The 57,286-nt window shown below is 60.2% G+C and carries 56 protein-coding genes and 1 other RNA gene (1 of these 57 cut by a window edge); 17 read left to right on the top strand and 40 right to left on the bottom strand.

Going from position 1 to position 57,286, the window contains the following annotated elements; all coding sequences use genetic code 11:
- Positions 1-108: 108 nt before the first annotated feature.
- Positions 109-567, top strand: a complete 459-nt coding sequence (locus tag CORGL_RS03995) for a C-GCAxxG-C-C family protein (RefSeq protein ID WP_013708642.1) — start codon at positions 109-111, stop codon at positions 565-567.
- 30 nt (positions 568-597) lie between these two features.
- Here the strand turns inward: CORGL_RS03995 and CORGL_RS03990 are convergent, their stop codons facing one another.
- On the bottom strand, positions 598-1,233 hold the full coding sequence (locus CORGL_RS03990; protein WP_013708641.1) for an IMPACT family protein: 636 nt from the start codon (positions 1,231-1,233) through the stop codon (positions 598-600).
- A gap of 116 nt (positions 1,234-1,349) precedes the next feature.
- Between CORGL_RS03990 and rnpB the strand changes: the two genes are divergently transcribed.
- Positions 1,350-1,719, top strand: an RNA gene (rnpB, locus tag CORGL_RS09515) — RNase P RNA component class A.
- 314 nt (positions 1,720-2,033) lie between these two features.
- A complete protein-coding gene (locus CORGL_RS09945) occupies positions 2,034-2,378 on the top strand; it encodes a hypothetical protein (protein WP_172633528.1) in 345 nt (114 codons plus the stop codon).
- Positions 2,379-2,744: 366 nt separating this feature from the next.
- On the opposite strand, the gene CORGL_RS10190 is transcribed toward CORGL_RS09945, so the two are convergent.
- Positions 2,745-2,987, bottom strand: coding sequence for a helix-turn-helix domain-containing protein (locus CORGL_RS10190; protein WP_425358164.1), 243 nt, complete (start codon positions 2,985-2,987; stop codon positions 2,745-2,747).
- A 130-nt stretch (positions 2,988-3,117) separates the two neighbouring features.
- Between CORGL_RS10190 and CORGL_RS03980 the strand changes: the two genes are divergently transcribed.
- From CORGL_RS03980 to CORGL_RS09785, 5 genes are all read left to right on the top strand, one after another.
- Positions 3,118-3,750 carry a LexA family protein gene (locus tag CORGL_RS03980; protein ID WP_013708639.1) on the top strand — a complete coding sequence of 211 codons (633 nt, stop codon included), beginning with the start codon at positions 3,118-3,120 and terminating at the stop codon, positions 3,748-3,750.
- A gap of 16 nt (positions 3,751-3,766) precedes the next feature.
- A complete protein-coding gene (locus CORGL_RS03975; RefSeq protein ID WP_156789788.1) occupies positions 3,767-4,543 on the top strand; it encodes a YPYG domain-containing protein in 777 nt (258 codons plus the stop codon).
- Positions 4,544-4,573: 30 nt separating this feature from the next.
- Entirely contained in the window at positions 4,574-4,783 is a 210-nt protein-coding gene (locus tag CORGL_RS03970) for a hypothetical protein (RefSeq protein WP_013708637.1), read from the top strand.
- A 232-nt stretch (positions 4,784-5,015) separates the two neighbouring features.
- Positions 5,016-5,525 carry a hypothetical protein gene (locus CORGL_RS03965; protein ID WP_041738577.1) on the top strand — a complete coding sequence of 170 codons (510 nt, stop codon included), beginning with the start codon at positions 5,016-5,018 and terminating at the stop codon, positions 5,523-5,525.
- The gene (locus CORGL_RS09785) at positions 5,522-6,025 is read left to right on the top strand and encodes a hypothetical protein (RefSeq protein ID WP_156789786.1); all 504 of its coding nucleotides are present in this window, start codon (positions 5,522-5,524) and stop codon (positions 6,023-6,025) included. Before CORGL_RS03965 ends, CORGL_RS09785 begins: the two co-directional genes overlap by 4 nt.
- A gap of 88 nt (positions 6,026-6,113) precedes the next feature.
- On the opposite strand, the gene CORGL_RS03955 is transcribed toward CORGL_RS09785, so the two are convergent.
- Together CORGL_RS03955 and treP are read right to left on the bottom strand one after the other, a co-directional pair.
- A complete protein-coding gene (locus tag CORGL_RS03955; RefSeq protein WP_013708636.1) occupies positions 6,114-7,799 on the bottom strand; it encodes an alpha,alpha-phosphotrehalase in 1,686 nt (561 codons plus the stop codon).
- 73 nt (positions 7,800-7,872) lie between these two features.
- Positions 7,873-9,351 carry a PTS system trehalose-specific EIIBC component gene (treP, locus tag CORGL_RS03950; RefSeq protein WP_013708635.1) on the bottom strand — a complete coding sequence of 493 codons (1,479 nt, stop codon included), beginning with the start codon at positions 9,349-9,351 and terminating at the stop codon, positions 7,873-7,875.
- Between the two features lie 247 nt (positions 9,352-9,598).
- Here treP and treR point away from each other — a divergent pair, with 247 nt between their 5' ends.
- Positions 9,599-10,369, top strand: a complete 771-nt coding sequence (gene treR, locus CORGL_RS03945) for a trehalose operon repressor (protein ID WP_013708634.1) — start codon at positions 9,599-9,601, stop codon at positions 10,367-10,369.
- A gap of 82 nt (positions 10,370-10,451) precedes the next feature.
- Here treR and CORGL_RS03940 read toward each other — a convergent pair whose 3' ends face one another.
- The 12 genes from CORGL_RS03940 to CORGL_RS09355 form a co-directional block, all read right to left on the bottom strand.
- Positions 10,452-11,099 carry a DivIVA domain-containing protein gene (locus CORGL_RS03940; RefSeq protein WP_013708633.1) on the bottom strand — a complete coding sequence of 216 codons (648 nt, stop codon included), beginning with the start codon at positions 11,097-11,099 and terminating at the stop codon, positions 10,452-10,454.
- 41 nt (positions 11,100-11,140) lie between these two features.
- A complete protein-coding gene (locus tag CORGL_RS10185; RefSeq protein ID WP_425358163.1) occupies positions 11,141-11,383 on the bottom strand; it encodes a YggT family protein in 243 nt (80 codons plus the stop codon).
- Positions 11,384-11,431: 48 nt separating this feature from the next.
- Positions 11,432-12,166 carry a cell division protein SepF gene (locus CORGL_RS03935; protein ID WP_013708631.1) on the bottom strand — a complete coding sequence of 245 codons (735 nt, stop codon included), beginning with the start codon at positions 12,164-12,166 and terminating at the stop codon, positions 11,432-11,434.
- A gap of 70 nt (positions 12,167-12,236) precedes the next feature.
- On the bottom strand, positions 12,237-12,974 hold the full coding sequence (locus CORGL_RS03930) for a YggS family pyridoxal phosphate-dependent enzyme (protein ID WP_013708630.1): 738 nt from the start codon (positions 12,972-12,974) through the stop codon (positions 12,237-12,239).
- Between the two features lie 79 nt (positions 12,975-13,053).
- Entirely contained in the window at positions 13,054-13,908 is an 855-nt protein-coding gene (locus CORGL_RS03925) for a phosphate signaling complex PhoU family protein (protein ID WP_013708629.1), read from the bottom strand.
- Positions 13,909-13,964: 56 nt separating this feature from the next.
- Positions 13,965-14,768, bottom strand: a complete 804-nt coding sequence (gene pstB, locus CORGL_RS03920; protein WP_013708628.1) for a phosphate ABC transporter ATP-binding protein PstB — start codon at positions 14,766-14,768, stop codon at positions 13,965-13,967.
- A 19-nt stretch (positions 14,769-14,787) separates the two neighbouring features.
- Positions 14,788-15,684 (bottom strand): phosphate ABC transporter permease PstA, encoded by an 897-nt coding sequence (pstA, locus tag CORGL_RS03915; protein ID WP_013708627.1) that lies wholly within the window; start codon positions 15,682-15,684, stop codon positions 14,788-14,790.
- A gap of 6 nt (positions 15,685-15,690) precedes the next feature.
- Positions 15,691-16,629, bottom strand: coding sequence for a phosphate ABC transporter permease subunit PstC (gene pstC, locus CORGL_RS03910; protein WP_013708626.1), 939 nt, complete (start codon positions 16,627-16,629; stop codon positions 15,691-15,693).
- Between the two features lie 3 nt (positions 16,630-16,632).
- Positions 16,633-17,478 (bottom strand): phosphate ABC transporter substrate-binding protein, encoded by an 846-nt coding sequence (locus CORGL_RS03905; RefSeq protein ID WP_013708625.1) that lies wholly within the window; start codon positions 17,476-17,478, stop codon positions 16,633-16,635.
- Complete coding sequence (locus tag CORGL_RS03900; protein ID WP_013708624.1) at positions 17,475-18,269, bottom strand: purine nucleoside phosphorylase YfiH/LACC1 family protein; 795 nt, start codon at positions 18,267-18,269, stop codon at positions 17,475-17,477. Before CORGL_RS03900 ends, CORGL_RS03905 begins: the two co-directional genes overlap by 4 nt.
- Before the next feature lie 81 nt (positions 18,270-18,350).
- Positions 18,351-19,481 carry a cell division protein FtsZ gene (gene ftsZ, locus CORGL_RS03895; RefSeq protein WP_013708623.1) on the bottom strand — a complete coding sequence of 377 codons (1,131 nt, stop codon included), beginning with the start codon at positions 19,479-19,481 and terminating at the stop codon, positions 18,351-18,353.
- 188 nt (positions 19,482-19,669) lie between these two features.
- The gene (locus CORGL_RS09355) at positions 19,670-20,524 is read right to left on the bottom strand and encodes a cell division protein FtsQ/DivIB (RefSeq protein ID WP_172633526.1); all 855 of its coding nucleotides are present in this window, start codon (positions 20,522-20,524) and stop codon (positions 19,670-19,672) included.
- A gap of 40 nt (positions 20,525-20,564) precedes the next feature.
- Here CORGL_RS09355 and CORGL_RS09940 point away from each other — a divergent pair, with 40 nt between their 5' ends.
- Positions 20,565-20,768 (top strand): hypothetical protein, encoded by a 204-nt coding sequence (locus CORGL_RS09940; RefSeq protein ID WP_172633525.1) that lies wholly within the window; start codon positions 20,565-20,567, stop codon positions 20,766-20,768.
- Positions 20,769-20,924: 156 nt separating this feature from the next.
- Here the strand turns inward: CORGL_RS09940 and murB are convergent, their stop codons facing one another.
- The 16 genes from murB to arcA all read right to left on the bottom strand — a co-directional run bounded on the left by murB (position 20,925) and on the right by arcA (position 41,002).
- The gene (gene murB, locus CORGL_RS03885; RefSeq protein WP_013708620.1) at positions 20,925-21,836 is read right to left on the bottom strand and encodes a UDP-N-acetylmuramate dehydrogenase; all 912 of its coding nucleotides are present in this window, start codon (positions 21,834-21,836) and stop codon (positions 20,925-20,927) included.
- 5 nt (positions 21,837-21,841) lie between these two features.
- Positions 21,842-23,263 carry a UDP-N-acetylmuramate--L-alanine ligase gene (murC, locus tag CORGL_RS03880; protein ID WP_013708619.1) on the bottom strand — a complete coding sequence of 474 codons (1,422 nt, stop codon included), beginning with the start codon at positions 23,261-23,263 and terminating at the stop codon, positions 21,842-21,844.
- A gap of 86 nt (positions 23,264-23,349) precedes the next feature.
- The gene (locus tag CORGL_RS03875) at positions 23,350-24,477 is read right to left on the bottom strand and encodes a UDP-N-acetylglucosamine--N-acetylmuramyl-(pentapeptide) pyrophosphoryl-undecaprenol N-acetylglucosamine transferase (protein WP_013708618.1); all 1,128 of its coding nucleotides are present in this window, start codon (positions 24,475-24,477) and stop codon (positions 23,350-23,352) included.
- Positions 24,467-26,050, bottom strand: a complete 1,584-nt coding sequence (gene ftsW / locus CORGL_RS03870) for a putative lipid II flippase FtsW (RefSeq protein WP_172633524.1) — start codon at positions 26,048-26,050, stop codon at positions 24,467-24,469. The genes CORGL_RS03875 and ftsW overlap by 11 nt, the downstream gene beginning before the upstream one ends.
- Positions 26,051-26,058: 8 nt before the next feature.
- Positions 26,059-27,471 (bottom strand): UDP-N-acetylmuramoyl-L-alanine--D-glutamate ligase, encoded by a 1,413-nt coding sequence (murD, locus tag CORGL_RS03865; protein ID WP_013708616.1) that lies wholly within the window; start codon positions 27,469-27,471, stop codon positions 26,059-26,061.
- Between the two features lie 6 nt (positions 27,472-27,477).
- Positions 27,478-28,512: a phospho-N-acetylmuramoyl-pentapeptide-transferase gene (mraY, locus tag CORGL_RS03860; protein ID WP_013708615.1), complete on the bottom strand. Its 1,035-nt coding sequence runs from the start codon at positions 28,510-28,512 to the stop codon at positions 27,478-27,480.
- A complete protein-coding gene (locus tag CORGL_RS03855; protein WP_013708614.1) occupies positions 28,512-29,948 on the bottom strand; it encodes a UDP-N-acetylmuramoyl-tripeptide--D-alanyl-D-alanine ligase in 1,437 nt (478 codons plus the stop codon). Before CORGL_RS03855 ends, mraY begins: the two co-directional genes overlap by 1 nt.
- 92 nt (positions 29,949-30,040) lie before the next feature.
- Complete coding sequence (locus CORGL_RS03850) at positions 30,041-31,702, bottom strand: peptidoglycan D,D-transpeptidase FtsI family protein (RefSeq protein ID WP_245526947.1); 1,662 nt, start codon at positions 31,700-31,702, stop codon at positions 30,041-30,043.
- A gap of 121 nt (positions 31,703-31,823) precedes the next feature.
- Positions 31,824-32,288 (bottom strand): hypothetical protein, encoded by a 465-nt coding sequence (locus CORGL_RS03845; RefSeq protein WP_245526946.1) that lies wholly within the window; start codon positions 32,286-32,288, stop codon positions 31,824-31,826.
- Positions 32,289-32,348: 60 nt separating this feature from the next.
- Positions 32,349-33,314 (bottom strand): 16S rRNA (cytosine(1402)-N(4))-methyltransferase RsmH, encoded by a 966-nt coding sequence (rsmH, locus tag CORGL_RS03840; protein WP_013708611.1) that lies wholly within the window; start codon positions 33,312-33,314, stop codon positions 32,349-32,351.
- A gap of 16 nt (positions 33,315-33,330) precedes the next feature.
- Positions 33,331-33,759, bottom strand: coding sequence for a division/cell wall cluster transcriptional repressor MraZ (locus CORGL_RS03835; RefSeq protein ID WP_013708610.1), 429 nt, complete (start codon positions 33,757-33,759; stop codon positions 33,331-33,333).
- Between the two features lie 338 nt (positions 33,760-34,097).
- The gene (locus CORGL_RS03830) at positions 34,098-35,042 is read right to left on the bottom strand and encodes a site-specific tyrosine recombinase (RefSeq protein WP_013708609.1); all 945 of its coding nucleotides are present in this window, start codon (positions 35,040-35,042) and stop codon (positions 34,098-34,100) included.
- Positions 35,043-35,044: 2 nt separating this feature from the next.
- Positions 35,045-36,706 (bottom strand): CTP synthase, encoded by a 1,662-nt coding sequence (locus CORGL_RS03825; RefSeq protein ID WP_013708608.1) that lies wholly within the window; start codon positions 36,704-36,706, stop codon positions 35,045-35,047.
- A 153-nt stretch (positions 36,707-36,859) separates the two neighbouring features.
- On the bottom strand, positions 36,860-38,341 hold the full coding sequence (locus CORGL_RS03820) for a DUF1846 domain-containing protein (protein ID WP_013708607.1): 1,482 nt from the start codon (positions 38,339-38,341) through the stop codon (positions 36,860-36,862).
- A gap of 308 nt (positions 38,342-38,649) precedes the next feature.
- Positions 38,650-39,645 carry an ornithine carbamoyltransferase gene (gene argF, locus CORGL_RS03815; RefSeq protein ID WP_013708606.1) on the bottom strand — a complete coding sequence of 332 codons (996 nt, stop codon included), beginning with the start codon at positions 39,643-39,645 and terminating at the stop codon, positions 38,650-38,652.
- Positions 39,646-39,760: 115 nt separating this feature from the next.
- The gene (gene arcA / locus CORGL_RS03810; RefSeq protein WP_013708605.1) at positions 39,761-41,002 is read right to left on the bottom strand and encodes an arginine deiminase; all 1,242 of its coding nucleotides are present in this window, start codon (positions 41,000-41,002) and stop codon (positions 39,761-39,763) included.
- 314 nt (positions 41,003-41,316) lie between these two features.
- Between arcA and ppk1 the strand changes: the two genes are divergently transcribed.
- From ppk1 to CORGL_RS03795, 3 genes are all read left to right on the top strand, one after another.
- A complete protein-coding gene (gene ppk1, locus CORGL_RS03805) occupies positions 41,317-43,635 on the top strand; it encodes a polyphosphate kinase 1 (RefSeq protein ID WP_013708604.1) in 2,319 nt (772 codons plus the stop codon).
- On the top strand, positions 43,632-44,948 hold the full coding sequence (gene rlmD / locus CORGL_RS03800) for a 23S rRNA (uracil(1939)-C(5))-methyltransferase RlmD (RefSeq protein ID WP_013708603.1): 1,317 nt from the start codon (positions 43,632-43,634) through the stop codon (positions 44,946-44,948). Before ppk1 ends, rlmD begins: the two co-directional genes overlap by 4 nt.
- A gap of 155 nt (positions 44,949-45,103) precedes the next feature.
- Positions 45,104-45,694 carry a Maf family protein gene (locus CORGL_RS03795; protein ID WP_041738574.1) on the top strand — a complete coding sequence of 197 codons (591 nt, stop codon included), beginning with the start codon at positions 45,104-45,106 and terminating at the stop codon, positions 45,692-45,694.
- 30 nt (positions 45,695-45,724) lie between these two features.
- On the opposite strand, the gene CORGL_RS03790 is transcribed toward CORGL_RS03795, so the two are convergent.
- Together CORGL_RS03790 and glf are read right to left on the bottom strand one after the other, a co-directional pair.
- On the bottom strand, positions 45,725-46,756 hold the full coding sequence (locus tag CORGL_RS03790; RefSeq protein WP_013708601.1) for a glycosyltransferase family 2 protein: 1,032 nt from the start codon (positions 46,754-46,756) through the stop codon (positions 45,725-45,727).
- Positions 46,749-47,951, bottom strand: coding sequence for a UDP-galactopyranose mutase (glf, locus tag CORGL_RS03785; protein WP_013708600.1), 1,203 nt, complete (start codon positions 47,949-47,951; stop codon positions 46,749-46,751). Before glf ends, CORGL_RS03790 begins: the two co-directional genes overlap by 8 nt.
- A 212-nt stretch (positions 47,952-48,163) precedes the next feature.
- On the opposite strand from glf, the gene pta reads away from it, so the two are divergent.
- A complete protein-coding gene (pta, locus tag CORGL_RS03780; RefSeq protein WP_013708599.1) occupies positions 48,164-49,144 on the top strand; it encodes a phosphate acetyltransferase in 981 nt (326 codons plus the stop codon).
- Positions 49,145-49,295: 151 nt separating this feature from the next.
- Here the strand turns inward: pta and CORGL_RS03775 are convergent, their stop codons facing one another.
- The 6 genes from CORGL_RS03775 to rnd all read right to left on the bottom strand — a co-directional run bounded on the left by CORGL_RS03775 (position 49,296) and on the right by rnd (position 54,748).
- A complete protein-coding gene (locus tag CORGL_RS03775; protein ID WP_013708598.1) occupies positions 49,296-50,471 on the bottom strand; it encodes an acetate/propionate family kinase in 1,176 nt (391 codons plus the stop codon).
- Between the two features lie 81 nt (positions 50,472-50,552).
- The gene (locus CORGL_RS03770) at positions 50,553-50,888 is read right to left on the bottom strand and encodes an HIT domain-containing protein (RefSeq protein ID WP_013708597.1); all 336 of its coding nucleotides are present in this window, start codon (positions 50,886-50,888) and stop codon (positions 50,553-50,555) included.
- Positions 50,889-50,920: 32 nt separating this feature from the next.
- Positions 50,921-51,187 carry an exodeoxyribonuclease VII small subunit gene (xseB, locus tag CORGL_RS03765; RefSeq protein WP_013708596.1) on the bottom strand — a complete coding sequence of 89 codons (267 nt, stop codon included), beginning with the start codon at positions 51,185-51,187 and terminating at the stop codon, positions 50,921-50,923.
- A 64-nt stretch (positions 51,188-51,251) separates the two neighbouring features.
- Positions 51,252-52,736 (bottom strand): exodeoxyribonuclease VII large subunit, encoded by a 1,485-nt coding sequence (xseA, locus tag CORGL_RS03760; RefSeq protein ID WP_013708595.1) that lies wholly within the window; start codon positions 52,734-52,736, stop codon positions 51,252-51,254.
- 113 nt (positions 52,737-52,849) lie between these two features.
- On the bottom strand, positions 52,850-53,548 hold the full coding sequence (locus tag CORGL_RS03755; RefSeq protein ID WP_013708594.1) for a zinc metallopeptidase: 699 nt from the start codon (positions 53,546-53,548) through the stop codon (positions 52,850-52,852).
- A gap of 66 nt (positions 53,549-53,614) precedes the next feature.
- Positions 53,615-54,748 (bottom strand): ribonuclease D, encoded by a 1,134-nt coding sequence (gene rnd, locus CORGL_RS03750; RefSeq protein WP_013708593.1) that lies wholly within the window; start codon positions 54,746-54,748, stop codon positions 53,615-53,617.
- Positions 54,749-54,843: 95 nt separating this feature from the next.
- Between rnd and CORGL_RS03745 the strand changes: the two genes are divergently transcribed.
- From CORGL_RS03745 to CORGL_RS03735, 3 genes are all read left to right on the top strand, one after another.
- Complete coding sequence (locus tag CORGL_RS03745) at positions 54,844-55,761, top strand: diacylglycerol/lipid kinase family protein (protein WP_013708592.1); 918 nt, start codon at positions 54,844-54,846, stop codon at positions 55,759-55,761.
- Between the two features lie 386 nt (positions 55,762-56,147).
- Positions 56,148-56,735: a hypothetical protein gene (locus tag CORGL_RS03740; protein ID WP_013708591.1), complete on the top strand. Its 588-nt coding sequence runs from the start codon at positions 56,148-56,150 to the stop codon at positions 56,733-56,735.
- Positions 56,736-56,750: 15 nt separating this feature from the next.
- A protein-coding gene (locus tag CORGL_RS03735; protein ID WP_013708590.1) for an ABC transporter ATP-binding protein crosses the window boundary here: on the top strand, positions 56,751-57,286 show its beginning. The gene runs 1,255 nt beyond the window's last position; 536 of the gene's 1,791 nt are visible here — the first part of the coding sequence; its start codon is at positions 56,751-56,753; the stop codon falls past the right edge of the window.

Raw genomic sequence — 57,286 nt, 5'->3', positions numbered from 1 at the left:
CCGCGGCGGACGGCAAGCCCCTCTCAGAGTCTGAGCGGCCGGCGATGAGCACCCCACCGCGATCTTGTGTATGATGGTGCGAGAACGATGAGGACTCAAGGGGGAAACATGGCTTCGACCGATCTCAACGCGAAACGAGAAACTCTGAAGGCGCGAGCCGCAGCATATCATGAGCGAGGGTTCAACTGCGCGCAGTGCGTGGTGTGCTCATTCGCTCCCGAGATCGCGCTCGACGCCGACACCGCCTTCCGCTTGGCGGAGGGACTTGGGCTCGGCATGGGTGGAATGAGCGAGACCTGCGGGGCGCTCTCCGGTGCCGTGATGGTTCTGGGACAGCTTGTCAGCCGGGGTCCTCTCGATCCCACCACGAAGGCTGCCACCTATCGGCTCGCACGCGATGCCGCGAGTCGATTTCAGCAATTGACTGGCTCCACGATCTGCGGAACGATCAAGGGCGTGGGATCGTCATCCGCCCCGCTTCGTTCGTGCCCGGAATGCATCGAGAATGCCATCGACATCCTGACAGATCTCATCTCACAGAAGCATCGCTCTGATCTGGCCATCTGAGCACGCGTCCGCGATGCGCGATTCACTTCGCTAGAATTCGGCGATGCGAGGATCATCCACGCGGACACGACAGCAGCCCGAGCCGAACTCCGCGATCGCGCGAAGGAAGCGATCCGCATCCGTCTGCCTGAATCTCGCATCGAGTTGAACCTCATCGGAATACTCAATCTGAGATATGCGACCGTCCATGATCTTGACAAGGCGGATCACGCGTCCGCGATGCGCGTGAGAAAGCTTGATGACGATGCGCACGACCGAGACCATCTCCGCAATCGAGCCGGCAGCACGTGCCGCCTCGACGGCTCTCTTCGCACAGGTGCCATAGGCGCGCACGAGACCTCCGCGACCCAGCAGAGTTCCGCCGAAATAACGCGACGTCACGCAGCACGCATCACGCAATCCCGCATCGCGAAGAACCCTGAGCACGGGAATCCCAGCCGTACCGGACGGCTCGCCGTCGTCACCGGCCCGCTCGCGACCATCGGCGAGGACCCACGCGCTGACTTGGTGTCTCGCATCGGGGTAGCGCGTTCGCATCCGCGCGATGTATCGAGACGCCTCCAACTCATCCTCTACGTGTGCGAGCTGTGCGATGAAGCGGCTTTTGCGCTCGACCAAGGTGGCTGCCGCCTCCAGTCCCGGCCTCAGGGTCAGATAGCCCTCCATCGCCCCTCCCGCCCGAGCGCGTGAACCTACATTCGATGAAGCATTTCCGCCTGTCTGTCACAAGGATAGCATCTCCGCTTCTCGTTGCGGTCCGCAGCTGCTACAATGGCATACGCGAAGCGGGCCAGACGATCGCGCGCGGCTGAGCGAGATCTCACCGCGTGAGGAAAGTCCGGGCTCCACAGGGTAGGATGCTGGCTAACGGCCAGGCGGGGCGACCCGACGGAAAGTGCCGCAGAAAAGAAGACTCCCACCGACCGGCCCTTTGGCCGCGCCAAGGGAAAAGCTGAAACGGTGGTGCAAGAGACCACCAGCATCGCGGCGACGCGATGGCTTGGCAAACCCCATCCGGAGCAAGCGCAAATAGGGGCGCTATGGTGTGACCCGCACCGCGCTCGGGTAGCGTGCACAGAGCTGCGTGGCAACGCGCACGCCAAGATAAATGATCGTCCGCGACAGAACCCGGCTTATCGGCCCACTTCGCATTGTTGTTATCTGTGAGTTTGCATATGTCTTTGACCTGCGGTTATACACTCTGAAGTATCTGAATTTATCTATTTTGTATTGAGTTAGGTCTTATTAAGGACATTAAGGTGAGGGCAATGCTGGATGACGAAACCGATGGAGAAGAATCCCCCGGCGACGAGGATCCGAAGAGGACCGCAGAAGCACCCCGGATCTTCAAAGACATAAGATCGACCTCGCAATCGTTTGTGGGCCTCAAATCCCTTTCGGAATCTTTGAAGGGGATTAGCGCCCTCGCGCATCCCTTCAGGGACTTGAAGCTCCCCAGCATCGACATGACTGATCTGACCGAGTCGCTCAGAAGCGCATGCGATCGCTCCTCGGAAAGAGTTGCCCTCGACATCAATCAGAGCGAAAGACAGGTCGAGGGATTGAATCCCGCGACGGATCAGCTGGAGAGAGCCGTCGAGGAATTGAAGCCTCGCACGCTGGAAGATGACCCGGCGTTCATGCGCATACATGACATCCTGAAAAACCAGTTCGACGCCTTCTCCAGATTCGCCGAATCCGCCGACGAGGCGGCGGCGCGCAACTTCAGGCTCACAGTCACTTCGGTGCTGATCGCTGTCGGATCGCTTCTGATCGCGGTGATTTCCCTGATCAGAGCTTTCATCGGGTGAGCCAGCTAGCGACGATGAAAAGAGCCATCTCGACGCGAGCACCACTTTGATGCCGAGCCGGCGGATGAATCTAATTCGAGTCCTATAACCAAGGGGTTGAATTCGACCCCCTTTTAGTCGTGTCATCTCAGAAGCACAGATAGGATCAAACTGATCGTGAAAGAGACGGAACTTGATATGATCACCACTTCCGAGGTCGTCAAGTGTCCTCTTTCATCCATGTCGGTCCCCCTTTCTTCCTTTGAATGGTTACTGTTTCGGGCGCTTACTCTGCGGGAGCGCCCGAGCCCTGCCGCTCGGCGGACGCTGCCGGCTCCCCCGGTCTGCGTCGCGTGCGGTCGTGCGGTTGTCAAGGTTCGAAGAGATTTAGCTGCTCGTTGGGAAATCGCAGATGTCATTAGGCGTGCAGATGACCTTTCCCATTCGCTCCTCTGTCTGTGCCAGCAGATACTCCGGGGAGCATTTATAAAAAGATGAAAGATTTATCAGATTTGATCCAAGCGGATCGGTTTCACCTGATTCCCACCGCAGCAAAGCATTCTCATGCACTCCGATCTTCCCAGCTACCTCTTTTGCTGAGAGCCCTCTTCGGGCACGTTCCGCTTTCATGTTCTTGCGCATCCATCTACCCCATTTACATTATTACCGTGTTGTCTGGTATCCTATAACAACATTTCCGTGTTTGTCAACAACATTTTTGTGTGTAGAATACGACTAACCCGAGTTTCTTGGAGGTACCGTGGCAGCTTATAAAATCAGCGAGGCTAGACACGCAAAGGGATGGAGCCAGGCTGAGCTGGCAAAACGAATCGGCACCACGCAGCAGCAGATAGCCCGCTATGAAAGTGGTGACAATGACGTCAAATCAAGTGTCCTGATCAAGCTCAGCTCCGCGTTAGGCGTAACGATCTCCTATTTGCTTGGTCTTGAAAATACCGTCGCGGCTCAGCCGGCCCCTTCTTTTCCTATTCCTGTTTTCGGCAACATAGCTGCCGGAACACCTCGGGAAGCTCTGCTTCAATCAGATATAGTCCACGACACTGAGGAGAGCTTGTATCGAGCGCACAAGAGCAGCTTCTGGCTTATTACTTCTGGAAATTCGATGAATAAGCTTTTTCCTGATGGTTCGCTCGTATTGATTGATCCTGCACTACCCGTGCAAAATGGAGATGTAGGGGTCGTCTTTGTCAACGGTGAGGATGCGACACTTAAACGCATCTTTTTCGACGATGACGCAATCAGGCTACATCCGGAAAGTTACGATCCGGATTACCGAGACTACGTGATCCGTCAAGACGATCCCGATGCCCCGGAGATACGTGTCATCGGCAAGGTCGTAAGCTATACGGCACCCGCAGATTGGAGGGCGTGAATCGATAATCTGATACATGAGTTCAGTCGAGAGGGTTGAAAGGGAAGGATTAAAAATGCCTCAGCACTACTCGAGGAAAACGGCACCGAAGAAGAAGCTTGGGAAGAAAGAAATTCTGGCAATCATCCTAGTTATTCTCATTATTTCCGGGATCGGTAACGCTATGTCAAAAAGCAAGCAACCCGAGACGCCGAAGAAAGAGTCCCAGGAGCAGAAAACTAGCAAGAAGAAAAGCGATAAGAAGAAAAACGCGAAGGAGGACTTGCTCGACGGTCTGGTCGACAAGCCGCTCGATGAGGCGATCGCATCAATAAATGATGCGGGTCTGAAGGTGACGTACAACAACGGCACGAAGAGCAACGGCGCTCTGTTCGAAAGCGACGACCCCTACAGCTTCACGCTGAAGGAGAATGCGAAGAACATGGTCGTGACAAAGGTCGAGAAGGACTCTGCTGGAGGCCATGACGCGAAGATCACCATACAGGACAAGGCGGGAATCGAGCGCGAGAAGCAGGCCAAGGCGACGCGTGATGCCCTCGAGAAGAAGCTTGACAAAACCGATGCATGGATAGCAGTCAAGACCTATGGCGAGAAACAGTACCCCTATGGCTTCAAGGTACATTACATGCTTAACGAACTCTCCGCTGAGCCGCTCGACGAGAACACCTGGGGTCTGAAGTCCACCTGCGATATCACAAACGGCTACGGAGCGGAGACGAAAGGCAAGACGATCGAGGCGAAGGTCACCGGCACGAGTGATGCTCCGCAGGTTATCGAGTTCAACGTCTATTGATATATCTATCTGGGACAATGGGAGGAAATCATGGCAAAGCAGATCAAGTGCCCGGCATGCGGCAGCACCGATTTCATCATGCTTAGCGGCGGCAGAAAAAAGATGTCGATCACGAAGGCCGCCCTCGGCGGACTGGTGCTGGGACCTCTTGGGGCCGTCGCAGGCGGTGCCGGCCTCGGCAAACGGGGGAAGGGCGATTTTCAGTGCCGCGAGTGCGGTAAGCGCTGGAGGCAGAAGTAGGTCGAACAGAAGCCAAGATGCCCCGCTCCCTGTTTGCTTGGCTGCGATGGGAGCGGGGCGTGTCCGATACCCGAAAGGAAAGGACGATGCTATTATGCCACGGCGCAGACAACGCAGTGCATTTGGAGCTGTGGAACATTTGGAACAGAACAGGTACCGCGTCCGCTGGATGGGCAACACAGGCGACGGTACGGGCTATAGAAGACACTCGAAAACTATTCGAGGATCACGTTTGGAAGCATCCGGATTTCTGGCGAAAATGCAGATTGATTGCTCGAACGATGTCCCAGCTCCAACTGTGGCCGCAGCTTACGAGCAATGGGTGGTGCCGGTATTAAAACGTAGGCTCGATGCGAATGAAATTTCACTGGGCACTATTGAGCATTATCATATCGCATGGAAAAAGCACATTGAACCTAGATGGGCTGATGTCTATGTAACTGATGTTAAACCTGCCGCCGTTCAAGATTGGTACGACTCCATGACCAGATCTCAGGCGGAAATGGCCCGTATTCCATTTAGGTTAATTTTCGACGAATGCGGCACCCATGAGGTTTGCAGCACAGAAGTAGCATACAGAAGATATCGCATGCCCGGTACATCTGCTCAGCGAGACAAGGGCATCTGGACGCTTGACGAACTTTGCAGCATTTGGAAAAGTCTTAGGGGCAGCTACATGGAGCGCTGGTTCATCTTAGCAGCGTTCGGCGGCCGCGCGTCGGCGAATCTCTGGGTGTCATGAACTCAGAAATAGAGCTCGCTGAATACGATGGCGTATCCGTTGCTATTGTGCCAATTATCCGTCAAGTTAATAAGCTTGGTAAGGTCAGCAAGAGACTTAAGACCGCGCAAAGCGTTCATGCAGCCGTCATACCAGGAATCCTCGGATACCGTCGCTATCAGTTGTGCCAGGAAACGGGCGACAAATGGTTGCTCGATGACGGATGCGGAGACGTAATCGGGCGAGAAAAGCTTCGAGATCGCTTCAACCGCAAGATTCGCGATTCTGGTGTTGTTCGTCATCCTGTTCGCAATCTTCGCAACTCCTGGCAGACATTTACTAAATGGACGCTAGAAATCGAGCCGTCAAAAATTGAACGGATGATGGGACATGTAGGCAAGACAATAACGGAAAGATACTACGACAGACCAGAGGCAGAGATGCTAGCAAAGACGATTGCAGCCGCATATAAAATGCATCCGTATGCAGAATCTTGGACGGACGAGGTAGTCAGCACTTAGGACATTTTAGGACATTTTTCGCTTATGCAAGCTATCTACCTGCTATTTTATTAAAACCGGCTTATCGGCCCACTTCGCATCTCGTTGCTCATCGGATGAGTGCCGCGCCCTCCCAGGGGCGAAGCACGACAATGCCGTCATCTGTTTCAGGATCAGTGGGGTAGCTGCTCGCGAGCAACCTCATGCCGGCGATCTCCCCTGCCGGCACCGCCGCCTCAACGGCATTGGAAAACGAGCTGAGCACCACCAACCGCTTTGAATCCAGCTCGCGCACATAGGCTATGACCTTCGGAGAGATAACCTCCAGAAAGGCGATTGATCCTCGCGCGATCAGCGGCATCTGCTTGCGAAGCTCGATGAGATGACGATACAGTGACCAGATGGAGTTCGGATCAACGATCTCATTGGCTACATTCGCTCTCGCAGCGTCTCGAGACGTCTCGATCCAAGGGGTGCCATCCGTGAAACCCGCCTGAGTTCGGGCCTGCCACTGCATCGGCGTCCTCGAGTTATCTCTCGAGCGCTGAGCGAGCACGGCGAGCGCCTCCTGCTCGCTTTTACCTCGATGTCGAAGAATTCGATAGTAGTTCAGGCTCTCGACGTCGCGGTACTGCTCGATCGAGGAGAAGCCCGGATTCCCCATGCCGATCTCCTCACCCTGATACACATAGGGGGTGCCCCTCATGAGATGCATGAAGATCGCCAGCATCTTTGCCGAAACATCCCAGTACGTCTTGTCGTCTCCGAATCGCGATACCGGTCTTGGTTGATCGTGGTTCCCCAGAAACAGAGCATTCCAGCCCCCGCAAGATTGCAGTCCTAGCTGCCACGTTCGAATCAGCTCGCGAAATCTCAAGATATCCGGTCTCATGAGGGACCACTTGTCACCATCTTTGTAGTCTACCTTGAGATGATGGAAACTGAAGATCATCGACAGCTCATGCCGAGTGGGATCTGTATAGCGCATGCAGTCTGCAAGAGACGTCGAAGACATCTCTCCGACTGTTATCATCGAGCCGATGCCGGCAGTGGCTACGAGCTCCTTCAAATACTCATGGATCCTTGGTCCATCGGTATAAAGAGAACGGCCGTCTCCCTTCAGGTCATCTATGAAGACTCTAGGCTTTGATATGAGATTCACGACATCAAAGCGGAAGCCCGATACCCCTTTGCGCCTCCAGTATCTGACAACATCTGCCAGCTGAGCCCGAACCGCAGGATTGTCCCAGTTGAGATCAGGCTGGGTCACATCGAAGAGATGCAGATACCACCTGCCCAGTGCCGATACGTATTCCCAAGCGGATCCGCCGAACTTTGACTTCCAGTTGGTGGGAGGCTCATCTCGGACCCCTTCACGAAAGATATAGTAATCCTGATAACGCGCATCCCCTGCCAGTGCGCGCTGAAACCAGGTATGCTCTGAAGATGTATGGTTGAAAACCATGTCGAGCATGATCTTCATACCGCGAGCGGATGCTCCCTCCACAAGCCGGTCGAAATCATCCATGCTGCCGAACAGCGGGTTCACCGCTTTGTAATCAGACACATCGTAACCGTTGTCGTGAAGAGGAGACGCGAAGAAGGGCGTTAGCCAAAGGTAATCGATACCGAGTTCGGCGAGGTAATCGAGCTTCTCGATAATCCCAGCCAGATCGCCTATCCCGTCACCATTCGAGTCTTTGAACGATTTCACGTAAATCTGGTAAACGGTGCTGTCGCCGAATCGACACGCATCGTTCGAGCAGCAAACGCAATCCTTTACCCCCTCCGCCATCATGTTCCCTTCAGCCTAGCGGTATATTTCAAGATGATCCGAGATGCCTATGCTGAACCATTCAATCGGACGGTCATCTCATCTGCGCGACCGCGTCTGAGAGATCCGGTCCCGAAGCTGTTTTCTCTGTATCTGTTCCGATCCCGCGATGAGAACCCAACACAAGCGTGAGCACAAATGGGACGATCACCGAGATGAGCATGCATATCGCAAATGAACCCATGGACAGCGGTTTGATGGACAGAATGCCCGGAAGCCCGCCGACGCCTATTGCATTGGCGGTGGTATTGGTCGCGGTGCAGACAACTCCGGCAACCCCAGAGCCCACCATCGCGCATATGAAGGGAAACACGTATTTGAGGTTCACACCAAACATCGCAGGCTCGGTGACACCAAGATAACAGGAGATGATCGAGGGGATGTTCGTCTCCTGTGCCCGAGCGTTCCTGCGCTGCAGAGCGGCCATGCCGAGAACCGCTGATCCCTGTGCGATGTTCGACAGCGCGATCATCGGCCAGAGCATGGTCCCACCGTAGTCGGCGATGAGCTGCAGATCGATTGCATTCGACATGTGATGCAACCCTGTGATGACCAGGGGAGCATAGAAGAAACCAAAGATCGCGCCGAAGACGACTCGAGCCGGACCGGTGATGCCGGCGTACACGACAGAAGAGATAGCGCTTCCCAGCGTCCAACCGATCGGTCCGAGCACAAAATGCGCAGCCATGACCGCAAAAATCAGACTGCAGATGGGCACGGCGATCATGGAGATGGCAGCGGGGAATATCTTACGAAAAAACCGTTCAAGATACCCGAGGGTGAGCGCAGCCAGTATTGCGGGAATGACCTGAGCCTGATATCCGATCATCCTGACCTGAGCAATTCCGAAGTTCCACATCGGAATCTGGTCGGCCGGGGTGCCCGCAACGCTATATGCATTCAGGAGCTGCCCGGAGGTGAGCGTCAAGCCGAGCACGATGCCAAGCATCTGGGTCGTACCCATCTTCTTGCTCACCGACCAGCAGATCCCAACCGGGATGCCGGTCTGAAACACCGCTTCGCCGATAAGCCACAAAAAGCTGTCTGCGCCCGCCCAGAACTGACTTATTTGCACGAGAGTCTTGGTACCGTTCTCGAACAGGAGCAGGCTATCGATGCAGTTGCGAAACCCGAGAATCAGCCCGCCGACGATAATTGCGGGAATGAGCGGAGCGAATATCTCGGCGATCGAGGTCATGACGTGCTGGAGCACATTTTGGTTCTTGACCGCTGCCTTTTTCGTCTCCTCCTTCGAGACCCCTTCTAGTCCCGAGGCGGAGATGAACTCATTGTAGAAATCATCAACCTCGTTTCCGATGATAACCTGAAATTGTCCCGCCTGCGTAAACGTTCCCTTCACCGATCGGAGCATCTCGATTTTTTCAACATCCGCCAAACCGGGATCGCGGAGAACAAACCGCATACGCGTGACGCAATGCGATATTGCGCTGATGTTCTCCGCTCCTCCGACAAGTTCGAGCAGATCGATGACATCTTGTTTGAATCTTCCCATATCAGGCTCCTTCGATGTCTCATGCTGATATACAAGCACTACTTATTCAAATAAGTTGCCTTCATCATGCTACAACTTATTTGAATAAGTTTAGAAATATGTTTGCAATCGGTTCTACGGCAGTTTTATGCCCGTGAGCGGCCCATAGGATTGTGTAGCGAATCTCGTGATTTTCCTGAGATCTCACGATGCCGGCAGCTTATGAGACAACTTGCACGAAAATGATCAAGATCGAGAGGGTCGTATCATGAAGATGAGATATGACGCGATATATCGCGATATTCTGCATAATATAGAGGATGGCACCTACCCTTATCAGACACTCCTGCCTTCGGAGAACAAGCTGATCGACGTCTACGGCTGTTCTCACAACACGTTGCGTCGAGCACTGGCGATGCTGGCGGCCAAAGGCTGCGTCCAGCCGATCCAAGGTAAAGGCGTGCTGGTCATCCACCGTCAGCCGGCCAAGGCGGCATTCATCGTGGGCGGTATCGAGACGTTCAAGGAGACGGCAGCGCGCAACCATCTTCTGGCAACCACGGAAGTTGTAACATTCGAGCAGCTCGAGGTCGACCAATCTCTTGCAGATCTGACCGGTTTCACTATGGGCTCGCAGCTCATCCATATCGAGCGGGTAAGACGGTTGAACGGCATGCGCCTCATCTTTGATAACAACTATTTTCTGGCGTCTGCGGTTTCGGGATTAACGCCAAGTATTGCCGAGAACTCGGTCTATGAGTACATCGAGCACGTACTTCACATGTCCATCGCAACAAGCAGGCGAATGATCACCGTGGAGCGGTGTACGCGACGTGATCAGGAACTGCTGTCCATCGAGGGCTTCGATTTTCTCGCCGTGGTCAGCGGATGGACGTACAGCGGCAAAGGGGAGCTATTCGAGTACACGCAATCTCGTCACCGACCCGACTACTTCTGTTTCAACGACACGGCAACACGTGACGTCGCAAACCTCGAATCTCCCAGTGGAAAACGAGCGAGAGACATGCTTTCAAGCTGAAAAAAACGGCCCCGTCGAAACGGAGCCGCTTGATCTTACCTGTAAAAGCCCTCGTTTCATCGGGCTCGAATCTGGTGCCCGCTTAATCCAAGTCGTCGGCACCGAAGTTGTCAAGCGGGGCGAAGGGATCCGCAGCGGTTGGCGCGGCCGAGGTGGAAGACTCAAGAGCCGCGGGCATCTGCGATACATGCGACGATCCAGAGCCGACGGGAGAAACCGTCAGCAGATCCGCCGGAAAGGTGTTCTGAGCCTCATCCATAAAATGCTGAACGAGCTTGATGTACTCACCTCTGAACTCCTCACGCGATGTCTTGAGGCGGTCGATCTCCTCGAGCTCGTTCTGCTTTTCCGTCAGCGCCTGGCGAATGACCTCGCGGGCCTTCGTATCCGCCTCGGCTCGAATGCGCTCAGCGTTCTCCTGCGCCTCGCCCACGATCATGTCCGCGGAGCGCTGCGCGGCGATGAGGGCAGCGGAGATCTGTCGCTCGGTGGCGCTTTGCTCGACCGGTACCGAAACCGGTGACTGAGAACTCTGGGTGACCTGCGATCTCGCCTCGCTCAGCTGCTGCTCGGTGGTGGTAAGCCTGCCTTTCAGGTCCACGATTTTCGAGAGCATCGCATCGACCTCGTTTGCGAGTTGCTCAAGAAAGACATCGACCGCAGCCGGATCGTAACCGCGCTTTGCCTCTGGAAAGGTTTGCGCCTGAATGTCGGCAGGTGTGATAGCCATCTGAAACTCCTTTACATGACCATGATCGTTGTTCAAATCAATCAATACACGGTGGGTAGTAGTATAGCCGTTAGAATCCTACGAAGAGCCATTAATGCAAGAATCGCAACAAATGGAGAGAAATCTATTCCTCCGAACGTTGGGATGATTCTCCGAAACAAGCCGACAAAGGGTTCGCAAATCGCGTTGATGGCCGCTGCGATACCGCTCATCATGCCCAAGCGTCCCAAAGGAACCCAACTGAGAGCCGAGTTCACCAAAATGAGAAACGTGTATAACGAAATCGCTTCGTCAACGAGCCTAAGGAAAGTAATGATGATCCCGCCTTCCTGCTATTTCAGATAACCGTCGGTGCGGAGTTTGGTGATATCGGAGTTCTTGACCTCGCAGCCAGCCGGGAGCACCACGAAGACGCGATCTCCGACCTCTTTGACCGACGCTCCAAAGCCGCAGGCGAAACCATAACTGAAATCGAGCACCCGTTTGGCAACCTCGGTACGCACACCGGCGAAAACAAGCGCGACCGGCTGCTTGGTGCGCACGCGACGCACAACGGTCTCCACATCATCGTAGCTCTCCGGCTTGAGGACATACGCCGGCAGCTGGGGAACAGAATTCATGATGGAGCTTGCATGCTGCGATGTCGTTGCGGGCGAAGCGGAGGACCCGCGAGCTGAGCGGCCATGGGACGACTCCGCATAGCTCGACGGTGTGTCATAGGCCCCCGGCCTGAATGACTCCTGCGACCGAGAAGGAGGGTTGAATGTCGTCGCGTGCCTCTCAGCGTCGCCGATCAGCTGACCTGACCGAGTGTAGACCGCAACCGACTCCGCCTCCCCTCGACGGGTTTGACCGAGCACGCCACGCGATCCATCTTCCGAATAAGAGGGAACGAAGTCAGCAGCGGCATCGGATGCGAAATCAGCTGAATCCTCCTTGTACCCGCTATCGTCATAGGGCTCTGATTGACCATCGTAATAATCGTCATCATAGCCGTTTGCCTGCTCATAGCCATCGGTTCGCTGACCGAAAGGAAGCTTCCTCTTTATCTCGTCTAGAAAACCCACGTCTCTCAACCTCTCTGCCAGAAGTGCGTTTCATGTTCATATGCTGCAGAGCCACCCCATGCAGACCGTATCATTCTAGCTCAAAGGACGGATCGAACACCACACGTCCCAGCCGAATCAGCGTCGCGCCCTCTTCGAGAGCTATCTCGAAGTCCTCGCTCATGCCACATGAAAGCACGGAGAGATCCAGTCCGTCATAGGCTTTTACCAGCTCATCGCGAAGCTCCCGCAGTCCTCGAAACGTCGCTCGGGCCAGCGTGGGCTGAGCGCGCGGTGCCATCGTCATCATGCCCGCGATGCGAATTCCACAAAGTGAGCGGAGTCTATCCATGGATGCACGCAGCTCCTCGGGAGCAAATCCTGCCTTTGAGGTTTCTCCGGACACATTCACTTCAAGCAGCACCGGTTGCGGCTCGATCATGTGCCGCGCTGCGATCTCACGCTCGACACGCACCGAAACCGCGCGCGCGATCGACTCCGAGCTGATCGACTGGATATACGCCGCACGTCCCAGGACGGCGTTGATCTTGTTCTTCTGCAAATTGCCGATCATGTCGAAGCGAACCTGTGGAAGCTCCTGCCGTGGCGCCAAGGCATTCATCTTGCGAACCAGCTCCTGTGGGCGATTCTCCCCGAATACGCGGTAGCCCACGCGGATCGCGGCCTCCACCTTCACAGGATCAACGGTCTTGGATACCGCCATGAGCTGCGCCGCTTTGCGAGGCCGGCCGCTGCGCTGCAGCGCCCGATCCATCCGACTGAGGATCGCGTATCGCCTTTCACGCAAGGCATCCTCGTATTCGTCCATCAGACGGCCTCCCTCACTCGAATCTCAACTCCACGTCGATGCGGATGCTCTGGTCCGAATCGGTTCCACGACGGCGATCTCAGTCCTCGTCGCTCTCGTCAGAGTCCTCATCCGATGCGTTCTCGATCAGTTCTCTGAGGCTCTCCCCCATCTCCTCGGCCGGTATGCCGGCCACGTAGCGCGCATCCGCAGTCGGTTCGAGAATCACGCCCTCGCCCGACGGGATGCGCATGCTCTCGAGCTCTTCCACATCTGCCTCGACGACATCAGCCGTGCTCCATCGCTGCCCCGTCAGAAGAAAGGTCAGTCGACTTGCGAGTTCGACGGAGATGAACGAGATTCGCTCCAGATAGCGCGATGTCATGATCGTGCGGCGCAGATCATCAAAAGCGCCCTCATCAGGCTCCTCTGCGGTGAGCAGATGATTGTACACGCGAAAGAACTCCTCGTACACGGCACGAACCGGCTCGTCCTGATCGGTGAGGGAGCGCATGAGAACGAGATCATTGTCGACGAGAGCGGTCGCCGTGGTACCCATGACACGATAGACGAGCTTGGCTTCCTTCTCCACGAGCTCGACGAGTTCGGCGGGCAAAGCGACCTCGGCCTTGGCCTTCCGCTTGGCGCCTCGCGCGATAGAGCGCACGTGGTCGGAGATCCGCTCGAGGTTGAAATTCATGTAGATGATCGTCTGAAGAAGCCGAAAATCAGATGCGACCGGAGACTGCGTGGCGATGAGATTGTAGCAGACCGCCTCCAAGTTGGCGCAGCGCGCATCCGCTTGGAGCGTGCGTTTTTTCGCCTTGCCGGCGAGCTTCTTGTCATCGGTCACGAATGCCTTGATCGCATCGTGCAGCGTCAGATCCAGCGACTCGAAAATAGACAGCATCTCGTGTCGAGCCTCGATGAGCTGGCTTGAGAATAACTTGCGCATGATCTCTCCTAAACTTTCTCGCGTTCGTGCCGAGCAGGTCGCGGCATCGCTTGGAATCAGCCGAAGCGACCTGTGATGTAGTCTTCTGTTCGCTGGTCCATCGGACTCGTGAAGATCGAATCGGTCTGACCGTACTCGATGAGCGTAGCGGGCTCTCCGGCGACCTCTTGCAAAAAGAACGCTGTGTAATCCGAGATGCGCGCAGCCTGCTGCATGTTATGCGTCACGATGACGATCGTCATCTGAGGTGCCAGCTCCGCCATGAGATCCTCGACTTTTTGCACCGACGTCGGATCTATCGCGGAGCAGGGCTCGTCCATGAGCAGGACGTCCGGCTGAACAGCCAGGACGCGAGCGATGCACAGCCGCTGCTGCTGACCCCCCGACAGGGCGAGGCCGTCCTTGCCCAGTTGGCTGGACACCTCCTTCCAGAGGTTCGCGCGCTTGAGCGACTCCTCGACGATGTCATCGAGATCGCTCTTCTTGGTCACACCCTGCAGACGAGGTCCAAAGGCGACATTCTCGTAGATGGATTTCGGAAAGGGGTTCGGTTGCTGGAAGATCATGCCGACACGGCGTCTGAGATCGACCGGGTCAACGCCCTCGGCGTAGATGTCCGATCCATCGAGCTCCATGCGGCCCTCGACGTGCGTGCCCTCGATGAGATCGTTCATGCGGTTCACGCACCTCAGAAACGTCGACTTCCCGCAACCCGATGGCCCGATGAACGCTGTGATGCTGTCCTTTGCGATGTTCATATTCACCTCGGTGAGCGCATGGAACTCGCTGTACCAGAACTCGAAGTCCCGTATGGCGATTGCGGCCATGCTTGCATCGGGTGCGGATTGATAGGTAGACACGAAATTGCCCCTCACTGTCTCATTTGCCCTTGCGCGAGAGATATCGCGCGAACAGGTTGAACGTCAGAATAATGATGACCAGCAGAAGTGCCGTACCGTAGGCTGCATTCATGTTGATGCCGTCATTGGCGAGAAGGTAGAGATGCACGGTCATCGGTCGGCCGGAATCAAGTGGAGTGACAGGCAGGTTGATCGCTTGACCCATGGTATAGAGAACCACGGCCGTCTCGCCGATGGCCCGCCCGATGGCCAAAACGATACCAGTCGCGATGCGCCCGAACGCGCCCGGCAGCACGATCTTGCTAACCACCTGCCACTTGGTTGCCCCCAGCCCGTAGGCCCCCCATCGGATGTAGCGCGGAACGGCACGGATGGCCTCCTCGGTCGTGCGCATGACGATGGGAAGCATGAGCAGGGCGAGGGCGAGAGCGGCCGAGAGCATGGAAAGGCCGAACCCCATCGTCTCGACGAACAGGGCATAGCCGAAAAGTCCCATGACGATGGAGGGGACCGACGCCAGCGTGTCAGCTGCGTAGCGTATGATCTCAACCAGATGCCCCTGCTTGGCATACTCGGCGAGATAGACTGCCGCGAGCACGGCGACAGGCGTGCAGATGAGCATCGCCAGCGCCGTGACGTAGACGGTCGAGACGATAGCGGGCCAGATGCCTCCCTCGGCGTTGACTCCTTCGGGCCAACCGAATATGAATTCCAACGAGATATTCGGAATGCCGTTCACCAATACGTACCCAAGAATCGCAACGAGTACGAAAACCGTGATATAAGCGGCTGCGCGGAAGACGCCGAGCATGACCGCATTCGAGGTCTCCTTGGAAACGCGGTGGACGGCCCCGCGAGCCAGCGCCCGCTTGATCCTCTCGCGAGAGCTGATCGGCTCGCGCATCTCAGAAGCCATGCGCGATCACCTCCTGCCCATTTTGGAAAGCAGCCGCACGAAACCGACAAGCGACGCGGAAATGACGAACAGAACCACGCCCATAGCGAACAGAGCCGTACGATGCAGTCCCGAAGCATAGCTCATATCGAGAGCGATCTGGCTCGTGAGCGTCGATATCGGACTCGTCACAGAGCCCGGAATGACCGGGGCGTTTCCCACGACCATGAGAACGGCCATCGTCTCTCCGATCGCGCGGCCCATGCCGAGCACGATGGCGTCGACGATGCCGAAACGGGCGGCGGGCAACACAACCTTGTAGATCGTCTGCCACTTCGTCGCACCCATGGCGAACGAAGCCTCGCGAATGCCCATCGGGATAGATCTCAGCGCGTCCATCGTGAGCGTCGTGATGGTGGGCACGATCATGATCGCGAGAACGAACCATGCCGTGAGCGCCCCGAAACCCAAACCCCCCGATACCGCGGCGACGAACGGCCTGATGATAACCATCCCGAAGAAACCGTAGATGATCGAGGGAATGCCAGCGAGAAGATCGACTGCCGGGCTCACGATGCCCCGCACTCTCTCGGTGGCAATCTCAGTGAGATAGACCGCGGTGCCGATACCGAGCGGGACGCCCAGCACGAGAGCGCCCAACGTGACCACGCCCGATCCGGCGGCGAGCGCTGCTATACCAAAGGAACCCTCGGTCGGAGCCCACCTGAGACCGAAGAACTCACCGATGCCGATATCGGAGAACACGGGGGCCGCCTCGATCATCGTGAAGGCGAAGATCAGAACCACGGTGATGACCGCAACGAGAGCGCAGGCGAAGAACAGGCACTGCAATCCCCTCTCCTTCATATAGGTGCCGTGGCTGACCAATGCCAGTCGCCGACGGTCCCGGTCCAGCCCGTTGGGACCGTCCTCAGTCGGATCTGTCACAGCATCCGGTTCATCCATCGTCTAGCTCACCTCGTTCCCTGTGTCCTTCGATGCGCTCATCGGGATGAACCCCGCCTCGCGGATCATCGCATCCATCTGATCGCTCAACATGTAATCGATATAGCGCCTCGCCGCCTCCGACGGCGTGCCCTTGACGAAGAAGTACAGGTCGCGCGAGATCGGATAGACACCGGAGGTCACCGTCTCCTCAGTGGCCTTGATGCCGTCAACGTCGAGGGTCTTCACCTCCGTGTCAGCAAAACTCGACTTCACGAAACCCATCGAGATGTAACCGATCGCCCCCTTTGAGCGCGACACGACATCGCGCACCTGACCGGTGCCCGGCAGCACGGCTGCTCGCCGGTCGAAGGGGACCTTTTTCATGACAAGCGTGTTGAACGCCTCGCGGGTCCCCGAAGCCTCATCGCGATTGACAAGCTGAATCGGCTCATCGTCGCCACCGAGCTCGGACCAGTTCGTGATCTGTCCGGCGTAGATGCGACGAAGCTGCTCGGTCGTGACTCGATTGACCGGATTGCTCGTGTTCACGATGATGGCGATGCCATCATGCGCGATGGGAATCGGCGTCAGGCCCAAAGACCGCTCGTCGTCGTTCAGATCGCGCGAGGAAGTGGCGATGTCAGCCGTTCCATTGCTCACGGCCTCGATACCCGCCGAAGAGCCGAGGCCGGAGACGAGAACATCGGTCGAGGTCCGCTGCTTGAAGTTCTCAGCGGCGATCTCCGCGATGGGCAAGCAGGTGGTCGAGCCCGATACGGTCACATGTTCGGATACCTGAGCCGCAGAGCAGCCCGTCAGCGCGACGGCGCAGATCGCGGTGGCGCAGATCGCGAGAAGTCGCTTCATGAGAGCAGCACGGCCACGGCAGCGTGTCTGCCGCAGCATCCGTGTTCTCGGCGATAGGAATAGAAACGGGAATTCAAACGAACTGTCGACAGGTGCGGATCGTGGATGGCGCACGGAGTAACCCCCGCTTCCTCGAGCGTCTGGCTGATGGCCCGACCGAGGTCGAGCGTCCGCTTTGCGGACGTACCCATATTAGCAAACTCTCTCTGAAAACGGATGTGAAGTTCTTGGGACACCTCGTACTCATCGCCGAGGATATGCGGGCCGATATAGGCGCTCACCTCGGATGCGTCAGCCGATGCCGCGCGCAGAAGGGCACCGACCGCCTTTCCGGCGATTCGAGCGTACGTCCCCTTCCATCCGGAGTGCACAACGGCGAAGGCCCCGCGGCAGACGAGAACAACGGGGACGCAATCGGCGAAGCACAGCATGACCGGCACATCCGGCGCAGCGCAGACGATAGCGTCTGCTCCACGGGAGATCTCAGCTCGCGCGGCGGCGAGATCGTCGGCAGCAGAGGAGCTGATGGACACGATATGATCCCCATGCACCTGATTGGGTACGAGGAGCCTCTCCGAGAGATTCTGCGCGCCGAGCGCCGCGAGAACGCGAGATCGGTTCTCCGCGACAGCCTGCTCATCGTCGCCCACGCACGCACTGAGATTCAGCGACGCAAATGGAGGCGCGGAAACACCACCGGTGCGCTCGGTGAATCCGAAGCGCATGCGATCATGAACATTTCCGATGAGCGTCACGCCGTCGCGTGAGCGGCGCCTCAGCGCCAGTGCCATGCGCGAGACCTCCGATCGACAGGGCGACACCCGAGCGATACGGGCTGTCCGAGAGCACAGCGTGCCATGATGCGTCCTGTACTAGAGGTTGCCGCGCTTGAGGAAGTCAGGAAGCTCGAACTGGTCGTTTCCGAAGTTCGGGACGTCGGTGCCGCCGATGTTGCGCGAACTCGCCCCATCTGATGCCGCGCTGCGACCGCTCATCTGATCGCCCTTGCTCGAAGCCTGACCGAACAGCTCGTCTTGGCGGCTCACGTTGGAATCTGAGAAGCCCGTCGCGATGACGGTGATGCGCACCTGATCGCCCAGCGACTCGTCCACGACGGTGCCGAAGATGATATTCGCCTCATGGTCGACCGCGTTGGCGACGAGATCGGCCGCGTCGTTGATCTCTTGGATACCGAGATCCTTGCTCCCGGCGATGGAGAGCAGAACGCGCGTCGCGCCATCGATGGAGCTCTCGAGCAGACGGCTCGAGATCGCCTGCTGAGCGGCATCAACCGCCCGGTTGTCCCCGGAGGCGATGCCGATGCCCATCATCGCGGTGCCAGCTTGCTTCATGATGGTCTTCACATCGGCGAAGTCGAGGTTGATGACCCCCGGAACGGTGATGAGGTCGGTGATGCCCTGCGTGCCCTGAGACAGGACGCCGTCGGCGTTGGCGAACGCCTCGAGCATGGTGGTCTTCTTCTCAGCGATATCGAGCAGGCGATCGTTCGGGATGACGATCAGCGTATCGACGCTTTGCGCTAGGGTGCGCGTGCCCTCCTCGGCCGCCTTCATGCGCTTGCTGCCCTCGAAGGTGAAGGGTTTCGTGACGACCGCGACCGTCAGAGCGCCGTTGTCGTTCATGGCGATGTCGGCGACGATGGGTGCCGCACCGGTACCGGTTCCGCCGCCCTCGCCGGCGGTGATGAAGACCATGTCTGCGCCGGCCAGCGCCTCGGAGATGTCATCGCGGCTCTCGTCGGCCGCCTTGCGACCGATCTCGGGGTTCGCGCCGGCACCGAGCCCGCGCGTCAAATCGGTGCCGATATGGACCTTGATATCCGCATCCGAGATCGCCAGCGCCTGGGCGTCGGTGTTGATCGCCACGAACTCGACACCGCGAATGCCCTCTTCAATCATGCGGTTGACCGCGTTGGTGCCACCGCCGCCGACGCCGACAACCTTGATGACCGCAAGGTAATTGTTGATCTCATTCTCGTGCATGTCGGTCCTCCGAACATCGTTTCATGCAGAACTGGCGAAGGTTAACCCTCAACTTGATATTAAATGTCGAGGTAAACCGGGTTATCTTTACACAAAAACGGGTAAAAAGCAAATACGCCACCGGGATTTATGAATTTCACGGGCAAATCGCAGGTCAAACGCTTGACCATTGAACGGTACCTGCCGAATCACGTTGTTGAAGCACCTCTGAAGGTGTACTTGCCCGGTGTGCGAACGTTGATGAGCGAAACCCCCTTTTCCTGTGCGAGAAAGCGCTTTATCACCTTCTCTTTCGTCGCGATGTCCTCGGGCTCGCCCAGCAGCACCTGAACGCCCGAGGTCAGGTTCGCCTCGATACCCTCGACCTTTGTGACATCGATGCTTTTGATCTGCGAGATGAAGTCACGCGAGAAACCCTGCGCGTACTTGAGGCCCGCCAGAACCACGTCTGTATCCACCTTCCTTCCCGAAGCGGGCATCACGTTCGCGGGAACCTGCGTCAGGACGACGGCGTCGCTGGCATGGGCGATGGCGCAGGCGGCCTCGATGCCGGTCAGAGTCGAGGGCTCTTTCGCCTCGTCCGCGCCATCGTCATCCACCGATAGCGATACGGGCGCGATCCAGCTCTCGTCGGATCCGATCGCCCAGGCGATGTCCTCTGTTCCGATGCAGGCTATGGCGACGACGGTGCGCTCGTGAGGGGTCACGATGAGCGTGTGCGGGAATCTGCGCTCGATGTCGACTCTGTCCACCCATGGATTCTTCAGCATGTCGGCACCGATGTTCTCGGCATCGACGTTCAGAAGCGTCGCGCCATCGGGAACCTTCGTGAGTTGCGCGGCATCCTGCTGCGAGACATGCTCGCTGCCACGGACCTGGATATCGGTCGCGGCGAACAGACCGGAGTTGACGATGATGACGGCACCGACGGAAAGCACGATGAGCACGACCACCGAGATCGCGATGAAAAGGAGCCACCGCGGCCGATGAAGCGAGGCGCGCTGCGGTGCGCCCTCTGCGCGCGCCGGTTCCTTGCGCGCCACCCGGGCGGAGGCGTCAGCCGGCGCTTCGCGCGTCGATCGGGTGGCGCCAGTCCGTTCGCTCGGAGCGGTTTTTGTCGTCGCGGACCGATCGGTCTCGCGACGATTGGCCACCCATACCGGCTTGTATTTCGAACTCGCGGTACCGGTTGAGGCGGGACGACCCTGCGAGCGCCCGGTGCGTCTCGTCGCGGGCGAGCCCCCGACACCCGACTTCCTCGAGGAGGCGGGATACGATCTGATCTGATGGAAATCCCCTGAGGCGGTGCGGCTCGGCTGCGATCTCAGCGCAACCGATTGGTCCGAGGTCCTGGATCTCGCTTTTTGGGATCGCGATGCGCGCTGAGCTCGCGCGCTCCCCGCCCTTTTGGCGCCCGCTCGACGAAACGTGGGCTTCGAGGCGTTAGAAGCCGAGGAACTTGACTTCCGGTTGGAGCTCGATGCCATACGTTTCCCTTACCCTGTCGTGAATATGCTTGATGAGGGCCGCTACCTCAGATGCCCGAGCGGTGCCCGTGTTGACGATAAAGTTAGCGTGGATGGTGGAAACCTGGGCTCCGCCGATGGAAAAACCCTTCAATCCACAGTCCTCTATCATCTTTCCCACACTTTTTTCAGGAGGGTTCTTGAATACCGATCCGCACGTGGCGTTGCCGAGCGGCTGAGAGCGACGACGGAGCGACAGATAACGCTCCATGTTCGCGCGAATGGTGTTCTTCTCACCTGGAGCCAAGCGGAGCGTCGCCTCCAGCACGATCTCATCGCGCGGCAGACCGCAAGAGCGGTACCCCCACTTCACATCATCGTGGCGGTAGCGACGGATGCCGAAACCCGGCCTATAGGTGACGACGTTCTCGATGAGCGCGCCGATCCATTCCGTGCGCGTGCCGGCGTTCATGGACACCGCTCCACCCAGGCTGCCGGGAATCCCCACGGCGAACTCGAGACCGCTCAGCTCCGCTGAGAGCGCGTCGTTGACAAGCCGAGCCAGGATCACGCCCGATCCCACCGAAACCGTAACTCCGTCATCGCCGATCACAGTGCGCTGGAACTCGCGACCGAGCGTGATAACCGCTCCATCGAAACCCTGATCGCTCACAAGCAGATCCGACCCCTTGCCGATCACGACCCAAGAGACCCCCTCGCGCTCCAGCACCTCTGTGGCGCGACGCAGCGCATGGTAGCTATGGCAGGTGAGAAACAGCCCCGCGGGGCCCCCGATGCGATAGCTCGTATGCCGGGCGAGCCGCTCGTTTTCGATCGCATCCGTGTCGACCGCTCCGGACAGCGCCATAAATGCATTGAACAGCCCCATGGCGCCTACTCGACCTTCTTCTTGTCGAGATACTCGATGTACTCCGGAGCCACAGCTGAGATATCGCCGGCCCCCATGGTGATGAGAAGATCACCCGGCTCGGTGATGGTCTCCAACCGCTCCATGAGCGCCATGCGATCCGAAACATAGCTCACCTGCTTGTCCGGGTGGCGCGCGCGCACCGTATCGGCGAGCGCCTTGCTCGTGACACCGGGAATCGGCATCTCGCCGGCGGAGAACACGTCGATGAGCACCACTTTGTCCGCGTCGGCGAACGCATCGGCGAAATCGTCCAAAAACGCTTTGAGCCGGGAGTAGCGATGAGGCTGGAACACGACATCGATATGACGATAATCCAAGCCGCGCGCGGCCGCGAGCGTCGCTTTGATCTCGGTCGGATGATGACCGTAATCATCCACCACGGTGACGCCGCAAACGTCGCCGACGCGAGTGAAGCGACGGCGCACGCCTTCGAACGTCGACAGCGCTCGAGCTGCGGCGGCGGTATCCAAGCCGAGCGCGAAGGCGACGCCCATCGCGGCGCTCGCATTCAGCATGTTGTGACGACCGGGATTGTGAGCGATGTCGACCTCGTGGAGCCTCCCGTCGGGAAAACGAATGCGACAGCCGCTCGCTTGGGCGCAACGGTCGTCGCAGACCTCGCAAACGATGTCGTTGCGAGCGTCGAAGCCGTAGGTGACGATGCGCTTGGACGTCGAGCGGGCGAGCTCGTAGAGCTGTTTGTCATCACCGCACGCGACGATGACACCCTGCTCGCCGACGAGGGACATGAACTGAGCGAACGTGTTCTCGATCTCCGCGAGCGAGCCGTAGTGGTCGAGATGGTCGGCCTCGACGTTGGTCACGACGACGACGCGCGGCTCGAGATAGAGAAACGAGCTGTCAGACTCATCGGCCTCTGCCACGAAGTAGGTGCCGCTGCCGTTGCGACCATTCGTTTTGTAGCCCTCGACGATTCCGCCGATCAGGAAGCTCGGATCCAAGCCCATACGATCGAGCATCGTCGCGCACATCGAGGCGGTCGTTGTCTTGCCGTGCGTGCCCGCCACCGCGATCGTGGTGCAGCCGTGTCCGAGAGCGGCGAGCATCTTTGCTCGAGGCCAAACCGGGATACCGAGCTCGCGAGCGCGAACCAGTTCGGGATTGGTCTCCGGAATCGCGGTGGACACGACGACGACATCGGGTTCGGCCTCGTCGATGAGGCTCGCGTCGTGGCCGACATGCACCGAGACGCCCGCGCGGAGGAGCTGTCTGATATAGCGCGATGTCTTGAGATCCGACCCTGTGACGATGCAGCCGCGCTCATGCAGCACAAGCGCGATACCGCTCATGCCCGCACCGCCTGCACCTATGAAATGAGCGCTCCTGAAGGCGGTTCCGCTCTGTGTGCTCGAATAATCTGCCATGCCATCTTTCCCCTAGTGTCTCATGTGCTCTCGCATCGCCTATCTACTGTAGCGCAAGTTCGCTGACGCGGCCCCTCGACGCGGATCTACACGACCAGTGCGAGAACCGCGTCAGCCAGCCTTCCGGCGGCGTCGGCCTGGCCGAGACCGAGACCGCGCAGATGCATCCGCCTTCTCAGGTCCGAATCGCCGAGAAGTCCGATCAAGCGGCTCGCGAACCCCTCGCTGTCGATCTCATCGTCGGCGCACATGATCGCCGCGCCGGCATCGACGAGGTATCGAGCGTTCGTCGTCTGGTGATCCCGTGTGGCAAGAGGATAGGGCACCAGTATCGAGGGAACCGCGGCGGCGGCGATCTCGGCGATGGAAGAGGCCCCGGCCCGAGAGAGCACGACATCGGCGGCGGCGAGCATGTCGCCCATGTCGTCGATATAGGATGTGACGCGGTAGCGCTGCCGCTCATCCTCGCTGAGATCGAGCAACGCGCTGGTCGCCTCGTAGTCCGCAGCGCCGGTGGCGTGGACGATGCGCACTCCTTCGATTCCCAAGAGGGTCCCCTTGAGACGAGCGATCGCCTCGTTGAGATGGTGAGCGCCCAGCGAGCCCCCGAAGACGAGCAGCACCGTATCATCCGCCTGTGCGCCTGCGGCGGCGCGACCCCGTGAGCGATCGCCGCTGAGAACCGATGCTCTGACCGGATTGCCCGTCAGCCTGATAGCAGACGAATTCGCCCCGGCGCGCTCGAGCGCGCTCTGCGCGCTCGGCAGCGACACGGCGATCAGTCCGGCCCGAGACGCCAATCGCTTGTTCGCGAGACCCGGAATCGAGTTCTGCTCATGGAGCGCGACCGGTATCCCGAGGTCGAGAGCGGCTCGGAGAAGGGGAAGCTCCACGTAGGCACCGAACCCCATAGCGACATCGGGTCGCATCATCGGATCATCCCTGAAGGCCTTGCAGATCCGGCGGCGCTCGCGACGGAGACGAGCAAGGGCGCTCGCAAGCGTCCAGGGGCGCTGACGGTCGAAACCGCTCATGTGAATCGGAAAGAGATCAAAGCCGGCTTGAGGGACGAGCCTGCCTTCGAGTCTGCGTCGCTCACCGAAGAATCTGACCGTCGCCCCGCGTCGCCTCAGCTCCTCGGCCAGGGCGAGGGCCGGGTTCACATGTCCCGCAGTCCCGCCGGCGGCGATGGCGATGGCGGGCCTATCGATCATGACGGCTCCTCCTTGCTGGGCGTCTCTGCGTGTCCGGGCGCGAGCGGGTCGCACCCCTTCCTCCATCATACCCGTGAGACGACGTCTCAGCGCGCCTCCTCAACCGCTCGGCCGGCTCGACGCGATCCCGCCCCCGCGCGCGACCGGAAGCGCGCTCATCGGCTCGCTGCGGCAATGGGGCTGATGAGTGTCCGCGCCACGATGCGGCCCGAAGGCGCCCCGGGGGGTCCGATGCGGTCCTGGAGCCGGAGCCGTCCACGACCGTGAACGGCGCACCCGATCGTCGAGAGGAACGAACGTGAACCTGCCCTGCGGTGCTTTCATCCAGCACCGCAAAATCCTCCCGCCGCTCGTCGTAGACCGTCTTGGTGGCGCTCTCGATGGAGACGCGCAAGATGAGCCCGCATAAAACAAGCGATGCCACCACAGAGGATCCACCGTATGAGATAAACGGCATGGTCTTGCCGGTCATGGGAATGGCACCCAGGATCCCCAGCGCGTTGACCAGAAACTGAATCGCGATGAGGGCGCCGCAGCCCGTCGCGATCATGCGACCCTGAATCGTCGGCGAGCGCTTCGCTATGGTGAGCGCGGCATAGATCAGAAGGGCCACGACGGCGAGAAAGATGATCGTTCCGACGTAGCCCAGCTCCTCTCCGATGATGGCGAGGATGTAGTCGTTGTGCGCCTCGGGCAGGTAACTGTACTTCATCGTCGAGTTCCCGATACCGCGACCGAGCGGCCCGCCCGAGGCGAAGGCCATGATAGCGAGCGTGGCTTGATAGCCATCACCGAGCGCATCCGCCCAGGGGTCGGCGAGCAGCCGAGCCGAGCGATAGCTCGAGGACAAAACGATCACCGCGCACGCGATCACGGCCAGCGCCGTCAGAGGTGCGAGCAGCCTATAGGAGAAGCCGGCGAGATAGCACATCGCGAATATCGTCGTGCCGATTATCGCGCACGTTCCGAAATCCGGTTCGACGATTATGAGGAGCAGCGGGATGCACACGCAAACCGCGAGCAGGATGAGAAAGTTCTCGGTCTGAAGGGCGCGGGCTTCGTAGTACTCGTGAAACAGCTTCGCCGCCGTGACGATGACGATCGCCTTGGCGAACTCCGAGGGTTGGAACTGAACGAATCCGATTGAGACCCAGCGACGGGCCCCGCCTGCATCATGGCCGAGCACCAGCACGGCCAAAAGCAAAAGGAGCAGACCTGCCCATACCCCCCATATGACGTCTCGCCTCATGATCTCCAACGGCACGCGCGAGATCGCGAGCATAGCCGCCGCGCCCACGGCAATGAACAGCGCCTGGCGCTCGAGATAGTACGTGGAGCTGCCGACCTCCTTGAGCGCCTCGACCGATGATGCGGAGTAGACCATGAGCAGACCGAAACCCAAAAGGGCGGCCAAGCAGACGAGAAAGATCAGACGCGGCCGCATGATGCGCGCGGGGACGCCCCCTATGAGGCGCTCGGCGAGTCTCGAATGCTCCGAGCTCGCCGGTCCCGCGCTCGGAGAGCCCCCGGAGGCTGGATCGGACTTCTTCGGACGCCTGGCCGTCTCTGTCACGTCGCCCCTCACTGTCCCTGCCCGCCTGATCCGCGCGCGCGCAGCTCGTCTAGATAGGCTTTGAAGCGCCTTCCGCGCTCTTCGAAGTCTTGGAACTCGTCGAATGAGGAGCATGCCGGCGAGAGCAGGATCACATCGCCGCGGCAGGCGAGGGAGCGAGCGACGTCCACGGCATCAAGAAGGTCGTCCGCCTCGGCGACATCGACATCCAGACCGCTCGCGGCGCCTGTCATCGCATCCATGAAACGTCGACGCGCCTGACCGAAGCACACGACCGCGCCGATCTGCTGCACGACGCGAGTAGCGAACCCGTGGAGGGGCGTCCCCTTGTCATATCCTCCGAGCAGCAGGATGACACGGTCGCCGGGAAACGCCGTGAGCGCCTTCTCGACCGCATCCGTGTTCGTCGCCTTCGAATCGTTGTAGAAACGCACGCCATCGATATCCCCCGCGGGCTCCATGCGATGCTCCAGTGACGAAAAGGCGCGCAGGCCCTCTGAGACCGCGGCATCGGATGCACCCGCGAGGAGCGCCGAAGCCGAAGCGGCAAGCGCATTCGACACATTGTGCGCTCCGGCCACCGCAAGCTCTGAGACACGCGCCAGATCATGTTCGATGCCGTCCAGACGCACGACAAGCCTTCCGGCGCGCACGAAGGCGGCGTCGACAGATGCCGGATCATCATGCGCGAGTCTCAGAATGCGGCGATGCGAAGCGATCACCTGCGAGCCGAGACGCCTGAGACCCGGATCGTCGACATCGATGATCGCGAGATCGTTCTCGTCAAGATTTTGCAGAATCTTGAGCTTGGCCCGTGCGTAATTCTCAAAGCCGCGATGCCATCGCAGGTGGTCGGGAGTGATGTTCAGCAGCACCGCCGCGCGAGGATGGAACTCAGATGTCGTCGCCAGCTGATAACTCGAAAGCTCCGCGACGAACCAATCACCGTCCTGACGACGGTCCACCTGCGATATCGCCGTCTCCCCGATGTTGCCGACCACCTCGCAGGGAATGCGCGCGGCGCTCAGCAGCTGACCGGTCAGAGAGACCGTCGTGGTCTTGCCGTTCGTACCGGTCACGGCGATCCAGCGCTCCGGACTCAGCCGCCAGGCGAACTCGGGCTCGCCCATGATCTCGGCTGCGTGCGCGCGGGCGGATCCGAAGAACGCGGAGAACTCGGAGATGCCCGGACTGGCGACGCAGACGTCATAGCCGCCTCGAACAGAATCGGTCCCGTACTCGATCCTCACACCCGAGTCCTCGAGATCGCGATGGGCGTCGCTCGGCTCGCAGGACGCGCCCGCAAAAACCGTCACGGAGCTGACCCGGCCTCCCAGATGGGTCGCTCCCCAGCGCGCCACATCGACACCGGTCGTTCCGAGACCGAGAACAAGCAGATCGAACGAATCAGGCAGCGTCATGTATGATCACAGACCCAGCTGAAAGAGAAGCGCGAACCCGAGTGCCCCGCACGCTGCGGAGATCAACCAGAACCGAATCACGACCTTCGTCTCTGCCCATCCCAGCTTCTCAAAATGATGGTGAATGGGCGCCATGAGGAAGACGCGGCGACCGGTCGCCTTGAAGCTGATGACCTGGATTATGACAGACAGGGCCTCGATGACGAAAAGCGCACCGATGAGCAGCGAGGCGATCTCGGTGCTCGTCGCGATCGCGACGCAGGCGAACGCGGCTCCAAGCGAAAGCGAACCGGTATCGCCCATGAAGATGCTCGCAGGATAGCAGTTGTACCAGAGAAAGCCCAAGCAGGCACCGGCGCACGCAGCCGAGAAGACCGACAGTCCGGGGTCGCCGTTCAGAAACGCGAGGGCGGCCATGACGAGCATAGCGATCATCGAGGTTCCTCCCGCCAGGCCGTCCAGACCGTCGGTCAGGTTGACCGCATTGGAAAAACCCGCGATGAGCACCCATGTGAACACGAGATACAACCAAGGAACCGAGATCAGCCGATCCCCTATCGAAAGTTCACTCGACAATACACCGAGATCGATCTCGAATCCCCCGAGAAAGCGAACCGTCGGCGTCACGCCTCCCCAGTTGACGATCGCCAGACAGAACAGCACGCAGATCAGGGTCAAGCTGATCATCTTGGCATGCGGCGTGAGTCCGAGCGAGCGGCCGCGTGTGACCGAGATGGCATCATCGATGAGGCCGAGCAGACCGGTCGCCAAGGTGGCGGCGAGCACGAGCGCGAGCCGTATGGACACGTGGCCGACGAGCAGACACGAGATGAAGATCGCAGCGAGGATGACCACGCCGCCCATCGTCGGAGTGCCCTGCTTGACGAGGTGGCGACTGGGACCGTCGGCGCGCACCTGCTGGCCGATGCCCTCGAACCTGAGCAGCCAGATCCAAAGCGGCATGAGGACCATGGCCACGCATGCGGCAACCCCGAGCGCGATAAACGCCTGGTAGGTCGGGTAGGCGGGGTTGCCCAACATCAACAAACCCCCTCCACGAACCGATCGAGTCCAACAAAACGCGATCCCTTCACAAGCACGAGATCCCCCCGGCCGAGCCCAGAACCGAAGCGGTCGAGCACGGCATGGGCACTCGATGCGATCTCGATGCGATGCGCGGGCATGCCCATGAGACGCGCCGCGTCGGCCATGGTGCGAGCCGCCTCATGGCCGACGCACACGAGCAGGTCGAGCTGCTTGGCGGCCGCATAGGCCCCCACGAGAGCGTGCATTCGCTCCGACCGCTCACCCAGCTCGCCCATCTCCCCGAGAACGGCGATGCGTCTGCGGGCCCCGGAGAGCGCGAGGAGCAGGTCCAAGCCCGCCGCCATGGACTCCGGACTCGCATTATAGGAATCGTCGATGATCTTGGCGCCGCCCGACGCTAGACGTATCTGCTGCCGGTGAGACGTGATCGCAAGCGCACCGAACGCTGCGATCATATCACGCGGCGAGACGCCCAGATCATAGGCGAGCGCGGCGGCGAGCGCGGCGTCTTGAACCGCGTGGGCGCCGGGGGCGGCAAGGTTCGCCTTGAGCTGGCACCCGTCGCGAAACGATAGCTCGAATGACGCGCACCCCTGATCATCGAGGCGACACCGCCGGACCGTGACATCAGCGTCTGCGCGCGTTCCCGCCAGCGCGATGCGAACCCCCGCCGGCTCGGCGAAGCGATCGCTTATGAAGGACGTGAAATCATCCTCGCTGCTGAGAACGAGAAGCGGTGAGCGCTCGCATTCGGGTGCCGACCAGGGGATCATCCCGGATACGATCTCGGCCTTCGCGCGCGCGATCGCGTCTCGACTGCCAAGCATGCCTATATGAGATGTTCCGATCCTGGTGATGATGGCGTGCGTCGGGGCGGCGCAGCGAGAGAGCCGCTCGATCTCACCGCTGGCGCTCATGCCCATCTCCAGGATGAGGGCCTGGGTGTCCTCAGGAGCTGAGAGCACCGTGAGCGGCATTCCGATCAGATTGTTGCGGTTGCCGATCGTGGCGTGCACGCGATAGCGCGTTGAAAGCAGAGCCGCGACCATGTCCTTCGTCGTCGTCTTGCCGATCGAGCCGGTAATGCCCACGACAGGGCACCCGAGTCGAGAACGGTAGTCATGTGCAAGCGCGAGAAGAAACCTTTCGGCATCGTTCGTGTACGCAACGGCGCAGCCGCGCTGATCGGCCGCCGAGCACAGCTCGCGCGACGGCTCACGCGTGAGAACGACCGCTCCGGCGCCCGCTTGTACGGCGGCGATCGCAAAATCGTTGCCGTCGACGTGCTCACCGGGAAACGCCACGAACACCGCATCGCTGCCGACATCGCGCGAATCTATCACGCAACCGCGGCAGACGCGGTCGGACGGGCCCGCGCAAAGGCGCGACCCCGTGATCGCCGTCATATCCGCTGCCGTGATCTCAATCACTCCATGCTCCTTCATAGCCTGACATCCAGCTGGCAATTGTACCCTACAGACCGCATCCGGTTCGTGCAGGCCCTGTGAGTTCTCCTTGCGGCTCAGCGCGTCGGCGCGACGCCAAGCACCGACAGCGCGGAGGACATCACGCTGCGAAACGGCACCGCTGCGGCATCGGAGCCGTTCGGCGTGCCGTCGAGGGTGATATAGACCAGCGCTCTCGGGTCGCGCGCCGGAGCGAAGCCCATGAATGAAGCCATGTAGCTGTTCTTCTGATAGCCCCCTGATTGCGATGCCCGCTGGGCGGTTCCGGTCTTGCCGGCGATCTCGTAGTTGTCGATTCTTCCGCCTTTGCCGGTTCCCTCGTCAACGACCGTGATCATCATGGAGATATCCTTCGAGGCGGCTTTTTCGCTGATGACGCGCACGTCCTCGTCGCTTTTGTCCACCGCTTTGCCATGCATCGACTTCAGGAGGTGCGGCGTGACCATGATCCCCTTGTTGGCGATGGCCCCCACCGCGCGGGTTATCTCGATCGGTGAGACCGAGATACCCTGTCCGAAAGACATGGAGCCCAAACTCGATCCGTCATAGCTGTCGCGCGACCGAACGATGCCGGTCGCCTCGCCCGGAAAATCGACACCTGACAGGGTTCCTATGCCATATCGTTTCAGATACTCGGAAAAGTGATCGGCACCGATCTTTGCACCGACCATCACCATGCCGGTATTGGAGGAACGTCGCATGATCTCGCGGACTGTCATGGTCATGCCGAAGGTGCGCTTGTCCGCGTCGCTCACCCAATCATCGCCGACTTTGATTTTGGCTGGTACCTCAAAGGTCGTCTCCGGGGTGACCACGCCGAGATCGAGTGCGGCTGCGCAGACGAGCGCCTTGAAGACAGAGCCGGGCTCGTAGGCGTCTGTAACCACGCGCAGGTTCATATCGGCCGCTTGGGTGTTCGCGAGATCGAGCTGATTGTACGTTGGATATGAGCACGCCGCGAGTATCTCTCCGCATCTCGGATCGGTCACGACCACCGACCCGTAGTGAGCCTTCGTCTGCTCCACGGATGCGGCGATCGCCTCCTCGGCGGCGCGCTGGATGTTCGCATCCAGCGTTGTGACGATATCGGTACCGTTGCTCGCGGGAATTTTCTTGTAGGCTCCCCCGGCGATATAGGAGCCGTCTCTGCCTCGCTCGCGAACCAGCGAGCCATCCTCTCCCGCCAAGATGTCGTCATATTGCTTCTCGAGGCCGGAGACCCCTTCGTTGTCGGTGCTTACAACACCCAGCACCTGCGAAGCGAGGGCGCCGTACGGGTAGACGCGCTTGATCGCCGGTTCCGATTCGATGCCTTTGATGTTCTCCGCGAGCAGCCTGTCGGCTTCCTCTTGATCGACCTGGCGCTTGACGTAGGCGAATGATGAGTCGCGGCTGACCTTCTCCTGACAGCTCGCCTTGTCAAGCCCCAGTACCGAGGACAGCGTCTCCGCCGCCTTGTCGCGATCTTCGATGAGCCTGGGATTCACGTAGATATTCTGGCACTCCACACTGGATGCCAGAACGTTTCCGTTTCGATCGTACATGGTTCCGCGTTTCGCATGGAGAACCTGGTTCGATACGCGCCGCTCGTCCGCCCGCTTCCGATCTTTCTGGACATTGATGATCTGATAATCCGTCAGCTTGGCGATGCCCGCTGCGAGTCCCAAACCCAGACCACCCATGAGAAACGTCCAACGGGATATGCTTTCATGCGCCATATCGCTGTGAAACAGATCGGTCGCAGGCCGAGGTCCGCGCGAACCACCCGAGGGCGGTGAACCTGCGCCATGGGGGGCGCGAGGCCGACCTGTGCTGTCACGGTGCCCAGACATGATCGGGCTACTCCGGAGAATGCCCGGAGGAGCCGCTCAGATCGAGATCGACCCCCTCGTTGCATGGAACCATACCGAACGTCGCGGTCGCAAGATCGCGAATGCGCGTATCGGAACCATAGACCGCCTTCATGACCTCCAGAGTCGAACTCTGCTGCCGTGCGTCCTCGAGCTTGCTCGACAACCTGGCGTTGGCATCGAGCGAGGAGGCGGTCAGACTCGCAAGAGCGACGCGAACCCCACCGAGGGCGCAAAACAGCACCATCAGCACGCAGAACACTTTTACGACATGAGTGAACACGGGGCTGACCGCTTGGTTGGCCTCGAGTCCCTCGCCGGTGTAGACGTCGAAGCGGGGGCGTCCCTCAGGTGCCGATCCGCGCTGCGGCCGAGGATCCTGCTCGAATTGCGGCTGAGCCTGCATATCATAAGCGTAGGCTGCGTTCGATGTGTAGTAACCCATGGTATGCATGCCTCCCATCTCGAATACGTCGAACACTGCTGCCGACGGTTGACGTTTCCGTAACGCTGACTAGAGCTTCATCGCCACGCGAATCTTCGCAGATCGCGACCGCGGATTTCGCTCGACCTCCTCGGTCGTGGCGACCAGAGGCTTTTTGGTTATGACCTTGAGTATCGGCACGTTCCCGCATACGCACACCGGAATATCCGGCGGACAGGTGCAACCTCGACTCGCGCTTTGGAACAAGCGCTTCACGATGCGATCCTCCAACGAGTGATACGAGATGACGCAGATGCGACCGGCCGGATTCAGCCAGCGAAGCGCCGCCTGAAGTCCGATCAAGAGCGCATCGAGCTCATGGTTCACCTCGATGCGAATGGCCTGAAAGCTGCGTCGGGCAGGATGCGGCCCCTGACGGCGCGCTGCGGCCGGAATTGCCGCCTTGATCACTTCGACCAGCTCGGTCGTAGTGGATATCGGCTTCGTCTTCCGACGTCTCACGATCTCGCGGGCGATCGCGCCAGCGAAGCGCTCCTCCCCGAACGCGTGCAGTATCCGGATGAGCTCCGCCTCGCTGTAACCGTTGACGACATCGGCTGCACTCGGGCCGCCGCTCTGCGGATCCATGCGCATGTCAAGCGGAGCGTCCTCATGATATGAGAATCCGCGGTTCGGAATGTCGAGCTGCGGACTCGAGACCCCCAGATCGAAAAGAAAGCCGTCGACACCGGGGACCTCCGCTGCGCACAGAAGCTCATCCAGATCTCGGAAGTTGCCTTTCATGAGCCGGTGGGCGACGCCGGGCACCTCGCGATCGAGCCTTGCGGCAGCTGAGTTCAGCGCCATGTCATCTTGATCGATCCCGATGAGCTGACCTTCCGGACCCATCTCGCGGGCAAGCCGCACGGCATGACCGGCGCCCCCGAGCGTGCAGTCGACGATCACCGATGATTCCTCCGGTCGCAACGCCTCGAGCACCTCTGCGACCATTACGGGTTCATGCTGATATTCAGGTGTCAATGTTCCGTTCGCCATCTGCGGTGCTCCGTCGCTATGAGAAGAAGAGATCGGACAGATCGTCCTCGGACTGCATCTGGGTGCGCTCCCAGACCTCGCGGTCCCAGATCTCAAGGTGGTCGAAGTTGCCGATGACCGCTACCTCGCGGCTCAGATTCGCCTTCTGTCGCAGCGCTTCGGACAGGCCGATGCGAGACGCGGCGTCGATATCCGTTCGCGTCGCTCGAGAGTTGATCTTCCTCATGAGCTCCTGATCCTCGCGACCGCGCGGATTGAAGCCCCCTCGGACCTCGAACAACCCCATGACCCAGTTCTTGTACTCATCGCTCGAAAACACATACAGGGCTTCGACATCGGGGGCGGGCAGAACGTACACGTGCTCGTCGAGTTCCTTGCGCAGAGGCGCGGGGAGCGACAGCCGACCTTTCGCATCAAGATTGCGATCGTATGTTCCGGTCAGCATCGTTTTCGCGTCCTCCTCTCACCTTGCTCGACGTTCTCGATACGAGGCCCGCCCCTGTTATCGATGTCCTAATACTATGGGCCGCCTCAACATTACGCAACATTTATTCCCACTTTCCCCCCTTTCTCTATTCATCTCCCCCACTGCTTCAATGGAGCGATAGCGGCGATACGCGAAGTGATAGCCATATATTGTGTTTTGACAACTGCTGGGAGGCATTTGTTGTGCTCAGCGCAAAAGCCTAACCTTCAACTTCACATTGAGCCGTTTTTTCGGGTGCACATCTTGCACATCCGAATGTGAAGATCCGATTTGCACCGATAACGGCCGGATGCGTCTCACAGACGGGCGCGGGGATGGGCGCCGAGATAGATCTCTGTGATCTGCGCGCGATCGAGATGCGTGTAGAGCTGTGTCGTGGTTATGCTCGCATGGCCCAGGATCTCCTGCAGGACTCGCAGGTCCGCCCCGCCGGCGAGCATGTGCGTCGCGAACGAGTGGCGAAGCGTGTGGGGATGGAGGCCATCGATGCCCGCGATTCTTCCCCATCGCTCGCAGCAGGCATGCACCGCCTGACGAGAGAGACGGCCGCCGTTCTTGTTCAGCAGCACCGCCGGCGATGGAGAGGCGCGCCGCGCATGCGCCGCGAGCTCGGAGCGCGGTCCGCTCATATATGCCTCCATGGCCGCCGCGGCCGTCCCGGTGATAGGCACGAGGCGCTCCTTGGATCCCTTGCCGAGTGCATGGAGAAATTCCTCGTCGAGATGAAGATCGCGAACGTCGAGCCCGATCAGCTCGCTCACACGCAGGCCGCAGCCGTAGAGGACCTCCAATGTGGCCCGGTCGCGGGCACCGGCCGCCGTCGGCGCGAAGGGCTGATCGAGCAGGGCGCGCGCCTGTTCTATGGAGATGACGGCGGGAAGGCGGTCCTCTCTTCTGGGAAGACGCAGAGACGCGGTCGGATGCGTCTCGGTGAGACCCTCGCGGATCGCGAAGCGATGAAACCCCTTGACAGCCGAAAGAGCGCGCTCGATCGAAGCCGAGCTATACCCGCCGTCGCGCTTGGCGCAGACGAATGCCTCGACGTCGGCGCGGTCGATCCCATCAAGCCGGTCGATGCCCTCGTCCAAGAGAAACGCGATATAGCTCGATAGATCGCGGCGATAGCCGGCGATCGTGTTCTCGGACAGTCCGCGCTCGACGGACAGGTAACTCAGATAGCTGTCAGCTGCGCGCGCGATCTGCGTGTCGGCTGGTCGGCCGTGAGCAGCACCGTGCTCCATGCCTAGGGTTCCGGAGCGTTTCTGGGCGAAACGTCACAGCGAGAGATCCCCTCATGAGCGGCGATCGCCGCCCGAGCGAACTCGCGAAACAGCGGTTGGGGCTTGGTGGGGCGACTCTTGAACTCGGGATGCGCCTGCGTGGCGACGAACCAAGGATGCGCATCCCCGGAAAGCTCGATCATCTCAACCAGCCGATCATCGGGTGATACGCCGGAGATGATGAGACCGGCGCGCTCCAGATCGTCTCGATAGGCGTTGTTGAACTCGTAGCGATGCCGATGACGTTCGTAAACAAGCTCCTCACCGTACGCCTCGCGCGCAAGAGTATCCCTCGCGAGCTTGCACGGATAGGCACCGAGCCTCATGGTGCCGCCCTTCTCGGTGACCTCCTCCTGTGAACTCATGAGATCGATCACGGGATGGGTGCAATCGGGCTCGAACTCAGTCGAGTTGGCACCGATGAGCCCCGCGACGTTGCGCGCGAATTCGCAGACCGCGACCTGCATGCCCAGACACAGACCTAGATAGGCGATCCCGCGCTCGCGTGCGAAGCGTGCCGCGGAGATCTTGCCCTCGAGACCGCGGACGCCGAAACCTCCGGGCACCACGACACCGGAGACGTCACCGAGAACCTCCTCGACGCTGTCCTCGGATAGATTTTCGCCATCCACGAGGCGGACGTCCACGTGGCGATCGAAGAAGATACTGGCGTGATGCAGCGCCTCGATGACTGACAGATACGCATCGGGAAGCTGGGTGTACTTTCCGACGACGGCGATCCTCACCTCATCCGCGTGGCGATTGGCATGGGTCTGCTTGGACAGATACGAGTCCCATGCGCTCATGTCGCGCCTGCGCGGCTCGAGGCCCAGACGCTCGCAGACTCGCACGTCGAAATCCTGATCCGCGAGGAAACGCGGCACCTCGTAGATCGAGGCGCAGTCTTCATTCGTGAAGACGCAGTCGGGTTCCACGTCGCAAAAGGATGCGATCTTTCCACGGATCACGTCATCGATATGATGATCCGAACGCAACACGATGATATCCGGTTGAATGCCGAGACTGCGCAGCTCTTTCACGGAATGCTGAGTCGGCTTCGTCTTCACCTCATGGGCGGCGGCGATATAGGGCAGCAAGGAGACATGTATATAGCAGACGTTCTTCGGGCCGGCGTCCTTTCGGTACTGTCGGATCGCCTCGACGAAGGGTTGGCTCTCGATATCACCGATGGTTCCGCCGAGCTCGGTGATGACGACATCGGAGTTCGTCTGCTCGCCGATCCTGCGAAAGCGATCTTTGATGGCATTCGTGACATGGGGGATGACCTGCACCGTGCCTCCGAGAAAATCACCTCTTCGCTCGCGAGCGATCAGGCTCTTGTAGATCGCGCCGGTGGTGAAATTCGAATCGCGGGTGAGATTCTCATCGATGAACCGCTCGTAGTGGCCGAGATCGAGATCGGACTCGTAACCGTCCTCGGTCACGAACACCTCCCCATGCTGGAACGGGCTCATGGTTCCGGGGTCAACGTTCAGATATGGATCCGCTTTTTGCATGGTCACCCGGTATCCGCGAGATTTGAGCAGACGGCCCAGAGACGCCGCCGTGATCCCCTTGCCGAGCGATGAGACGACCCCGCCGGTCACAAAGACATGCTTCGTCATTCGCTTCCTGCGCTTTCTATAAGAGGTGGTTGCATACCCGTACCGATGATACTCCTCGATGACACGGTGCCGCGGCGCAAGGTGTCCTCGCACGAAACCCCTGTGTCTCGTACACATCGAACGTCGAGGATCCCGAGCCCGCAGCGGCGACGACTAGCGATGATACAGGGTGTGGAGCTCGTATCGAGGCTCGCAGCACACGTTGATGCCGAGTCTGCGATACAGCTCCTCATCGGTACGCGAGATGATGACCGAGAAGAACGCATCGCACCCGCGCAGGAGCTCCAGCCCCTTGATGACGCGAGCGGCCTCTTGACTGGTTGCCGACGTGATCGACAGCGCTATGAGCGTCTCATCCGAATGCAGGCGATGGTTCGCGCTTGCAAGATGATCCACCTTGAGCTCGCATATGGGATTGATCGCCGCGTCATCGATCACATTCCTGTCGTCGTCCACCCCGCTCACCCTTTTCAGGGCGTTCATGAGAAGAGAGCTCGCGGCACCCAGGCGCTCGGAGGTCTTCCCCGTCACGACGCTGCCGCAGGGCAGCACCATGGCACCCGCCGGAGCCCCCGTTTCGCGTTCGCGCTCCAATGCTGCCCGTCGTCCTCCGAACAGGTCTACGTCCACTCCGGCGCGTTCCATGAGCATCTTGAGTTTGCTTATCTCATCCGCACCGAGACCGGTGCGCTTCACGGCCTCAGCGGCACGGAAATAGCGTCTCACGATCTCCATGCGCGCAGCTGAGCGCACCTCCGTGTCATCTGCGATCGCGAAGCCGACCATGTTTACGCCCATATCGGTCGGGGATCGATAGGGGCTCTCTCCGAGAATGCGCGCCAGAAGAGCGCGCAGAACCGGAAAGATCTCGACATCGCGATTGTAGTTCACCGTTGTGTCGCCATAGGCGTCCAGATGAAAAGGATCGATGATGTTCGCGTCATCCAGATCGGCGGTCGCGGCCTCGTAGGCGATGTTAACAGGGTGAGTGAGCGGCAGGTTCCAGACGGGAAAGGTCTCGAACTTCGCATAGCCGCAGCGCGTGTTGCGTCGAAGCTCATGATAGAGCTGGGACAAACATGTCGCCATCTTGCCCGAGCCGGGCCCCGGCGCGGTGACCACGACAAGTGGCCGTGTGGTCTCGATGAAATCGTTTGCACCGAATCCCCGATCCGAAGCGATCGCGTCGATATCATAGGGATACCCCGCGATCGGATAATGCAGGCTCACTGAAACCCCGAGGCCGATCAGCCTGTTGCGGAACGCCTCAGCGGCCGGCTGATTCGCGAAGCGCGTGATCACGACACCGCCGACATGGAATCGGCGCTGGCGAAATGCGTCCATGAGACGCAGCGCGTCCTCGTCATAGGTGATACCGAGATCGCTTCGAACTTTGCCGTTCTCGATATCGTTCGCATTGATCGCGATCAGGATCTCAACCTCATCGGTCATGCTCTCAAGCATTCGAAGCTTCGAATCGGGCTCGAAGCCGGGAAGCACGCGCGCGGCATGATAGTCGTCGAAGAGTTTGCCTCCGAACTCAAGATAGAGCTTGCCGCCGAGTTCCTTGATGCGCCGACGAATCCTCTCGGCCTGCAGCTCGATATATCTCTCGTTGTCGAATCCCTGGCGCATGTCCGCGAGTTCCTTTCATAGCTGGATCAACTGACGACCTACGAAGTATATCGGAAACCTCGGGTATACACGGAACAGGCGAAATATCAGCAGAAACCCTACTGGATCGCAATCGGGGAACGTGCGCGAACCGGTTGAGAAGAGCCGTGCCGTCCCTACGAGACGTCACTCGCCTCGATGCCAGAGGTTGAACCCCGATCGATGCTGAGGCATCGCATCCGCATGTGAGGACATCTGCTCGGAGTCCGTGAGAAGCGCTGTGAGAACTCGATGCGAGCGCTTCTTCGATCTGCTCCGTGCAAAGAGACTCATCTCAGCGTCGCGAGCATGACCGCCTTTATGGTGTGCATGCGGTTCTCAGCTTGATCGAAGACCTTCGATTGACTTGATTCGAACACTTCATCGGCGACTTCCATCTCGTCGATATGGTATCTCTTCGCGACAGCCGCCCCGATTTCGGTTCGCGTATCGTGAAATGATGGCAGGCAATGCAAGAAAATAGCCGAGGCATCAGCCATCCCCATGACCTTGCTCGTGACGCGATACGGGCTCAGCAGCTTGATCCTTTCGGCCCACACATCATCAGGCTCCCCCATGGACACCCACACATCCGTGTAGATGACATGCGCTCCGCTGCAAGCGCGGTTGACATCTTGTGTCAGCGCAACGGTGCACCCGTTCGCCTCGGCGATCGGTTTGCACGCATCGACCACATCTGCCGAGGGCATGCATTCAACAGGACCGCACGCGACGAAGTCCAGCCCGAGCTTCGCACATGCGACCATGAGCGAGCGACCCACGTTGTTCTTGGCGTCACCCATGAAGACGAGCTTTCTGCCTCTGATCTCGCCGTTGAAGTTCTCAGAGATGGTCAGCATGTCTGCAAGCATCTGCGTGGGATGCCACTGATCAGTCAGGCCGTTCCAGACGGGCACACCGGAGCAGGCGGCGAGCTGCTCGACGTCATCTTGAGAGAACCCCCTGAACTCGATCCCGTCATACATGCGTCCCAGCACGCGCCCGGTATCTTGTATGGATTCCTTCTTGCCCATCTGCGAACCTGACGTGTCAAGGTAGGTTGCCCCCATGCCAAGATCGCTCGCGCCGACCTCGAATGCGCAACGCGTGCGCGTCGACGTCTTCTCAAAGATCAGAACGATGTTTTTGCCCTCGAGATAGCGATGAGGCGTACCGCAGCGCTTGAGGCGCTTGAGATCGCGCGACAGATCGAGCAGGTATCGTATCTCAGCTGAGCTGAAATCGAGAAGCTTGAGAAAGCTGCGACCGGAGAGGTTGACCGCCATGTAGCATTCCTTTCCATCGTAGGGGCTCGCATGAGCCCCTCGTCTGATTCGGGGGACATCAACATGATAGCCCGCCTTGCATCAGCTTGGAGCAGACGCGCCGCCAGCGAAGAATTTACATGTCCTCGCGCCATAGCGGCATGCTCATGCATCTGGGGCCTCCGCGGCCGCGAGAGAGCTCCGCGGAGGGAATGGTGATGAGATCGAGCCCCTCCCGATCGAGAAGGTCGTTCGTGACGGTGTTGCGATCGTACACGCAGATCCGCCCCGGTGCGATCGCAAGCGTGTTCGACCCGTCATTCCACTGCTCTCGATCAGCCGCGATCGGATCGTTTCCACCGCACGGAATGAGCTTGATCTGATCGACGCCCGTCGCATTCTCCAAGATGTGCTCGAGCGTGTCGTTGATCTCGCGGATCCTGACTTCGCGAGGGCGGTCGCCCGCGCTCAACTCGAACACCTGAAGCGTTCCCATGATCGCTGGATGAATAGTGAACTTGTCGACGTCAATTTGCGTGAACACGGTGTCCAGGTGCATGAAAGCGCGGGAAACCGGGATGTTGAAAGCCAATATGCGCTCGATGCCGGCGGCTGGATCCCACAGGATGCTCTGAGCGATCACGTCGACGGCCGCCGCCTGCGTACGCTGAGATATGCCGATCGCAACGGTTTTCTCGTTGATGTTGAGCACGTCGCCGCCCTCGATGTGAAAGGACGCGTCCCGATCAAAGTAGCGCGGAACATCTCGAAAATCGGGATGGTATCGGAAAATGATCTCGCCATAGAGCGTCTCACGGTTGCGAGTGCGAGAATACATCCGATTCAGGCTCACACCCGAGCCGACCGACGCGAACGGATCGCGTGTGAAATAGAGGTTGGGCATGGGATCGACGATCAGATGCGACTCGCGCGAGCCGCTGAGCAGAGCGTCGAGCGTCGACGAGCTTCTGAGCGGGATATCGATCTCGGCTCTCGTGAGTCCGGCCATCGTCTTCTTTACGAACTCCACGTTATCCTCTATCACCTCCAGCCGACTTCGAACGGCACCGGGCGTGTGCTCCCCTTTGATTCCGGCCTCCGAGATGTATCGATCCAGAAACGCCCCGCGCGCCTCAGGAGCGGCATCGAAGGCGGCGGCGACCAGATCCTCCAGATACACCACCTCGACGCCTTGGCGGCGCAGCTCTCGAGCGAATGTGTCATGCTCGCGCTGAGCGACTTCCAAAAAGGGAATATCATCGAACAGCAGCCGATCGAGCTCGCCGGGCGGAAGGTTCAACAACTCGTCACCGGGCCTATGCAGGCACACCCGTCTGAGCGGCCCGATCTCGGTATGTACGTGTACGCCTTTATCCATGTTGTTGCTCACCTCTCCGGCAGCGGCCGGTCCATGTCAGCTCGCGCGCTCAGGGACTCGCGGTGAAGTGCGTCTGCGCCGCGCGATCATGTCTCTGACAAGAGCAAACCGTATCATAGTACCCGAACGGTCTCTGACATTTCAATATCGGCGCGCGCCGCGCATCGGTGCCGGGTATACGTGGGAAACCCGTAAAATATGTTGCCGACACACCAGCGGAACCATTGCCCGCACATCTCGTAGAGTATACTTTGAGGTTCACCGCCGAGCGCGGAACACAGAGCAACGACTGATCGCGATGAGGGCGAGGATCAATGGCTTCGAAAGGCAAGAGAAAGCAGAAAGGCAAGTCTGCGGAGAATATCGGCCAAGAGTCGGTTACCGAGGTGGCACCTGAGCAGCGTCACGACTTCTCATACACTCAGAATCGCGAACTGAGCTGGCTGCGCTTCAACAACCGAGTGCTTGACGAGGCATTCGACGAGACGGTTCCGGTTTTAGAGCGTTTCAAGTTCGTCTCCATCTTCGAGTCGAATCTTGACGAGTTCTTCATGATCCGCATAGGGGGACTCTCCGAGCTGGCAAGGCTCAAGCATCAGCCGGTCGAGAACAAGACCAATCTCACTCCGACCGAGCAGATCGACCGGGTCCTGGAGGCGCTCCTTCCGCTCAGCATTCGCTATGAGGATGCATTCCATAAAACGGAGAAGAACCTCGATATCGGCGGGGTCCATCGAGCGCTGCCGGACTCGCTCGGCAGCGACGACCGGACGTTCGTCGAACGGTACTTCCAGTCATACGTGTCCCCTATCATCTCGCCGCTCATCATCGACCCCAGGCATCCCTTCCCCAATCTTCGAAACGGCGTGCTCTATCTCGTCTGCTCGCTGGATAAGGAGGACGAGCATGCGCTCGTGGGTCTCATCGAGATCCCGACCTCCATGAACCGAGTCATCTCATTGCCCAGCAAGAAGGACGAGTACCGCTACATCCTTCTCGAGGACGTGATCCGCGCATGCCTCACGATGTGCTTCGGCGCCTACGTTCCACGCGACCAAGCGGTCATTCGAGTCACGCGCAACGCTGATATCGATCCGGACGGCGAAGGGGTCGAGGAGGAAGAGGACTATCGTCAGCACATGAAGCGCATCCTGAAGAAGCGCCTGCGTCTGCGTCCGGTCTGTCTGCACATCAATGGCACGCTCGATGGCGATATGTACAAGATCATCCGAAAATCGCTGAAGCTCGCCAATCGCTCGATCATCTCCACGACCACGCCGCTCGATCTCAGCTACGTCGAGATCCTCGAGACGCGTCTGCCGGAGGCCCGGCGCCCGACGCTACTGTTTGCGCCGTTCAGGCCGCAGGCGAGCGCTATGTTCGAGGCAGACCGACCCATTCGCGATCAAGTCCTCGAGGCGGATAAGCTCCTGACCTATCCCTACGAATCCATGGGGACGCTGCTCGATCTCATTCACGAGGCCGCCTACGACGATCGCTGCATCTCCATCAGGGTGACGCTGTATCGCGTGGCCAAGCAGTCAAGGTTGTGCGAGCAGCTGATCGATGCGGCGGAAAACGGCAAGGACGTCACCGTGCTCATGGAGCTGCGCGCTCGCTTCGACGAGCAGAACAACATCGAGTGGGCCGGACGCCTCGACGAGGCGGGCTGCACCGTGATATACGGTTCGGAGGGCTTCAAGTGCCATTCGAAGATCTGCCAGATCACCTACAAAGACGATGTCGCGGTCACTCGGATCACGCTGCTCGGAACCGGCAACTTCAATGAGCTGACAGCGAAGCTCTACTCCGACTTCATGCTCATGACGGCGCACGAGGGCATCGCGGCAGACGCGAACGACTTCTTCCGAAATCTCTCGCTCGGCAACCTCACAGGCGACTATCGCTATCTCGGTGTCGCGCCCGCAGGCTTGAAACCGCTCATCATGAACGGATTGAACCGCGAGATCGATCGAGCGCGGTCGGGCATGCCGGCGCGCGTGTTCTTCAAGCTCAACTCCCTTACAGACCGCGAGGTCATCGACAAGATCGCCGAAGCGTCGCAAGCCGGCGTCGAGGTGCAGATGATCATTCGAGGCATCTCCTGCCTGCTGCCCGGCATCCCGGGCAAGACCGACAACGTGCACGTGCGCTCTATCGTGGGACGCTTTCTGGAGCATGCGCGCATCTACTCGTTCGGCGTGGACACCGATATCGTCTATCTCTCCTCGGCCGATATGATGACCCGCAACACCGAGCATCGCGTCGAGATCGCCTTTCCCGTGCTCGATCCGATCTGCCGGGGCCTGGTGCAGGAGTTCATCCGCGTGCAGCTCGCGGATAACGTGAAGGCCCGCCAGCTCACAAGCGCGGGCGAGTGGGAGAAGGTGGCGCACCACGCCGATGAGACTCCGTTCAACTCTCAGGAGTACCTGCTGCAACGAGCCTATGCGAACGCCGTGGAGGCCGATGCGGCCCAGCGCCGCAGACAGATGGAAGCAGGGGCGCGACCGCGCGTCAGGCCGGTGATATCAGCTGATTCAACGGTGCCGCTGGCAGTCGGCGCAGCGCTTGAAGAGGAGCCGACCGAGCCGGTCGGCTCGCACTTCCGTCGTCCGGACGTCAATCGATGAGGCTTGCGATCGAGCGCATGACCTACGGTGCCTGCGGCCTCGCGCATGTTGAAGACGGCCGGGTCGCCTTCGTGACAGGCGGAGTCGTCGGCGACGTCGTCGAAGCAGTGATCACCTCGGAGAACTCCTCGCATGTCCGCGCGACCGCGACCGAGGTGCTCGAGCCTTCTCCATCGCGCGTCGAGCCGCCATGTCCGCTCGTTGGCATCTGCGGCGGCTGCCCCTGGGGGGCGCTCGCCCGACAAGAGCAGCTTGCCGCCAAGCAGGAGAATCTTGTCTCAGCGCTCGAGCGCATCGGAAGGTTCTCCTCGGAGCGCGTGCGGGAGCTGGTAAAACCGATTCGCAGCACTCCGCAGGCTTGGGGCTATCGCAACAAGATCGAGATGACGCCGATCATCGAAGGCGGTCGGATGCGTCTGGGCCTCCATGGATGCGATCCGACGCAGATCGTCTCGGTGAAAACGTGCCCCCTTTTTGAGAAGTCCTTCGCCAGCGCCCCGCGCTCAATCGCAGGTGCTCTCTCGTATCTGGGCAACTCGCGCGATCTGTCACTCGAACGCGTCGGTATCCGCGCGTCGCGTCGCACGCGGGCTCTGGAGATCGCGCTGTGGACACCGACGGGGGGCTTCCCGCGCGCTCAGACGGTGCGGGTTCTCTCCGACGCCGTCGAGGCGACCGGTGTGGTGCGCGTGATGTGCAAAGGGGAGAGACGGGCCAGACGCGTAAGCGCGCAGGAGACGCTGCACGGCAGAGGCTCCTGGACCGAGCGGCTCGGGCCGCAGGAGCTGAGCGTGTCCGCTCCATCGTTTTTCCAAGTCAACACTATCGGAGCGGAGATCCTTATCGATCTGGCGCTCACAGCTCTGTCGCCTTCATCCGACGAGATCGCGATCGATCTGTACAGCGGAGCGGGCACGTTCACCTTGCCGCTCGCATCTCGGTGCGCCGGCGTCGCCGCTGTGGAGTCGTTTGGACCCGCCGTCCGTGATCTCAGACGCAACCTCGAGCGCGCCCGAGCCGATAACGTGGAGGTCATCGGAGGCGACGCGGTACGCGAGTTCCCCGATCAGGACGCAGACGTGCTCCTCGTGGATCCGCCCCGCGCGGGACTCGCCGCCGAGGCGATCACCCTGATCGGCCAGACGAGCGCGCGCGATGTGGCATACGTCTCTTGCGACCCCGCGACCCTCGCCCGAGACCTCGCGCGCTTCGAACGAGACGGCGTGTTCCGACCGGTTGCCGTAACGGCAGTCGATCTCTTCCCGCAGACATTTCATTGCGAGGCCGTCGCGCATCTCTCGCGATGCTCATGATCCAGAGCCGAGCTGGGAGGCGGAGCGCTCGACATCGCGCGTCGTGCGCGACGAGCGATGTCGAGCGCGAGAATACGAACAGCCGAGTGCTGCCCCGCTTGGCTTCAAATGTTTCAAGACCTCTCAGACGAGTGGGCGAAATGGGGTGTTCCAGTTTGATTCTTGCATCGCGCTCCCCGCGACGCGTTGAGCTCATGCGCGACGCCGGCTACACGTTTCACGTGATACCCGCTGATATCGATGAGACACCGCTTCCCCGTGAGGAGCCGCTCTCGCTCGTCGAGCGGTTGGCGCGCACGAAGGCGATGAGCGTCGCCACCAGCGCCGCCAGCGGGCGTGAGATCGTGCTCGCGGCGGACACCGTCGTCATAGCCGACGGCGTCGCGCTGGGGAAACCCAAAGACGAAGCTGATGCGCGCCGCATGCTCGCGCGTCTCTCGGATCGCATGCATCAGGTAGCCACCGGCGTCTGCATCGCCCTCGGCGCGAACGCGACAGGATCGGAGCCCGCGCTCGTCTCACAGGAGTTTACCGTCGTTACAGATGTGGTGTACTATCCGCTCGACCAAACGGAGATCGATGAGTACATCGCGTCGGGAGAACCCTTCGACAAGGCGGGGGCCTACGGCATCCAGGGAATCGGCGGTCGCATGCTCGTGAAGAGTATCTCCGGGGACTTCTACAACGTCATGGGACTTCCCATAGCCGCGGTCGCGAGACACCTCAAGCGTCTTTGCGATGCCTGAGGAGATCTGCGGCGAGGTCGACGTGCGCGCTCAGTTGAAATTGAAGATTCTTCTCGCGGCGCGGTACAGACCGATCGTGATCCGCTCGCCGAGCGACGTCGGAAGATTCGTGCTCACACCGAGCACCCCGTAGCGCGCGCGACGATACATCCGCGCATCGCGTCTCTTGAGATCGCTCCACAGACAAGCGAGCGCGACGCGGGCAGTCGCGTCATCGGAGAGCTTTGTGAACACCGAGCAGATGGCCATCATCATCGTGAAGTAGCCCATCATATAGGAACGCAGGCGCGGGGCGGCTACGTCCTCGTAGAGCCGATACGCCTCCATCATGATACGGGTGACGCGAAGCTGCTGATCGAGGCGTCGAATCATGACGCTCTCGTTCACACTCTGCCCCTCGCGTCCGATGAAATACCGATACAGGTCGATATCGGCATAATAGATCGTGTCGCAATGCGGCAACGGCACATAGGCATAGATATTGTCCACGTAAAACGTGTGCGCGGGCAGCGGCAGCGCCGCCTTGCGCAGAACGTCGACGCGGTAGCACAGACTGTGCATGAGAAGATTCTGATCGGGACGGAAGCGTCCGATAGCGTCCCAACCGAAAACTCGACCGACGGGCAACGCCGAGCGATAGTTGATCGCGACATGCTTGTCCTCATGAACCTTCTCGTAGACGTAGTTCGAGATGAACAGATCGACGCGCTCGGCTCGATCAAGAAAGCCGCGTAGAACCGAGAGCATGGAGGCGAGAGCCCGGGCGTCGAGCCAGTCATCGGAATCAACGACCTTGTAGTATATCCCGGTCGCCTCGCGCAAACCCGCCAGCACAGCGATGCCGTGCCCGCCGTTCGGCTGATGCAGGGCGCGGATGAGCCCTGGGGCGCGAGCGGCCCACGCATCCGCCTTGGATGCCGTCTCATCGGTCGAGCCATCATCTACGATGATGATCTCGATGTCTGTCGCATGTCCGGCCCCTTCGAGAATCGAGCGTATGCAATGATCCATATCATTGGCTGAGTTGTAGCATGGGATGCCGAACGAGACGACCTTACGCATGATAGGCGATGATCTCATCTGATAGGTCGAGGGCCGAGCGTGTGACGGCATCCATATCATAGTATCGGTACTCCGCCAGACGTCCAACCGGATGGAAGTTCGTCAGGTTCTGCACGCGCTCAGCGTACTGCTCATAGAGCTCTCGATTCTTGGAATCGATAATCGCATAGTAGGGGGTCTGGCCGGTCCCGGCGGCATAGGGGCCGGGGTACTCTCGCATGATGGTCGTTTTATCCGGAACGATCTGTCCGGTCATGTTCTTGAACTCGGTGATGCGTGTGAAGTCCTCGCTCGTGGTGTAGTTCACCGTCGCCACCGGCTGGAACCGATCGATGTCGAGCGTCTCGAAACGCATGTCGAGCGTACGGTAGGGCAGCGCACCCAGATCGAGACCGAACAGCTCGTCAAGTGGACCGGTGTAGACGATCTCGCCACCGTAGACGCGTCCGAGCACCTTGACGGTCGTCTCGGTGATCTCAAAGATCTCGCGAGCGTCGACGTTCAGAAACACATCGATGCGGTCGTGATCGAGCAGGTTCTCGAAGAGCGCCGTGTAACCGTGACGGGGCATTCCCTGGAAGGGGGCCTGCGGAAAATACCGATCGTCATCACCGATGTAGATGGGAACGCGCCCGGTGATCGAGGGGTCGATCTCGTCTGGGGTCTGGCCCCATTGCTTCATGGTGTAGAACAAGAAGACGTTCTTGTAGACGTAATCAGCAACTTCGATGAGATCGGGGTCGTTTTTCTTGCGCAGTTCCATGATCGGAACCTTCTTATCCGCACCGAAGGTGGAGATGAGCTTGCGATACAGCTCTTCACCGCGCGTCTCACCGAACGCGAGCAGAAGACTTTGATGGTTGAACGGCACCGGCATGAGGGTGCCGTCGATATCCGCGAGCACCCGATGCTGATAGTCGGTCCACTTCGTGAAGCGAGACAGGAAGCCGTGGACATCCTCGTTATACGTATGGTAGATATGGGGACCATAGCGGTGGACGAGAATCCCCTCATCGTTCACGAAGTCGAAGGCGTTGCCCGCGATGTGATCGCGCCGTTCGAGCACCGCCACCCGAAAACCCGCGGTTTCCGCGAGACGCCGGGCGCACACGGCACCGGCGTAGCCGGCTCCGACGACGATCATGTCATAGGATTCAGGGCTGAAGGCTTCGGGAAGTCCGGAAACTGTCTGCATCAAGGCTCCTTTGACGCTCGAGTGCAAGGCAAGCAGCGCACACGTGTCGATTTAATAGAGCGATTATAGCGCTCACAAGCCTATAATGAGCCGTGCCACACAAGGAAAGCTCAACAAGCTGAACGCGCGCAGCCTGATTGCAGACCCCCTTAGGGTGTCGATGCTTCGAGACGTGCGCCGAACCGGCTTGGGGGCCCGAAGGGAGGAGAGCTATGAACTCATTTCTGACTCGAATGAAACAGGCGGCGCAAACGGACCTCAAAACGATCGTGATGCCCGAGGGCGAGGATCCGCGCACCGTGGAGGCGGCGCGAACGATCGTGAAGGAGCATCTCGCCAAGATCATCATCTTGGGCGATCCCGCCGAGATCGACGTCGCAGGCGTCTCTGTGATCGATCCGGAGAACGCGGACCGCAGAGAGGCCTACGCTCGGGCTCTCTGCGAGCTGCGCGCGAAAAAGGGGATGACGATCGAGCAGGCTCGAGAAACCATACGCGACGCGACGTATTTCGCCACCATGATGGTCAAGATGGGAGACGCCGACGGTCTCGTCTCGGGCGCGTGCCACTCGACCGCTGACACGCTTCGGCCCGCGTTGCAGATACTCAAGACCGCCCCGGGCACCAGAATCGTGTCGAGTTTCATGATGATGGTCGTTCCCGAGTGCGATCTCGGCCAGAACGGAACGTTCATCTTCGCCGACATCGGCCTCAACGAGTACCCGGATGCCGAGCAGCTTTCCGACATCGCGATCTCGAGCGCCACATCCTGGAAGGCGTTCATGGGCACCGAGCCGAAGGTCGCCATGTTGAGTTACTCGTCGAAGGGCTCTGCGAAAGGCGAGCATGTCGATCTGGTGCGCGAGGCCTCCGAGCTCGTCAGCAGAAAGAGCCCGGATCTGCTGTGCGACGGCGAGATGCAGCTGGACACCGCGCTGGTGCGCTCAGTCGCCGAACTCAAGGCACCTGGTTCTGCGGTCGCCGGCGCAGCGAACGTCCTGATCTTCCCGAACCTGGACGCGGGCAACATCGGCTACAAGCTCGTCCAGCGTCTCGCCGGAGCCGAGGCGTACGGCCCGCTGCTGCAGGGCATCGCCAAGCCGGTCAACGATCTGTCACGGGGGTGCTCCGTCGATGACATCGTCGGCGTCGTCGCCATCACCGCGGTGCAGGCGCAGATGGCCGAGGCGTAAGAGCCCGCGGGCTCGCATGCGAGCTGCGCGTCCGAACAAGATCGCCCCCGCCGATGCACGGCTCGGCATCGGCGGGGGCGATCGCGCACCTCGCGGATCACGAAACGAAACGCCACTCGGGCGCGGCGGTTCGCGGCGACGCGCGGACGCGCTAACGCGCCTCCACGAGCCGTTTCACGTCGAGCGCGATCATGTACTCCTCGTCGGTGGGGATCACCATGACGCGGATCGGCGAGTCATCGGTCGAGATGATGCGGGGCTCGTCGCTTCTGATCTCATTGCGCGCCAGATCGATGTGCACGCCGAACCACTCGAACATATCGCAGAAGGCCTTGCGCGTCGTCGGATCGTTCTCGCCGATGCCGGCGGCGAAGGAGATCGTGTCGAGGCCGCCCATGCCCGCGATCATGGCCCCGGCCATGGTCACGAGACGGTAGCCGAACATGTCGAAGGCCATGAGGCACTTCGGATCGCCCTCGGTCGCCCGGTCGCGGATGACGCGCACGTCATTGGTGAGCTCGGACATCGCAAGGAAGCCGGAGCGCTTGTTCATGATGTCGTCGACCTCATCGTAGGTGTAGCCGCCCTCGCGCTGCAGATAGCACACGGTAGCCGGATCGATCGAGCCGCAGCGCGTCCCCATCATGAGGCCATCGAGCGGGGTCAGGCCCATCGTGGTGTCCATGCAGTAGCCGTCAACGATCGCAGCGAGCGAGCAGCCGTTGCCCAGATGACAGGAGAGCAGGCGATGGACCTTGTCTCCCAGGATCTCATGCGCCCGCATCCACTCGTAGCGGTGCGACGTGCCATGCGCGCCGTACTTCCGGATATGGAACTTCTCGCGTATGTCTTTGGGCAGCGCGTAGGTGTGGGCGCATTCGGGGATCGTCATGTGAAACGATGTGTCGAACACCGCAACGTTGGGCAGCTCCGGAAAGGCGCTGCGACAATAATCGATCGCCTCGGCCTCGCAGTAGTTGTGCAACGGCGCAAGCGGGGCGACCTCGAGGATCTTGGCCATCGCATCGTCGTCGACGATGACCGAGTCATCGAAGTACCAACCGCCCTGCACGATGCGGTGTCCGATGCCGTCGATCGAGATGTCGAGCTCGTTCAGGGTCTTCAGGACCAGGGAGATCGCCGTCTTGTGATCGGGAAAGACCGCATCCTCCTTGACCTTGTCGCCCCCCAGCTCGGCATGACCGAAGATGCCCTTGTCCTGGCCGATGCACTCGCAATTGCCCTTCGCGAACACCTCGCGGGACTCCGTGTCGAGAAGCTGATACTTCAGGCTGGAACTGCCAGCGTTGACTACTAGTACGTTCATTGATCTCCCTTTGCGTAAGGCGGCCTTGCCGCACGATCCCGATAACCTGTCTATGATACCGCGAATCGCGGCGAGCGGCCTCTAGATGAGCTTCGCAGCAAGGTCCTTTCCACCGAGCACGTGGAAATGAAGATGCCCGACCGTCTGTCCGGCAGCCTCGCCGGTGTTGGTGATCACCCGAAAGCCATCCTTGAGCCCCTTGCGCTCGGCGACCACGCGCACGGCGCGGGCCATTGCAGCGAGCGTCTCGCCCGGTACGTCATCGATGATGCTGTCGTAATGATGCTTGGGCACGACAAGCGTGTGCACCGGCGCCTGAGGTGAGTTATCGTCAAAAGCGATGACCTCATCGTCCTCGTACACGACCCGCGCGGTGATCTCGTGCGCGGCGATCCGGCAGAAGATGCAGTCCTGCATGGTGGTTTCCTCTCAATAAGATCCCTGTAATCTCAGAAGTTGGGGCTGTCATCGTCCTTCCCCGGATCGGCGCAGACGAGCTCGTCCGCTCCGTCAACATCGGCGAGCAGAACCGAGACCTTCTGCTCGGCATCTGCAAGACGGCCCCGCAGACTTTTCAAGAGCTCGACACCGCGTGAGTAGCTCTCGAGCGAGTCCTCCAGTTCCATGTCACCCGACTCGAGGCTTCGGATGATGCGCTCAAGTTCCTGAGAGGCCTCCTTGTAGCTCAGATCTTCGATGCGCTTCTGATCAGCCATGCTCATCACTCCCCATACACTAGAAAGAACAATATCGTCATCCCGCGCGGATTTGCGCCGATGCTCACCCGCGCCCCGAACGGGGTGCCGCAGGCGAGCTCCCATCCGAACATGCCTCTCCCGGCGATACGGATGTGACCGTCGCTGCGAGCTCGCCGTCGACCATGCGAAGGCGCATCTCATCTCCTGCTGAGAACAGCTCGATGCTACCAGCGACGCCCGCGTCTCCGTAGGCGATCGAATAGCCGCGGGCCAACACGGCCAAGGGGGACAGAGCATCGAGCGAGGCTGCATCCGATGCCAGTCCGCTTCGGGCGTCTGCGAGCGCATCGCGTCCGACATGGCTCAACCGCGAGGCGCTCAGCACCAGCTCATGTCTGCGATCCGAGAGCCTCGATGCGCTCTCCTTGAACCGCGGAACAAGCCGTGCGAGATCATCATCATAGCGCGCCTGAGCCCTCACGAGCGCCTGCGCAAGCCGATCGGATGTCTGGGCGAGCTCTGAGCGACGTCGATCGACGATTTGCGTGGGGTCGAGCAGGCATGGACGCGCGGCCCAAGCTGAAAGCGTCATCTGAGCCCGATCCAAGTAGCCGCTGATCGCGCGACGGTCCCGCTGCTCGAGCATCGCGCACTCCTTGGCCGCCGTGCGCACGCGCGCCGCCATCGCGAGCGCGATGCGATGCTCACGGCTGCTCAGGACCTCGATGAGGTCGCTCATGTCCGGTGCGACGGATTCGGCCGCCGCCGTGGGCGTCGAGGCGCGCCGATCGCTCACCATGTCGCAGATCGAGGTATCCGGTTCATGTCCGATACCGGTCACCACCGGCACGGGACTTCCAGCTACGGCGCGCGCGAGCCGCTCGTCATTGAATGTCATGAGGTCCTCGAACGAACCGCCGCCTCTCACCAGCAGAATGCAATCGGGTGCCGGTCTCGTTGACGCGGCGCGTCGAAGGCCCTCGATGAGCTCGTCGGCGGCGCCCTCCCCTTGCACCTTGGCGCCGACGCAGATGAGCTCCACAAGCGGGTTGCGTCGACGCAGCGTGCGTTTTACGTCATCGATCACCGCCCCGGAAAGCGAGGTCACCACCGCCACTCGTGAGCAGAACGCCGCAATGGGCCGCTTTCGCGCCTCCTCCATGAGTCCCTCGCGCCGGAGCTTCTCTGCGAGCGCAGCGACCTGCTGACGCAAAAGCCCCTCTCCGGCGAGTGCGAACGAGCGAGCCACGAAGCTCATGCGTCCCTGAGGTTTGTACAGATTGAACGCGCCGGTGAACTGCGCCTGCATGCCATCACGGAGATCGACCGGCCTCTTCGCGTAGGCGCCGCGCCATATTATGCAGTCGACGGCGGCAGCCTCGTCCTTGATCTGAAAGTAACAGTGTCCGCTTCGCGCATTCGGTCCGCGAAACCCTGTGACCTCGCCGATAACGGTGAGCGAGGGAATGGTCTCCAGCGCATCGGATGCTCGCTGAACCGCCTGCGACACCGTGAGCGCCCCCTCGCCCGCATCACGTACCCCACCTGTCAGATCCCAACCGCTCATTGCCAGACCTCCCTTGCGACGCCTGCGTGACTACGGGTGCCGTGGCCGCGAGCCGAGATGCCGGCGCGACGCGAACGACGACGAGCGCCTCCTGTGAAGCGCCGGCGCGCGACTCAATTCCTGCGAGAGGAGCGGCTGAGCAGATAGATCAATTGCATGATCGAGCTGAGCGCGGCTGCGACATAGGTGAGAGCCGCCGCGGTGAGCACGCTGCGCGCGCCGGAGACGTTGAGCTCGCTCATACCGGAGCCCTCGATGTAGGCGACCGCGCGGCGGCTCGCATCGATCTCGACAGGAAGCGTCACGACTTGGAAGACGACGGAGAACGCGAACAGGACGATAGCGAGCATCTGCAGGTTCACGGCGCTGAGCATCACCCCGAAGATGAACACGAACATCCACGCCCCCTGCGTGAAGTTGACAACAGGCACGAGCGCCGTGCGAACGCGCATCAACGCGTATCCCCTCTCGCGCTGAATCGCATGGCCCGCCTCATGGCAGGCCACCGCGATGCTGGCGACCGAGCCGCCGCGAAGATTCTCATCACTCAGGTAGAGGTTGTTGTCCCTGGGGTCGTAATGGTCGGTGAGTCGGCCGGCGACGCTTTTGATACCAACCTGCGTGCAGCCGCTCGAGTCGAGCATGCGACGAGCGACATCGGCACCGGTGGCACCATCCGAGCGGACTTTCGACCACGTTCGGTAGGTCTTGTTGATATAGGACTGCGTGAGAAGTCCCATGGCCAGGGAGACGACGACCAAGACCAGATAAACCGGATCGAGACCGAATCCGTATGCGAAATACATGGGCATCAGGTGGCTCCTCAGCACTCGGTTGCATTCGGTAGCATTTTACCCGTCTCGACGCATGCGCGCTGGCTACAAGATCTCCACCCCTCGATCCTTCACGGTAAGACCCATATTGCCCGCGAGAAGATCATCGAGGAGCGATCCCACCAACTCGAATCTCCAGCCCTCGCGCAACCGGCTCCTCGTGGGATGGGTGATGTAGTCTACCAGATCGTCGCGCGAGCAGATCATCGCCGCCGCGACGCCGCTGCGCTCGGAGACGAGCCTGATCAGGGCGTACATCAGATCCGTCACGCTGTCCAGCTCCCCGCCGGAGATCTTGTGCCCATGTCGGATCGAGGGAAGATTCGCCTGAGGACAGCGCGCGCCGCGGCCGATGGCGATCAGGGCGGATGCCGCCTCGGCCTCACCGAGCTGCTCGGTTCCCCGGACCTGTCGCAGTTCCGCGACACTGTGCGGGGCTCGCTTCGCCAACGCGAGCAGGACCTCGTCTGACATGATCCATTTGCGCGGTATGTCGTGGCTCTCCGCGCGGCCCTCGCGCCAAGCGGCCAGCTCGCGTGCGACGCCGAGCTGGCGCCGCGTGCACGAGCCGATGCGTTTGACTCGCTTGTACGCCAGGCGCCGATCATGCCGGTAATGGGATTCATCCGCCAGGGGGCGCATCTCATCCAGAGCCCATGACATGCGTCCGCGCTGCTCGAGGCGCTCGGCCATCACCTCATAGGCGCAGATGAGATAGCGGACGTCGTCTTCGGCGTAGTCCATCTGCTCTGCGGTGAGAGGACGGTGCGACCAGTCGGTGAGCGATGCCGTCTTGGGCAGCGAGACACCGCAGAACGCCTTCACGAGGCCATCGTAGGACATCTGGACCCGCTCGCCGAGAAACGCGGCGGCGACCTGCGTGTCGAAGATCGGATTCGGCAGCACGTCCAGCGCGTTGAGCAGGACCTCCATATCCTGAGAGCAGGCATGGAAGATCTTGCGCGTTCCCTCGTCGGCCATCAGAGCCGCCAAGGGAGACAGGTCTTCGATCTCCAAGGGATCAACGAGCGCTGAGACCTCCGGCGTGGCGACCTGCACGAGGCACAGGCGAGGATGGTAGGTGCGCTCGCGAAGAAACTCGGTATCGATCGCGACGATGGAAAACGAACGTGCGGCATCGCATAGAGCCGCCAGCTGCTCATGTGTGGAGATGTACATACTCACCTTATGCGGTCGTTCCCTTCTGGTTCGTCTGGAGTAGGATATCGTCATGAGCTACTATACCTTGCTTCGACGGAACAGGGAGCCCGGATATGCGCTGCCTCATCCTCCACAACCTCGCCTCCGGTCCCAGGACCGACGAGGTCTTCACGTTCTGCCACCAGCTCGCCCGGGGCGGCGACGAGTTCGTCTTGCGTTTCATAGGGGCGCATCTGGAGCCGGCTGCCGCCGTGACCGATGTGCGCTCATTCGATCGCGTGGTGGTCTCCGGCGGTGACGGAACGGTCTCGAATGTGCTTGACTGTCTGCGCGACTCCGGCGTACCCGTGCTCGTCTTCCCCTCCGGCACGGCGAATCTGTTCTTCAACAACATCGGCAATGCTCCTGACGCCGCAGCGCTCGCGCGAGCGTGTCGGGCGGGCCGCACCGTCCAAGTCGACATGGGCGAGCTGTCATGGCGCGATGAGCGGGGCACCTGCTTGCGACACGGCTTCATCATCATCGCCGGATCGGGCTATGATGCGACGATCATGAAGAAGGCCGCTCCCTCAAAGAGCGACATCGGCGAGATCGCCTACGTTCTGTCAGCCCTATCGACCCCGGAGCCGCAGGTCGCGCGGTTCACGATCGAGCATGACGGCAAGGTGGACACACTCGACGGCATCGCATGCATGGTGGGCAACACCGCCTTGATTCAAAATGAGATCAATCTGTTTCCAGACTGCCGCATGGATGATGGCCTGATCGATGTCGCCGTCGTTGAACCCGCTACGACCGTACAGCTTTTACCGACCCTTTTGGCTGCCGCGTTCGACCCGGCCGGCAAGGGACTCGGTCGACCCCAGTTCACGATGTTTCAGACGACGGAGGTTCGCGTCACGTGCACCCCCTCGCTCGGCATGCAATACGACGGCGAGCTCATCCCCACGAACTCGGGGGTGTTCAGCGCGCGCGTGCTGCCCAGATGCATAGACATCATCGTCGACGAGTTCTCGAAGTTGCAAGGATAGAACGCGGCGAAGCACCTGCGCCGCAGCGAGTGTCGAGCAGCTGAAACAGATTCGCGATCTTTCAAGGAGAGCGCCTCGCTGCGTTCCGGCTGTGCTACAGTGGTCCTCGTCGACAGCGAGTCGCATCACGCGACAGAGAGGAGCAGGGCATTATGGATACCTTGAGTGACACGATCGCAGCTTGGGCCTGGCGAGATGCATGCCCCCTCGGTCGAGACTGAGCCCCTCACGCAACTGCCACATCGGCATTCTGATGGCCTCCGGTTGGACCGGGGGCCTTTTTGCGTCGAGGCCTCTTTTTACCGATTGGTCCGAACCTGATCGAATCCGCGAGCTCGGCGATTCCGCCTTCACCTCATCGCGCTCCTCAAGAAAGGATGTCTTCCATGTCTCAGAGCACCCACGTGCCCGATCCCGCCTGCGGGCCCCGCAGCGTCACACGCATCGATCGAGGCGGCCTCGATTTAAGGTCGCTCGTCTTGCTGGCAGCTCTCATCGCCGCCGGCTTCATCTTGGATTTCACAATCGGCAAAGCTATCGGCGCCCTGAGCGGCGGTGCGATCAACCCCGAGTTCGTGATCGCAGCGTATTGCCTGACCATACTGGTCGTGCGCCCGGGTATCGGCCATGCGCTCGTGATCGGTCTCATATCCGCTGCGATCATCCAGATCACGACCGCCTCCCCTCTTGTCGACTTCGCTGCGGAGAGCGTCGGTGCAGTCGTCATGGCGCTCATCGTGAGAGCGGGAATGTCATCGCCTGTCAAATGGATCATTCCCGCTGGGGGCACGTTCATCGCGACCGCCGCATCCGGGGTCATCTTCATGCTCATCAAGATGGCGATCATGGGATTCGCACAGAATATCGTCCTTGTGATGCTTCCGGTCGTCGTCGCCACAGCTGTGTTCAACTCGGTGCTCGCAGCCGCGCTCTACCTGCCGATCAGATTCACTTTGAAGCTCGGCGACCAGTGATTCGAGATGGCGAACATGCAACCGGTCATATCCCTCAATCGCGTCTCATACTCCTACGCCGGGCAAGACACCCGAGCACTCGACGCCGTTGACCTCGCGATCGATCCCGGTGACTTCGTCGGGATCGTCGGGCCCTCGGGTTCGGGCAAGTCCACGCTCGCCCGGGTCATGTCCGGCGCGATACCCCACCACTTCGACGGTGATTTCTACGGTGCCGCCCTCATCGATGGGTCGGACAGCTGCGAGATCAGCCTTACCGACATCTCCAGGACGGTGGGCAGCGTCTCTGAAGATGTCGATGCTCAGATGGTCGCGACCAGCGTCGAGGACGAGATGCTGTTCGGCCTTGAGAACTTCGCCGTCGCGCGTGATGAGATCGAGACGCGCATCCAGTGGGCGCTCGAGCTCGTCGGCATCGTCGATCTGCGAGGGCGCGAGATCGCGACGCTGTCGGGCGGGCAGCTGCAAAAGGTCGCCATCGCCTCGATTTTGGCTCTGCGTCCACGCGTGCTCGTGCTCGACGAGCCCTGCGCGGCGCTGGATCCGGCGAG

The organism is Coriobacterium glomerans PW2, from assembly GCF_000195315.1.
Taxonomy (GTDB): domain Bacteria; phylum Actinomycetota; class Coriobacteriia; order Coriobacteriales; family Coriobacteriaceae; genus Coriobacterium; species Coriobacterium glomerans.
The sequence above is the reverse complement of the archived record's forward strand: the minus strand, read 5'-3'. Positions and strand labels throughout refer to the sequence as shown.

Excerpts from the sequence above, each read along its gene's own strand:
- CORGL_RS03995 (WP_013708642.1), top strand. The coding sequence starts at position 109 with ATGGCTTCGACCGATCTCAACGCGAAACGAGAAACTCTGAAGGCGCGA.
- CORGL_RS03990 (WP_013708641.1), bottom strand. The coding sequence starts at position 1,233 with ATGGAGGGCTATCTGACCCTGAGGCCGGGACTGGAGGCGGCAGCCACC.
- CORGL_RS09945 (WP_172633528.1), top strand. The coding sequence starts at position 2,034 with ATGACTGATCTGACCGAGTCGCTCAGAAGCGCATGCGATCGCTCCTCG.
- CORGL_RS10190 (WP_425358164.1), bottom strand. The coding sequence starts at position 2,987 with ATGAAAGCGGAACGTGCCCGAAGAGGGCTCTCAGCAAAAGAGGTAGCT.
- CORGL_RS03975 (WP_156789788.1), top strand. The coding sequence starts at position 3,767 with ATGAGTTCAGTCGAGAGGGTTGAAAGGGAAGGATTAAAAATGCCTCAG.
- CORGL_RS03970 (WP_013708637.1), top strand. The coding sequence starts at position 4,574 with ATGGCAAAGCAGATCAAGTGCCCGGCATGCGGCAGCACCGATTTCATC.
- CORGL_RS09785 (WP_156789786.1), top strand. The coding sequence starts at position 5,522 with ATGAACTCAGAAATAGAGCTCGCTGAATACGATGGCGTATCCGTTGCT.
- CORGL_RS03955 (WP_013708636.1), bottom strand. The coding sequence starts at position 7,799 with ATGGCGGAGGGGGTAAAGGATTGCGTTTGCTGCTCGAACGATGCGTGT.
- treP (WP_013708635.1), bottom strand. The coding sequence starts at position 9,351 with ATGGGAAGATTCAAACAAGATGTCATCGATCTGCTCGAACTTGTCGGA.
- treR (WP_013708634.1), top strand. The coding sequence starts at position 9,599 with ATGAAGATGAGATATGACGCGATATATCGCGATATTCTGCATAATATA.
- CORGL_RS03940 (WP_013708633.1), bottom strand. The coding sequence starts at position 11,099 with ATGGCTATCACACCTGCCGACATTCAGGCGCAAACCTTTCCAGAGGCA.
- CORGL_RS03930 (WP_013708630.1), bottom strand. The coding sequence starts at position 12,974 with ATGGACGAATACGAGGATGCCTTGCGTGAAAGGCGATACGCGATCCTC.
- CORGL_RS03925 (WP_013708629.1), bottom strand. The coding sequence starts at position 13,908 with ATGCGCAAGTTATTCTCAAGCCAGCTCATCGAGGCTCGACACGAGATG.
- pstA (WP_013708627.1), bottom strand. The coding sequence starts at position 15,684 with ATGGCTTCTGAGATGCGCGAGCCGATCAGCTCTCGCGAGAGGATCAAG.
- pstC (WP_013708626.1), bottom strand. The coding sequence starts at position 16,629 with ATGGATGAACCGGATGCTGTGACAGATCCGACTGAGGACGGTCCCAAC.
- CORGL_RS03905 (WP_013708625.1), bottom strand. The coding sequence starts at position 17,478 with ATGAAGCGACTTCTCGCGATCTGCGCCACCGCGATCTGCGCCGTCGCG.
- CORGL_RS03900 (WP_013708624.1), bottom strand. The coding sequence starts at position 18,269 with ATGGCACTGGCGCTGAGGCGCCGCTCACGCGACGGCGTGACGCTCATC.
- ftsZ (WP_013708623.1), bottom strand. The coding sequence starts at position 19,481 with ATGCACGAGAATGAGATCAACAATTACCTTGCGGTCATCAAGGTTGTC.
- murB (WP_013708620.1), bottom strand. The coding sequence starts at position 21,836 with ATGGGGCTGTTCAATGCATTTATGGCGCTGTCCGGAGCGGTCGACACG.
- murC (WP_013708619.1), bottom strand. The coding sequence starts at position 23,263 with ATGGCAGATTATTCGAGCACACAGAGCGGAACCGCCTTCAGGAGCGCT.
- CORGL_RS03875 (WP_013708618.1), bottom strand. The coding sequence starts at position 24,477 with ATGATCGATAGGCCCGCCATCGCCATCGCCGCCGGCGGGACTGCGGGA.
- murD (WP_013708616.1), bottom strand. The coding sequence starts at position 27,471 with ATGACGCTGCCTGATTCGTTCGATCTGCTTGTTCTCGGTCTCGGAACG.
- mraY (WP_013708615.1), bottom strand. The coding sequence starts at position 28,512 with ATGTTGGGCAACCCCGCCTACCCGACCTACCAGGCGTTTATCGCGCTC.
- CORGL_RS03850 (WP_245526947.1), bottom strand. The coding sequence starts at position 31,702 with ATGGCGCATGAAAGCATATCCCGTTGGACGTTTCTCATGGGTGGTCTG.
- CORGL_RS03845 (WP_245526946.1), bottom strand. The coding sequence starts at position 32,288 with ATGCATACCATGGGTTACTACACATCGAACGCAGCCTACGCTTATGAT.
- rsmH (WP_013708611.1), bottom strand. The coding sequence starts at position 33,314 with ATGGCGAACGGAACATTGACACCTGAATATCAGCATGAACCCGTAATG.
- CORGL_RS03835 (WP_013708610.1), bottom strand. The coding sequence starts at position 33,759 with ATGCTGACCGGAACATACGATCGCAATCTTGATGCGAAAGGTCGGCTG.
- CORGL_RS03830 (WP_013708609.1), bottom strand. The coding sequence starts at position 35,042 with ATGGAGCACGGTGCTGCTCACGGCCGACCAGCCGACACGCAGATCGCG.
- CORGL_RS03825 (WP_013708608.1), bottom strand. The coding sequence starts at position 36,706 with ATGACGAAGCATGTCTTTGTGACCGGCGGGGTCGTCTCATCGCTCGGC.
- CORGL_RS03820 (WP_013708607.1), bottom strand. The coding sequence starts at position 38,341 with ATGCGCCAGGGATTCGACAACGAGAGATATATCGAGCTGCAGGCCGAG.
- argF (WP_013708606.1), bottom strand. The coding sequence starts at position 39,645 with ATGGCGGTCAACCTCTCCGGTCGCAGCTTTCTCAAGCTTCTCGATTTC.
- arcA (WP_013708605.1), bottom strand. The coding sequence starts at position 41,002 with ATGGATAAAGGCGTACACGTACATACCGAGATCGGGCCGCTCAGACGG.
- ppk1 (WP_013708604.1), top strand. The coding sequence starts at position 41,317 with ATGGCTTCGAAAGGCAAGAGAAAGCAGAAAGGCAAGTCTGCGGAGAAT.
- rlmD (WP_013708603.1), top strand. The coding sequence starts at position 43,632 with ATGAGGCTTGCGATCGAGCGCATGACCTACGGTGCCTGCGGCCTCGCG.
- CORGL_RS03790 (WP_013708601.1), bottom strand. The coding sequence starts at position 46,756 with ATGCGTAAGGTCGTCTCGTTCGGCATCCCATGCTACAACTCAGCCAAT.
- glf (WP_013708600.1), bottom strand. The coding sequence starts at position 47,951 with ATGCAGACAGTTTCCGGACTTCCCGAAGCCTTCAGCCCTGAATCCTAT.
- pta (WP_013708599.1), top strand. The coding sequence starts at position 48,164 with ATGAACTCATTTCTGACTCGAATGAAACAGGCGGCGCAAACGGACCTC.
- CORGL_RS03775 (WP_013708598.1), bottom strand. The coding sequence starts at position 50,471 with ATGAACGTACTAGTAGTCAACGCTGGCAGTTCCAGCCTGAAGTATCAG.
- CORGL_RS03770 (WP_013708597.1), bottom strand. The coding sequence starts at position 50,888 with ATGCAGGACTGCATCTTCTGCCGGATCGCCGCGCACGAGATCACCGCG.
- xseB (WP_013708596.1), bottom strand. The coding sequence starts at position 51,187 with ATGGCTGATCAGAAGCGCATCGAAGATCTGAGCTACAAGGAGGCCTCT.
- xseA (WP_013708595.1), bottom strand. The coding sequence starts at position 52,736 with ATGAGCGGTTGGGATCTGACAGGTGGGGTACGTGATGCGGGCGAGGGG.
- CORGL_RS03755 (WP_013708594.1), bottom strand. The coding sequence starts at position 53,548 with ATGCCCATGTATTTCGCATACGGATTCGGTCTCGATCCGGTTTATCTG.
- rnd (WP_013708593.1), bottom strand. The coding sequence starts at position 54,748 with ATGTACATCTCCACACATGAGCAGCTGGCGGCTCTATGCGATGCCGCA.
- CORGL_RS03745 (WP_013708592.1), top strand. The coding sequence starts at position 54,844 with ATGCGCTGCCTCATCCTCCACAACCTCGCCTCCGGTCCCAGGACCGAC.
- CORGL_RS03740 (WP_013708591.1), top strand. The coding sequence starts at position 56,148 with ATGTCTCAGAGCACCCACGTGCCCGATCCCGCCTGCGGGCCCCGCAGC.